Annotated in this window: 53 protein-coding genes and 1 pseudogene (2 of these 54 running past the window's edge); 31 read left to right on the forward strand and 23 right to left on the reverse strand. The window is 69.8% G+C overall.

Annotated features, from left to right (window positions below; genetic code table 11):
- Positions 1-369: the 3' portion of a response regulator transcription factor gene (locus tag QTI33_RS27915; RefSeq protein WP_286509668.1), read on the forward strand. It extends 258 nt beyond the left edge of the window; only the last 369 of its 627 coding nucleotides appear in the window; its start codon lies beyond the left edge, outside the window; it ends in the stop codon at positions 367-369.
- A gap of 6 nt (positions 370-375) precedes the next feature.
- On the opposite strand, the gene QTI33_RS27920 is transcribed toward QTI33_RS27915, so the two are convergent.
- Entirely contained in the window at positions 376-1,026 is a 651-nt protein-coding gene (locus QTI33_RS27920) for a YiaD family glycine zipper/OmpA-like lipoprotein (RefSeq protein ID WP_286509669.1), read from the reverse strand.
- A gap of 205 nt (positions 1,027-1,231) precedes the next feature.
- Positions 1,232-1,369, reverse strand: a complete 138-nt coding sequence (locus QTI33_RS27925) for a hypothetical protein (protein WP_286509670.1) — start codon at positions 1,367-1,369, stop codon at positions 1,232-1,234.
- On the opposite strand from QTI33_RS27925, the gene mltA reads away from it, so the two are divergent.
- Positions 1,368-2,504 (forward strand): murein transglycosylase A, encoded by a 1,137-nt coding sequence (gene mltA / locus QTI33_RS27930; protein ID WP_286509671.1) that lies wholly within the window; start codon positions 1,368-1,370, stop codon positions 2,502-2,504. The two genes, QTI33_RS27925 and mltA, sit on opposite strands and share 2 nt — an antisense overlap.
- Positions 2,505-2,516: 12 nt before the next feature.
- Here the strand turns inward: mltA and QTI33_RS27935 are convergent, their stop codons facing one another.
- Together QTI33_RS27935 and QTI33_RS27940 are read right to left on the reverse strand one after the other, a co-directional pair.
- Entirely contained in the window at positions 2,517-2,672 is a 156-nt protein-coding gene (locus QTI33_RS27935) for a hypothetical protein (RefSeq protein WP_286509672.1), read from the reverse strand.
- A gap of 47 nt (positions 2,673-2,719) precedes the next feature.
- On the reverse strand, positions 2,720-3,208 hold the full coding sequence (locus QTI33_RS27940) for an Lrp/AsnC family transcriptional regulator (protein ID WP_286509673.1): 489 nt from the start codon (positions 3,206-3,208) through the stop codon (positions 2,720-2,722).
- A 106-nt stretch (positions 3,209-3,314) separates the two neighbouring features.
- Here QTI33_RS27940 and mdeB point away from each other — a divergent pair, with 106 nt between their 5' ends.
- The 5 genes from mdeB to QTI33_RS27965 all read left to right on the forward strand — a co-directional run bounded on the left by mdeB (position 3,315) and on the right by QTI33_RS27965 (position 9,419).
- The gene (gene mdeB, locus QTI33_RS27945) at positions 3,315-5,972 is read left to right on the forward strand and encodes an alpha-ketoglutarate dehydrogenase (protein WP_286509674.1); all 2,658 of its coding nucleotides are present in this window, start codon (positions 3,315-3,317) and stop codon (positions 5,970-5,972) included.
- 64 nt (positions 5,973-6,036) lie between these two features.
- Entirely contained in the window at positions 6,037-6,924 is an 888-nt protein-coding gene (ltnD, locus tag QTI33_RS27950) for an L-threonate dehydrogenase (RefSeq protein ID WP_286509675.1), read from the forward strand.
- A gap of 19 nt (positions 6,925-6,943) precedes the next feature.
- Positions 6,944-7,768: a 2-oxo-tetronate isomerase gene (gene otnI / locus QTI33_RS27955; RefSeq protein ID WP_286509676.1), complete on the forward strand. Its 825-nt coding sequence runs from the start codon at positions 6,944-6,946 to the stop codon at positions 7,766-7,768.
- Positions 7,765-8,967, forward strand: coding sequence for an amidohydrolase family protein (locus QTI33_RS27960; RefSeq protein WP_286509677.1), 1,203 nt, complete (start codon positions 7,765-7,767; stop codon positions 8,965-8,967). Before otnI ends, QTI33_RS27960 begins: the two co-directional genes overlap by 4 nt.
- Entirely contained in the window at positions 8,964-9,419 is a 456-nt protein-coding gene (locus tag QTI33_RS27965; RefSeq protein WP_286509678.1) for a RidA family protein, read from the forward strand. Before QTI33_RS27960 ends, QTI33_RS27965 begins: the two co-directional genes overlap by 4 nt.
- On the opposite strand, the gene acs is transcribed toward QTI33_RS27965, so the two are convergent.
- Positions 9,413-11,398, reverse strand: a complete 1,986-nt coding sequence (gene acs, locus QTI33_RS27970; protein ID WP_286509679.1) for an acetate--CoA ligase — start codon at positions 11,396-11,398, stop codon at positions 9,413-9,415. The genes QTI33_RS27965 and acs overlap by 7 nt on opposite strands.
- 190 nt (positions 11,399-11,588) lie before the next feature.
- Between acs and QTI33_RS27975 the strand changes: the two genes are divergently transcribed.
- The 4 genes from QTI33_RS27975 (at position 11,589) to QTI33_RS27990 (ending at position 16,439) form a co-directional block, all read left to right on the forward strand.
- Positions 11,589-13,538 carry a hybrid sensor histidine kinase/response regulator gene (locus tag QTI33_RS27975; RefSeq protein ID WP_286509680.1) on the forward strand — a complete coding sequence of 650 codons (1,950 nt, stop codon included), beginning with the start codon at positions 11,589-11,591 and terminating at the stop codon, positions 13,536-13,538.
- Positions 13,535-14,296: a response regulator transcription factor gene (locus QTI33_RS27980; RefSeq protein ID WP_286509681.1), complete on the forward strand. Its 762-nt coding sequence runs from the start codon at positions 13,535-13,537 to the stop codon at positions 14,294-14,296. Before QTI33_RS27975 ends, QTI33_RS27980 begins: the two co-directional genes overlap by 4 nt.
- A 113-nt stretch (positions 14,297-14,409) precedes the next feature.
- A complete protein-coding gene (locus tag QTI33_RS27985; RefSeq protein ID WP_286509682.1) occupies positions 14,410-14,718 on the forward strand; it encodes a DUF485 domain-containing protein in 309 nt (102 codons plus the stop codon).
- Positions 14,715-16,439 (forward strand): cation acetate symporter, encoded by a 1,725-nt coding sequence (locus QTI33_RS27990; RefSeq protein ID WP_286509683.1) that lies wholly within the window; start codon positions 14,715-14,717, stop codon positions 16,437-16,439. The genes QTI33_RS27985 and QTI33_RS27990 overlap by 4 nt, the downstream gene beginning before the upstream one ends.
- Here the strand turns inward: QTI33_RS27990 and QTI33_RS27995 are convergent.
- The 9 genes from QTI33_RS27995 to QTI33_RS28035 are packed head-to-tail and all read right to left on the reverse strand — an operon-like array spanning position 16,433 to position 25,556.
- A complete protein-coding gene (locus tag QTI33_RS27995; protein WP_286509684.1) occupies positions 16,433-17,062 on the reverse strand; it encodes a 3'-5' exonuclease in 630 nt (209 codons plus the stop codon). The genes QTI33_RS27990 and QTI33_RS27995 overlap by 7 nt on opposite strands.
- Positions 17,059-18,900, reverse strand: coding sequence for a putative nucleotidyltransferase substrate binding domain-containing protein (locus QTI33_RS28000; protein ID WP_286509685.1), 1,842 nt, complete (start codon positions 18,898-18,900; stop codon positions 17,059-17,061). Before QTI33_RS28000 ends, QTI33_RS27995 begins: the two co-directional genes overlap by 4 nt.
- A gap of 55 nt (positions 18,901-18,955) precedes the next feature.
- Positions 18,956-19,621, reverse strand: coding sequence for a TetR family transcriptional regulator C-terminal domain-containing protein (locus QTI33_RS28005; protein WP_286509687.1), 666 nt, complete (start codon positions 19,619-19,621; stop codon positions 18,956-18,958).
- 28 nt (positions 19,622-19,649) lie between these two features.
- Complete coding sequence (locus tag QTI33_RS28010; protein ID WP_286509688.1) at positions 19,650-20,618, reverse strand: PDR/VanB family oxidoreductase; 969 nt, start codon at positions 20,616-20,618, stop codon at positions 19,650-19,652.
- Positions 20,619-20,628: 10 nt separating this feature from the next.
- Complete coding sequence (locus QTI33_RS28015; RefSeq protein ID WP_286509689.1) at positions 20,629-21,648, reverse strand: ABC transporter substrate-binding protein; 1,020 nt, start codon at positions 21,646-21,648, stop codon at positions 20,629-20,631.
- Positions 21,649-21,684: 36 nt separating this feature from the next.
- Positions 21,685-23,076, reverse strand: a complete 1,392-nt coding sequence (locus QTI33_RS28020) for an FAD-binding oxidoreductase (protein WP_286509691.1) — start codon at positions 23,074-23,076, stop codon at positions 21,685-21,687.
- Positions 23,073-23,954 carry an ABC transporter permease gene (locus QTI33_RS28025; RefSeq protein ID WP_286509692.1) on the reverse strand — a complete coding sequence of 294 codons (882 nt, stop codon included), beginning with the start codon at positions 23,952-23,954 and terminating at the stop codon, positions 23,073-23,075. Before QTI33_RS28025 ends, QTI33_RS28020 begins: the two co-directional genes overlap by 4 nt.
- Positions 23,932-24,732 (reverse strand): ABC transporter ATP-binding protein, encoded by an 801-nt coding sequence (locus QTI33_RS28030; protein WP_286509693.1) that lies wholly within the window; start codon positions 24,730-24,732, stop codon positions 23,932-23,934. Before QTI33_RS28030 ends, QTI33_RS28025 begins: the two co-directional genes overlap by 23 nt.
- A 2-nt stretch (positions 24,733-24,734) precedes the next feature.
- On the reverse strand, positions 24,735-25,556 hold the full coding sequence (locus tag QTI33_RS28035; protein ID WP_286509694.1) for a creatininase family protein: 822 nt from the start codon (positions 25,554-25,556) through the stop codon (positions 24,735-24,737).
- 185 nt (positions 25,557-25,741) lie between these two features.
- On the opposite strand from QTI33_RS28035, the gene QTI33_RS28040 reads away from it, so the two are divergent.
- The 7 genes from QTI33_RS28040 to QTI33_RS28070 all read left to right on the forward strand — a co-directional run bounded on the left by QTI33_RS28040 (position 25,742) and on the right by QTI33_RS28070 (position 31,470).
- Positions 25,742-26,221: an NAD(P)/FAD-dependent oxidoreductase gene (locus tag QTI33_RS28040; protein ID WP_286509695.1), complete on the forward strand. Its 480-nt coding sequence runs from the start codon at positions 25,742-25,744 to the stop codon at positions 26,219-26,221.
- 70 nt (positions 26,222-26,291) lie between these two features.
- Entirely contained in the window at positions 26,292-26,807 is a 516-nt protein-coding gene (locus QTI33_RS28045; RefSeq protein ID WP_286509696.1) for a DUF1269 domain-containing protein, read from the forward strand.
- Between the two features lie 48 nt (positions 26,808-26,855).
- Positions 26,856-28,004: a cytochrome c oxidase subunit II gene (locus tag QTI33_RS28050; protein WP_286509697.1), complete on the forward strand. Its 1,149-nt coding sequence runs from the start codon at positions 26,856-26,858 to the stop codon at positions 28,002-28,004.
- Positions 28,001-29,752: a cytochrome c oxidase subunit I gene (ctaD, locus tag QTI33_RS28055; RefSeq protein ID WP_286509698.1), complete on the forward strand. Its 1,752-nt coding sequence runs from the start codon at positions 28,001-28,003 to the stop codon at positions 29,750-29,752. The genes QTI33_RS28050 and ctaD overlap by 4 nt, the downstream gene beginning before the upstream one ends.
- Positions 29,753-29,808: 56 nt before the next feature.
- Positions 29,809-30,435: a cytochrome c oxidase subunit 3 family protein gene (locus QTI33_RS28060; RefSeq protein ID WP_286509699.1), complete on the forward strand. Its 627-nt coding sequence runs from the start codon at positions 29,809-29,811 to the stop codon at positions 30,433-30,435.
- A 10-nt stretch (positions 30,436-30,445) separates the two neighbouring features.
- On the forward strand, positions 30,446-31,144 hold the full coding sequence (locus QTI33_RS28065; RefSeq protein ID WP_286509700.1) for a heme-copper oxidase subunit III family protein: 699 nt from the start codon (positions 30,446-30,448) through the stop codon (positions 31,142-31,144).
- 8 nt (positions 31,145-31,152) lie between these two features.
- The gene (locus QTI33_RS28070) at positions 31,153-31,470 is read left to right on the forward strand and encodes a cytochrome C oxidase subunit IV family protein (protein ID WP_286509701.1); all 318 of its coding nucleotides are present in this window, start codon (positions 31,153-31,155) and stop codon (positions 31,468-31,470) included.
- A gap of 16 nt (positions 31,471-31,486) precedes the next feature.
- Here the strand turns inward: QTI33_RS28070 and QTI33_RS28075 are convergent, their stop codons facing one another.
- Positions 31,487-33,112 carry an MFS transporter gene (locus tag QTI33_RS28075; RefSeq protein ID WP_286509702.1) on the reverse strand — a complete coding sequence of 542 codons (1,626 nt, stop codon included), beginning with the start codon at positions 33,110-33,112 and terminating at the stop codon, positions 31,487-31,489.
- A 6-nt stretch (positions 33,113-33,118) separates the two neighbouring features.
- Positions 33,119-33,637 carry an Lrp/AsnC family transcriptional regulator gene (locus tag QTI33_RS28080; protein WP_286509703.1) on the reverse strand — a complete coding sequence of 173 codons (519 nt, stop codon included), beginning with the start codon at positions 33,635-33,637 and terminating at the stop codon, positions 33,119-33,121.
- 171 nt (positions 33,638-33,808) lie between these two features.
- On the opposite strand from QTI33_RS28080, the gene QTI33_RS28085 reads away from it, so the two are divergent.
- The 5 genes from QTI33_RS28085 to QTI33_RS28105 all read left to right on the forward strand — a co-directional run bounded on the left by QTI33_RS28085 (position 33,809) and on the right by QTI33_RS28105 (position 43,340).
- Complete coding sequence (locus tag QTI33_RS28085; RefSeq protein WP_286509704.1) at positions 33,809-37,414, forward strand: indolepyruvate ferredoxin oxidoreductase family protein; 3,606 nt, start codon at positions 33,809-33,811, stop codon at positions 37,412-37,414.
- Positions 37,415-37,614: 200 nt separating this feature from the next.
- Complete coding sequence (yajC, locus tag QTI33_RS28090) at positions 37,615-37,944, forward strand: preprotein translocase subunit YajC (protein WP_286509705.1); 330 nt, start codon at positions 37,615-37,617, stop codon at positions 37,942-37,944.
- A 52-nt stretch (positions 37,945-37,996) separates the two neighbouring features.
- Positions 37,997-39,874, forward strand: coding sequence for a protein translocase subunit SecD (gene secD / locus QTI33_RS28095; RefSeq protein ID WP_286509706.1), 1,878 nt, complete (start codon positions 37,997-37,999; stop codon positions 39,872-39,874).
- 12 nt (positions 39,875-39,886) lie between these two features.
- Positions 39,887-40,840 carry a protein translocase subunit SecF gene (gene secF / locus QTI33_RS28100; protein WP_286509707.1) on the forward strand — a complete coding sequence of 318 codons (954 nt, stop codon included), beginning with the start codon at positions 39,887-39,889 and terminating at the stop codon, positions 40,838-40,840.
- 100 nt (positions 40,841-40,940) lie between these two features.
- The gene (locus QTI33_RS28105; RefSeq protein WP_286509708.1) at positions 40,941-43,340 is read left to right on the forward strand and encodes a DUF1631 family protein; all 2,400 of its coding nucleotides are present in this window, start codon (positions 40,941-40,943) and stop codon (positions 43,338-43,340) included.
- A 46-nt stretch (positions 43,341-43,386) separates the two neighbouring features.
- Here the strand turns inward: QTI33_RS28105 and QTI33_RS28110 are convergent, their stop codons facing one another.
- From QTI33_RS28110 to QTI33_RS28120, 3 genes and pseudogenes are all read right to left on the reverse strand, one after another.
- Complete coding sequence (locus QTI33_RS28110; RefSeq protein WP_286509709.1) at positions 43,387-43,902, reverse strand: Smg family protein; 516 nt, start codon at positions 43,900-43,902, stop codon at positions 43,387-43,389.
- Between the two features lie 67 nt (positions 43,903-43,969).
- Positions 43,970-45,095: pseudogene (gene dprA, locus QTI33_RS28115) on the reverse strand (DNA-processing protein DprA).
- A 19-nt stretch (positions 45,096-45,114) separates the two neighbouring features.
- Entirely contained in the window at positions 45,115-46,335 is a 1,221-nt protein-coding gene (locus QTI33_RS28120; RefSeq protein ID WP_286509711.1) for a LysM peptidoglycan-binding domain-containing protein, read from the reverse strand.
- A gap of 160 nt (positions 46,336-46,495) precedes the next feature.
- Here QTI33_RS28120 and def point away from each other — a divergent pair, with 160 nt between their 5' ends.
- From def to QTI33_RS28145, 5 genes are read left to right on the forward strand one after another with little or no spacing between them, the layout of a single operon-like run.
- Complete coding sequence (def, locus tag QTI33_RS28125) at positions 46,496-47,029, forward strand: peptide deformylase (RefSeq protein ID WP_286509712.1); 534 nt, start codon at positions 46,496-46,498, stop codon at positions 47,027-47,029.
- Positions 47,030-47,031: 2 nt separating this feature from the next.
- The gene (locus tag QTI33_RS28130) at positions 47,032-47,520 is read left to right on the forward strand and encodes a hypothetical protein (protein WP_286509713.1); all 489 of its coding nucleotides are present in this window, start codon (positions 47,032-47,034) and stop codon (positions 47,518-47,520) included.
- Positions 47,517-48,476, forward strand: a complete 960-nt coding sequence (gene fmt, locus QTI33_RS28135) for a methionyl-tRNA formyltransferase (protein WP_286509714.1) — start codon at positions 47,517-47,519, stop codon at positions 48,474-48,476. The genes QTI33_RS28130 and fmt overlap by 4 nt, the downstream gene beginning before the upstream one ends.
- Positions 48,476-49,216: an AzlC family ABC transporter permease gene (locus QTI33_RS28140; protein WP_286509715.1), complete on the forward strand. Its 741-nt coding sequence runs from the start codon at positions 48,476-48,478 to the stop codon at positions 49,214-49,216. The genes fmt and QTI33_RS28140 overlap by 1 nt, the downstream gene beginning before the upstream one ends.
- Positions 49,213-49,560 carry an AzlD domain-containing protein gene (locus QTI33_RS28145; protein WP_444814899.1) on the forward strand — a complete coding sequence of 116 codons (348 nt, stop codon included), beginning with the start codon at positions 49,213-49,215 and terminating at the stop codon, positions 49,558-49,560. Before QTI33_RS28140 ends, QTI33_RS28145 begins: the two co-directional genes overlap by 4 nt.
- Positions 49,561-49,569: 9 nt before the next feature.
- Here the strand turns inward: QTI33_RS28145 and QTI33_RS28150 are convergent, their stop codons facing one another.
- From QTI33_RS28150 to QTI33_RS28165, 4 genes are read right to left on the reverse strand one after another with little or no spacing between them, the layout of a single operon-like run.
- Positions 49,570-49,785, reverse strand: coding sequence for a DUF2783 domain-containing protein (locus QTI33_RS28150; RefSeq protein WP_286509716.1), 216 nt, complete (start codon positions 49,783-49,785; stop codon positions 49,570-49,572).
- Positions 49,786-49,796: 11 nt separating this feature from the next.
- Positions 49,797-51,437, reverse strand: a complete 1,641-nt coding sequence (locus QTI33_RS28155) for an FAD-dependent oxidoreductase (protein ID WP_286509717.1) — start codon at positions 51,435-51,437, stop codon at positions 49,797-49,799.
- An 8-nt stretch (positions 51,438-51,445) separates the two neighbouring features.
- Positions 51,446-52,567 (reverse strand): alpha/beta hydrolase family protein, encoded by a 1,122-nt coding sequence (locus QTI33_RS28160; protein ID WP_286509718.1) that lies wholly within the window; start codon positions 52,565-52,567, stop codon positions 51,446-51,448.
- Positions 52,560-53,105 (reverse strand): VOC family protein, encoded by a 546-nt coding sequence (locus tag QTI33_RS28165; RefSeq protein WP_286509720.1) that lies wholly within the window; start codon positions 53,103-53,105, stop codon positions 52,560-52,562. The genes QTI33_RS28160 and QTI33_RS28165 overlap by 8 nt, the downstream gene beginning before the upstream one ends.
- A gap of 149 nt (positions 53,106-53,254) precedes the next feature.
- On the opposite strand from QTI33_RS28165, the gene QTI33_RS28170 reads away from it, so the two are divergent.
- The 3 genes from QTI33_RS28170 to pyk form a co-directional block, all read left to right on the forward strand.
- Entirely contained in the window at positions 53,255-54,166 is a 912-nt protein-coding gene (locus tag QTI33_RS28170; protein ID WP_286509721.1) for a LysR family transcriptional regulator, read from the forward strand.
- A 58-nt stretch (positions 54,167-54,224) separates the two neighbouring features.
- Positions 54,225-55,421, forward strand: a complete 1,197-nt coding sequence (locus QTI33_RS28175; protein WP_286509722.1) for a phosphoglycerate kinase — start codon at positions 54,225-54,227, stop codon at positions 55,419-55,421.
- Positions 55,422-55,483: 62 nt separating this feature from the next.
- A protein-coding gene (pyk, locus tag QTI33_RS28180; protein ID WP_286509724.1) for a pyruvate kinase crosses the window boundary here: on the forward strand, positions 55,484-56,075 show its 5' portion. Its footprint extends 857 nt past the window's final position; 592 of the gene's 1,449 nt are visible here — the first part of the coding sequence; the start codon lies at positions 55,484-55,486; the stop codon falls past the right edge of the window.

Genomic DNA, 56,075 nt, shown 5'->3' on the forward strand with positions numbered 1-56,075 from the left:
GTGATCTTCCTGACCGGCCATGCCGACGTGCCGACCGCGGTCGATGCGGTCAAGCGCGGCGCCTTCGACTTCTGCGAGAAGCCGTTCTCGGACAACGCGCTGGTCGACCGCATCGAGCACGCGCTCGGGGCGTCGCTGCGCGCGGTCGAGGCCAGGCGCACGCGCCAACTGCTCAAGCGCCGCATCGACGAGCTGACCGAGCGCGAGCGCGACGTGATGCGCTGCGTGGTCGAGGGGTTGCCGAACAAGCTGATCGCCGATCAGCTGGCGATCAGCGTGCGCACGGTGGAGGTCCACCGCGCGCGCGTGTTCGAGAAGATGGAGGTCAAGTCGGCGGTCGAGCTGGCCAACCTCCTGCGCGGGGTCTGAAGCCGATCAGCCCTGCGGCCGTTCGCCCACGTAGATCTCGACCCGGCGGTTCTGCGCCCGGCCGGCATCGCTGTTGTTGTCGGCGATCGGCTCGCGCGAGCCGCGGCCTTCGGTGCGGATCGAGCCGGCCGGCACGCCGCGCGCCACCAGGTAGTCGCGGGTGCTGGCGGCGCGCTCGATCGACAGCGGGTTGTTGATCGCGTCGGTGCCGGTGCTGTCGGTGTGGCCGATGATGCGCACCTCGGCGTTCGGGTTGTTGCGCAGGCCGGTGGCGAACTGGTCGAGCACCGGCGAGAAATTGGGCTTGATGGCCGAGCGGCCGACATCGAAGGAGATGTCGCTCGGGATCGCCAGCTTGAGCTCGTTGTTGGCGGTTTGCGTGACGGCCACGCCGGTGCCCTGGGTGGCGGCTTCCATCTGCTTCTTCTGGTTCTCCATGCGCTGCGACCACAGGTAGCCGCCGGCCGCGCCGGCCAGCGCACCCACCGCCGCGCCGGTACCCGCACGGCCGCCGGTCGCCGAGCCGATCGCCGCGCCTGCCAGGGCGCCGACGCCGGCGCCGATGCCGGTGTTGCGCTGGGTGTCGGTCATGCCGGTGCCGGCACAACCCGCGAGAACGAGGGCGGCGGCGGAGGTGGCGAGTACGAGTTTTTTCATGTCGGTCCTTCTCGGGATGCAATTCAAGGAAGAACCATTATCCCGAGCGATCCGGGCAAATTCGGTGATCCGGCCGTGTCGGTATGTAACGGACGTCGACGATAGGATTGCTTGAAACCATTGTCCAGTTTGGCTTCGACGCTATCAATTTAGTAGCGTGTGGTGCATCGGCCCACAGTCCGACGCGGCGCCGGACTACCGCGTTTCAGTCCTGCTTCGGAGGCTCCGGGGCCTCGTCGCGGTCGTCCAGCTCGCCGCCCTTGCGGCCCGAGAACATGGTCCACCAGACGATCAGCACCAGCACGGCGGCGGCGGCGAGGGCTTCAAGCAAAATCAGACCCATGAACAAAGGACTCCGGTGGCTGGCGGGACTTGCGATCGTAGCAACGCTCGCCGGCTGCAGCTTCAGCACACGACAGCCCGAGGCGCCGATGGCCACGCCGGGCGCGACCCCGCCACGCGAGCTCGGCCCCCTGACCGGCTCGCTCACCCATCCCAAGAGCCGCTGGACGCCGGTGCCGTGGTCCGAACTGCCCGGCTTCAACGAAGACGCCCTGCACGAAGGCTGGGTCGCGATGGTCAGCAACTGCGCGCGGCCCAACGCCGCCATCGCGCCGCTCTGCCGCGAGGTGCGCCAGCTCGCCCTGGCCGAGCCGGACCAGCAGCGCGAATGGATGATGCAGCGGCTGCAGCCGTTTCGCATCGAGCCGCTCGCGGGTCCGAGCGAAGGCAAGCTCACCAGCTACTACGAGCCGGTCTTCGATGCCTCGCGGCGCCCGAACGCCGCCTACCAGGTGCCGCTCTACCAGGTGCCGGCGGGCCTGGTCCCCAAGCGCCCCTGGTACACCCGCCAGGAAATCGACACCCTGCCGCAGGCCCAGGCCGCGCTGCGCGGCCGCGAGATCGCCTGGCTGGCCGATCCCATCGACGTGCTGATGCTGCACATCCAGGGCTCGGGGCGGCTGCGCATCACGGAGGCCGACGGCTCGCAGCGCATGGTGCGGGTGGCCTTCGCGGCCACCAACGAACAGCCCTACCGCAGCGTCCAGCAATGGCTGTCCAGCCAGGGCGCGACCAATGTCAGCCGCTGGCCGGACGACACCAAGCAGTGGGTGGCGCAGAACCCGCAGCGCCTGTCGCAGCTGCTGTGGAGCAATCCGCGCTACGTGTTCTTCCGCGAGGAGCCGCTCAATGAAGTCGACGCGGCCTCGGGGCCGGTGGGGGCGCAGGGCGTGCCGCTCACGGCCGGCCGCTCGATCGCGGTCGACCGCGACAGCATTCCCTACGGCACGCCGGTCTGGCTCGCCTCGCCGGGGCCGGCCGTGCCGCTGGCCAAGCTGGTGGTCGCGCAGGACACCGGCAGCGCGATCGTCGGCGCGGTGCGGGCCGACTACTTTGCAGGCACCGGCGCCGATGCGGGCCGGGTCGCCGCGCGGGTCAACCAGCCGCTGCGGCTCTGGGCGCTCTGGCCGAAATAGCGCGCCGGCGGCTCACTGGTTCGTCTTGACGACGAAGACCGTCAGCGCGGTGACGATCGTGATGTGCATCAGGAACTCGAGCCGCCGCTCGCGCGGCGCGATCAGCAGTGCCACGCCCGCAACGACCAGCGTCAGGGTCCCGAACATGAGATCGAAAGAGATGTCCACCAAACCGCCGTCCTTGCTGTCCCACGGGCCTGCACGAGCGTGGATTATCAGTGAGCGCGCACGGGCTCCTGCGGCCGGGGCAGCGGCAGCGCGGTCTTGTAGCGCACCTGCTTGAGCGCGAAGCTCGAGCGGATCTTCTCGATGCCGGCGATCGGCGTCAGCTGCTCGAGGATGAACTTCTCCAGCGCCGCGATGTCGGCCACGGCGACCCGGATCAGGTAGTCGCTGTCGCCGGTCATGAGGTAGCACTCCATCACCTCGTCGTGCTCCGCGATGCGCTGCTCGAAATCGGCCAGCGACTGCTTGCTCTGGGTCTTCAGGCTGATCGAGATGAAGACGTTGAGGCCCAGGCCCAGTGCGCCGGCGTTGACCAGGGCCACGTAGCGCTGGATCACGCCGCCGGCCTCGAGCGCCTTCACGCGCGCCAGGCAGGGCGAGGGCGAGAGGTGGATGCGGCGCGCCAGTTCGACGTTGGACAGGCCGCCGTCGCGCTGCAGCTCGTCGAGAATGCGCAAGTCGATCGTGTCCAGTTGCATGAAATGCTGCCAAGCGGCAAAAATGCAGAATTCTATGCGGCCGATCCGCCTGAATAGACATCGAATCAGCACCCCATTCCATCGCGACCGGCCTAGATTGCGGTGCATGAACGCCCCGATCCCCTTCGACCCCGTGCGCGCCCTGATCGACATGCCCTTGCACGATCCCGATCCCGTCGAAACCGCCGAGTGGCGGGCGGCCTTCGTCGCCCTGGCCGATGCCCACGGGCCCGAGCGGGCGCGCTGGATGCTGGACGAACTCGCGCGGCTGGCGCGAGCCCAGCGCATCGGCTGGGAGCCCGACCTGTCGACGCCGTACGTCAACACCATCGCGGTCGACGTCCAGCCGGCCTTTCCCGGCGACTTGGCGATGGAGGAAAAGCTGGCTGCGCTGATGCGCTGGAACGCGCTGGCAATGGTGGTGCGCGCGAACCAGGCGTATGGCGAGCTCGGCGGCCACATCGCCAGCTACGCCAGCGCGGCCGACCTGTTCGAGACCGGCTTCAACCACTTCTTCCATGCGCGCACCGACGCGCATCGCGGCGATCTCGTCTTCTTCCAGCCGCACAGCGCGCCCGGCGTGTATGCCCGCGCCTTCCTCGAAGGCCGGCTCGGCGAGGCCGACCTCACGCACTACCGCCAGGAACTCACCGCGCCCGCGTTCACCGAAGGCCAGGGCGCACGCGGCCTGAGCAGCTACCCGCACCCGTACCTGATGCCGGACTTCTGGCAGTTCCCGACCGGCTCGATGGGCATCGGGCCGATCAGCTCGATCTACCACGCGCGCTTCATGCGCTACCTCACGCACCGCAGCCTGCTGAATTGCGAGGGGCGGAAGGTGTGGGGCGTGTTCGGCGACGGCGAGATGGACGAGCCCGAATCGATGAGCGCGCTGACGCTGGCCGCGCGCGAGAAGCTCGACAACCTGGTCTGGGTGGTCAACTGCAACCTGCAGCGCCTGGACGGTCCGGTGCGCGGCAACGGCCGCATCATCGACGAGCTCGAGAAGCTGTTCGCCGGCGCCGGCTGGAACGTCATCAAGCTGGTCTGGGGCAGCGACTGGGACGGCCTGTTCGCGCGCGACCTCACGGGCGCGCTGGTGCGGGCCTTCTCGAACACGGTCGACGGCCAGATGCAGACCTTCGCGGCCAAGGACGGCCGCTACAACCGCGACACCTTCTTCGGCCAGGACGCCGAACTCGCGCGGCTCGCCGAAGGCATGACCGACGAGCAGATCGACCAGCTCAAGCGCGGTGGCCACGACCTGGTGAAGATCCATGCCGCCTATGCCGCGGCGGCCGCGCACCGCGGCCGGCCGACCGTGATCCTGGCCCACACCAAGAAGGGCTACGGCATGGGCAGCGCCGGCCAGGGCAAGATGACGACGCATTCGCAGAAGAAGTTCGACGACACCGACCTGATCGCCTTCCGCGACCGCTTCAAGCTGCCCCTGACGGACGAACAGGCCACCACGGCCGCCTTCTACAAGCCGGCCGACGACAGCGCCGAGATGCGCTACCTGCTGGCCCGGCGGGCCGCGCTCGGCGGCAGCATGCCGCGCCGCATCACCGACTGCGACACCGTCGCCAAGCCCGAGATCGCGGCCTATGCGCAGTTCGCGGTGGCGGCCGCCGGCAAGGAGATGAGCACCACCATGGCCTTCGTGCGCATGCTGGGCAACCTGCTCAAGGACAAGGCGCTCGGCCCGCGCGTGGTGCCGATCGTGGCCGACGAGGCGCGCACCTTCGGCATGGCCAACCTGTTCAAGCAGGTCGGCATCTATTCGAGCGTGGGCCAGCGCTATGCGCCGGAGGACATCGGCTCGGTGCTGTCGTACCGCGAGGCGACCGACGGCCAGATCCTCGAGGAAGGCATCAGCGAGGCCGGCGCCATCGCCAGCTGGACCGCCGCCGCCACCAGCTACAGCGTGCACGGCCTGGCAATGCTCCCCTTCTACATCTACTACTCGATGTTCGGCTTCCAGCGCGTGGGCGACCAGATCTGGGCCGCGGCAGACCAGCGGCCGCGCGGCTTCCTGCTCGGCGCCACCTCCGGGCGCACCACGCTGGGCGGCGAAGGCCTGCAGCACCAGGACGGGTCGAGCCACCTGATCGCCGCCACCATCCCGAACTGCAAGGCCTACGACCCGGCCTTCGCGGGCGAGATGGCGGTGATCGTCGATGCCGGTATCCGCGAGATGATGGTCGAGCAGAAGGACGTCTTCTACTACGTCACGCTGATGAACGAGAACTACGCCCAGCCCGACCTGCCGGCCGGCGCCGAAGCCGATGTGCTGCGGGGCTGCTACCGCTTCGACGGCTGGCCGGGCGCTCAGCCGGCCGGTGCCAGGGCGCAGGTCACGCTGCTGGGCTCGGGCGCGATCCTGACCGAGGTCGTCAAGGCGGCGCAGCAGCTGGCCGAGCAGGGCGTCAGCGCGGAGGTCTTCAGCGTCACCAGCTGGAGCGAGCTGGCCCGCGACGGCCGCGCCTGCGAGGCGCGGGCCCTGGCGGGCGAGGCCGCGCCGGGCACGCCGTTCATCGCGCGGCAGCTGGCCGGCGGCAGCGGGCCGATCATCGCCGCGACCGACTACGTGCGCACCGTGCCCGAGAGCGTGCGCGCCTTCCTGCCCAAGGGCCGGCGCTTCCTCACGCTCGGCACCGATGGCTTCGGCCGCAGCGACACCCGCGCCGCCTTGCGGCAGTTCTTCGGCGTCGATGCGCGCAGCATCGCGCGCGCGGCCCTGCACGCGCTCGGACCGCGTTGAAGCGACCGGGGAGGGCGCCTATGATGGCGCGCGCGCTGCGCGCACAACCCTTCCAGGACACCTCATGAACAGAGCAGGACTCATCGGCCTGGGCGCCATGGGCGCCGGCATCGCCGCCACCTTGCGCGAGCGCGGCTACGAGATGCACGTGTGCGATGCGCGCCCCGGCGCGGCGGTGCGCTTCGCCGAAGCCGGCGGCGTCGCCTGGGCCACGCCGGCGCAGGTCGCGCACCGCTGCGAGGTCGTGATTTCGGTCGTGGTGAACGCCGCGCAGACCGAGGACGTGCTGTTCGGCGAGGGCGGCGCGGCCGCCTCGATGAAGGCCGGCAGCGTGTTCGTGATGTGCTCGACCGTCGACCCCAACTGGTCGATCGCGCTCGAGGAGCGGCTGGGCGCGCTGGGCATCCTGTATATCGACGCCCCGATCTCGGGCGGCGCCGCCAAGGCGGCGAGCGGCCAGATGACCGTGATGAGCTCGGCCCGGCCCGAGGCCTATGCGCGCGCCGACGCGGTGCTCGACGCGATGGCCGGCAAGGTCTACCGGCTCGGCGACCGCGCGGGCGCCGGGAGCAAGGTCAAGATCATCAACCAGCTGCTGGCCGGGGTGCATATCGCGGCGGCGGCGGAGGCGATGGCCCTGGGCCTGCGCGAAGGCGTGGCCCCGGACGCGCTGTACGAGGTCATCACGCACAGCGCCGGCAACAGCTGGATGTTCGAGAACCGCATGGCCCACGTGCTGGCCGGCGACTACACGCCGCTGTCGGCGGTCGACATCTTCGTCAAGGACCTGGGGCTGGTGCTCGACACGGCGCGCGCCAGCAAGTTCCCGCTGCCGCTGGCCTCGACCGCGCACCAGATGTTCATGCAGGCCTCGACGGCCGGCTTCGCGAAGGAAGACGACAGCGCGGTGATCAAGATCTTCCCCGGCATCGAGCTGCCCCCGTCCGCCTGATCGTCCCTATCATCGAACCATGCCACGCTTCGCCGCCAACCTGTCCATGCTCTATCCGGAGCTCGATTTCCTCGACCGCTTCGAGGCCGCCGCCAAGGATGGCTTCGCCGCCGTCGAGTACCTGTTTCCCTATGCCTGCGAAGCGCGCGAGCTGGCCGCGCGGCTGGCCGCCAACGGCCTGAAGCAGGTGCTGTTCAACGCCCCGCCCGGCGACTGGGAGCGCGGCGAGCGCGGCCTGGCCTGCCTGCCCGGGCGCGAGGCCGAATTCCGCGACGGCATCCGCCAGGCGATCGACTATGCGGCGGCGCTCGACTGCCCGCGCATCCACGTCATGGCCGGGCTGGTGCCCGAGGGCGTCGAGCGCGAGACCGTGCAGCCGACCTACCTCGAGAACCTGCGCTGGGCCGCCGTCGAGGCGGCCAAGGCCGGCCGCGACGTGCTGATCGAGCCGATCAACACGCGCGACATCCCGCGCTTCTTCCTCAACCGGCAGGACCACGCGCACGAGGTCGTCGAGGCGGTGGGCGCGCTCAACGTGCAGGTGCAGATGGACCTCTACCACTGCCAGATCGTCGAGGGCGACGTGGCGATGAAGATCCGCAAGTACCTGCCGACCGGCCGCGTCGGCCATTTCCAGATCGCCGGCGTGCCCGATCGCAACGAGCCCGACATCGGCGAGCTGAACCATTCCTACCTGTTCGACGTCATCGACGAGGTGTCGGCCCAATGCGGCTGGCAGGGCTGGGTCGGCTGCGAGTACCGTCCGCGCCGCGGCGCCGTGGCCGATGGCACCTCGGCCGGGCTCGGCTGGCTGCGCGGCCTGCCGCGCGCAGCGCGCGCATGACGGCGCCCTTGAAGCTGGAGGCCGTCCGCATCCCGGCGCGCCTGCGGGGCTTTGCGGCGGGCGATGCCGAGGTGTTCGACGTCACGCTCGCGGGCGCCCAGGTCGAGGCCATCGCGGCGTCCCGCCAGCCGGCGCGCGGCACGCTGCTGAGCGCGCTGGTCGATGCCCATGCCCACATCGACAAGAACTACACCGTGCGCGAGGCCGGCGCGGCCGAGGGCAACCTGTTCGCGGCGATCCAGCGCATGGCGGCGCATCGCGCGGGCTGGACGGCGCAGTCGCTGCGCCCCCGCATGCTGCGGGCGCTGGACGAAGCCTGGCGCGCCGGCACGCGGGCCCTGCGCACCCACCTCGACTGGGGCGGCGCCGACGCGCCGGTGTCGCTCGCGGTGTTCGAGCAGCTGCGCGACGAATGGCGCGGCCGCATCGAGCTGCAGTTCGTGGCGCTGGCGCCGCTCGACCTGTTCGCCGAGGCCGAGGCGGGCGAACGCATCGCGCAGGCGGTGCGGCGCGCGGGCGGGGTGCTCGGCGCCTTCGTCTACCGCAACGACGGCATCGTGCACAAGCTCGGGCGGGTCTTCGACCTCGCGCAGCAGCATGGACTGGCGCTCGACTTCCACGTCGACGAAGGCCTGGATGCCGAAGCGACCGGGCTGCGCACCATCGCCCAGCTCGCGATCGCGCGCGGCCTGCAGGGGCGGGTCGCCTGCGGCCACGCCTGCTCGCTGTCGGTGCAGGACGACGCCGCCGCCAACGACACGCTGGCGCTGTGCGCCCAGGCCGGCATCCACCTGATCGCCTTGCCCAGCACCAACCTCTACCTGCAGGGCGCCTGGGACCGGACGCCGGTGCAGCGCGGCATCACGCGGCTGCGCGAAGCCGCGGCGCACGGCCTGCGGCCGAGCCTCGCCACCGACAACGTGCAGGACGCCTTCTATCCCTACGGCGGCTACGACCTGGTCGAGACCTTCGGCCTCGGGGTGCAGATGGCGCACCTGGCGCCGGCCGCCGACTGGCTCGACGCCATCACCGTGAGCCCGGCCCGGGCCCTGGGCCTCGCCTGGGACGGGCGCATCGCGCCGGGCTGCCCGGCCGACCTGGTGCTGCTGGCGGCCAGCGACGAATACGAACTGCTGGACCCGCAAGGCCGACGACGCACCGTCATCCGTGCGGGCCGTACCCTGGAGATCACCCCATGAGCATGGGCAAGCCAATGGCCAACTACGCCGCCGCCCGACGCGTCGGCGACTTCGTCTTCATGAGCGGCGTGGTCGCGGTCGATCCGTCGACCCGCCGCGCGGTGTCGAGCTACGAGGACATTCCCGACGAAGCGCGCACGGCCCTGCGCACGCTCGGCTACGCCACCGGCCAGATGTCGGTCGACGTGTTCGAAGCGCCGATCGTGGCCCAGAGCTGGTTCGTGCTCGAGCGCATCCGCCAGATTGCGGCCGAGCACGGCGGCACGATGGACGACGTCGTGAAGCTGGTCCAGTACTTCCGCCGCCTGCCCGACTACGCGCCCTACAACCGGGTGCGCGGCCTGTTCTACCCGGGCCAGCCGCCGGTCAGCACGGTGGTCGAGGTGTCGCGCTTCCTGCCCGGGGACGAGGTGCTGGTCGAGGTCGAGGCGACGATGTACTTGCCTCAGTAGGGCTGCCCCAGCTGTTCCAGGACAGCGGGGTTTTCCAGCGTGCTGACGTCCTGCGTCACCACCTCTCCCTTGGCCAGCGTGCGCAGCAGCCGGCGCATGATCTTGCCGCTGCGGGTCTTCGGCAGGTTGTCGCCGAAGCGGATGTCGCGCGGCTTGGCGATCGGGCCGATCTCCTTGCCGACCCAGGCGCGCAATTGTTCGGCGATGCGCTTGGCCTCGTCACCGGTGGGCAGGGGCCGCTTGAGCACCACGAAGGCGCAGACCGCCTCGCCCGTGGTGTCGTCGGGCCGTCCCACCACCGCGGCCTCGGCCACCAGGTCGGTCATCGCCACCAGGGCCGACTCGATCTCCATCGTGCCCATGCGGTGGCCGCTGACGTTGAGCACGTCGTCGATGCGCCCGGTGATGGTGAAGTAGCCGGTCGTCTTGTCGCGTATCGCGCCGTCGCCGGCCAGGTAGTAGCGGCCCTGGAACTCCTCGGGGTAGTAGCTGGCCTTGAAGCGCTCCGGGTCGTTCCAGATGGTGCGGATCATCGACGGCCAGGGCTTGCGCACGACCAGGATGCCGCCCTGGCCCCAGGGCAGCTCGTTGCCGGCCTCGTCCACCACGGCGGCGTCGATGCCCGGGAACGGCAGGGTGCAGGAGCCCGGCACCAGCGGCGTGACGCCCGGCAGCGGCGTGATCATGTGGCCACCGGTCTCGGTCTGCCAGAAGGTGTCGAGCACCGGGCAGCGGCCGCCGCCCACGTGCCGGTGGTACCACTCCCAGGCGGCCGGGTTGATCGGCTCGCCGACCGATCCGAGGATCCGCAGGCTCGTCAGGTCGCAGTGGCGCGGGTGCACCGCGTCGTTGCCTTCGGCCATCTTGATCAGCGAGCGGATCGCGGTCGGCGCGGTGTAGAACACGCTGACCCGGTGGTCCTGGATCATCTTCCAGAAACGGCCGGCATCCGGGTAGGTGGGCACGCCCTCGAACACCACCTGGGTCGCGCCGATCGCCAGCGGGCCGTAGGCGATGTAGGTGTGGCCGGTGACCCAGCCGATGTCGGCCGTGCACCAGAAGACGTCGTCGGGGCCGAGGTCGAAGGTCCACTGGCAGGTCAGGGCCGCATGAAGCAGGTAGCCGCCGGTGGCGTGCTGCACGCCCTTGGGCTTGCCGGTCGAGCCCGAGGTGTAGAGCAGGAACAGCGGGTGCTCGGCGTCGACCCATTCGGGCTCGCACACCGGCGGCTGCGCGGCCGCCAGCTCGGCCATCCACTGGTCGCGCGGCGCCTCGAAGGGCACGGCGCCGCCGGTGCGGCGCGTGACCAGCACGTGGCGGACGCTGTCGCAGCCGCCCAGGCCGAGCGCCTCGTCGACGATCGCCTTCAGCGGCAGCTGCTTGCCGCCGCGCACCTGCTGGTCGGCGGTGAGCACCAGCACCGCGCCGGTGTCGGCGATGCGGTCGCGCAGGGACTGGGCCGAGAAGCCGCCGAAGACCACCGAATGGATGGCGCCGATGCGGGCGCAGGCCTGCATCGCGACCACGCCGTCGATCGACATCGCCATGTAGATCACGACCCGGTCGCCGCGGCCGACGCCCAGCGACTTCAGCACGTTGGCGGTGCGGCAGACGCGCGCCAGCAGGTCCTGGTAGCTGATGCGGGTCACGCTGCCGTCGTCGGCCTCGAAGACGATCGCGGTCTTGTCGCCCAGGCCGCGCTCGACCTGGCGGTCCAGGCAGTTGTACGACGCGTTGAGCGTGCCGTCGGCGAACCATTCGAAGAACGGCGCCCGGCGCTGGTCGAGCACCCGGGTGAAGGGCCGCTTCCAGGCGATCAGCTCGCGCGCCAGGCGGCCCCAGTAGGCCTCGGGGTCGGCCTCGGCCTCGGCGACCAGCCGGTCGTAGGCGGCGCGCCCGGAGATCCGGGCGCGTTGCACGGTGGCTTCGGAGGGCGGGTACGGCGTGGCGGGGAGGGCGGGGGAAAGGGTCGGCTCCATGGCGGTCTCCTGGTGTGCGGATGATGGGGATGTCGCGGCCGCGATCACGCGATCGCGCTGGCCGTTTGACGGCTGTCAAGTGCGCCTCCGGCGAGGTCATCAACAATGAAGAGCCGTAGGATGTCCGACGAACATTGCAGGAGACACATCCAAAAATGACGAATGTTTGCAGCCCTGGCGGGAGGCCGGGGTGATCCGCACGCTGGAGCGCTACCTGACGCTGCAGGCCGGGCTCGACCTGCTGGACCAGGGCCTGTCGATCTTCGATGCCGACCTGCGCCTGGTGGCCTGGAACCGCGCCTACGTGCGCCTGCTGGGTTTCACCGACGACATGGCCTACCTGGGGGCGCCGTTCGAGAGCTTCATCGGCTTCAATGCCCGGCGCGGCGAGTACGGCCCGGGCGACCCGCAGCAGCTGGTGGCCGAACGCGTCGCGGCGGCGCGCCACTTCGCGCCGCACCAGATCGAGCGGGTGCGCCCCGACGGGCGGGTGCTGCTGATCCGCGGCGAGCCGGTGCCGGGCCACGGCTTCGTCACGCTCTATTCCGATGTCACCGAGCAGCGCCGCGCCGAGCAGATCATCCGCCGCCACAACGCCGAGCTCGAAGGCCGGGTGGCGGCGCGCACCGCCGAGCTGCAGCACAGCGAGGAGCGGGTGCGGCTGATCATGGATTCGATCCCCGCGCTGGTGGCCTACTTCGACCACCGGCGCGTCTACCGCTACCTCAACCGCGGCTACCACGACTGGTTCTGCGTCGACACCTCGCGCCCGGAGGCCGTCAGCGCCAAGGCGTTCCTGGGCGAGGCGGTCTATGCGATGGTCAAGCCGCAGGTGCTGCGGGCGCTCGCCGGCGAGGCGCAAAGCATGGAGTACGAGCTCCAGACCTGCGACGCCCGCCGCCTCTGGGTGCGGACCTCGCTGGTGCCGCAGCGCAGCGCCGAGGGGCTGGTGGTCGGCTGCTTCGAACTGACCTTCGACATCACGCAGGAGCGGCGCTCGCAGGCGCTGCTGGCGCGGGCCCAGAAGCTCGACTCCCTGGGCCGCCTGACCGGCGGCCTGGCGCACGACTTCAACAACATCCTGACGGTCGTGATCGGCAACCTGGCGGCCCTGGCCGATGCGAGGCCGGCCGATCCGGCGCTGCACGACTACGTGCATCCGGCGCTCGACGCCGCGCGCCGCGGGGCCGAGCTGGTGCGCGGCCTGCTGAGCTTCGCGCGGCGCCAGCCGCTGCAGGCGGCGGCGGTGCACGTGGGCGCGCTGGTCGACACCGTGGCCCGGCTGGTGCGGCGTTCGCTGCCCGAGACCCTGCGGCTGGACATCGACGTCGACGTCGGCGAGCTGCCGCTGTGGACCTGGATCGATGCCACGCTGCTCGAACAGGCGCTGATCAACCTGGTGCTGAACGCGCGCGACGCGACCGGTCCCGACGGACGCATCGTGCTGCGGGCCCGGCGCGTGCGCATCGACGCCGCGGAGGCGGCGCCGCTGCAGCTGTCCGCGGGCGACTGCGTGCGCATCGAGGTCGAGGACGACGGCAGCGGCATGGACGCCGACACCCTGGCCCATCTGTTCGATCCCTTCTTCACCACCAAGCAGCCGGGCAGCGGCACCGGGCTCGGCATGGCCGTGGTCTACGGTTTCGTGAAGCAGTCGGGCGGCGCCATCGACGTGCGCAGCGCACCGGGGCGCGGCACCACCGTGTCGGTGTGGCTGCCGGCGGCCGAACCGGCGCCGGGGGACGGCGCGGCCGGCACCGTTCGCGCGGGCGGCCGGCCGGCGGCCGCCTCGATGGGCCTGGCGCTGCTGGTGGACGACGATGCCCAGGTGCGGCGCGTGATCCGGCGCAGCCTGCTGGAGCTGGGCTACTCGGTGCTCGAAGCCGACGGCGGCGCCGACGCGCTGAGCCTGCTCGAACACACACCGGGCATCGCGCTGCTGCTGTCCGACGTCGTGATGGGCGGCCCTGTCGACGGCCTCGCGGTGGCGCGGGCGGCGCGCGCGGGCGGCCGGGTCCGCGCGGTGGTGCTGATGAGCGGCTATGCGCCGGGCGAGCTGGCGCGGCAGGTCGATTTTCCGATGCTGAGCAAGCCCTTCAGCACCGAGCAGCTCGTGCAGGCGATCGAGGAGGGCCGATGACGAACCCACACCGCAGCGCCGGACTGACCCACCGCACCGGTGCCGACGAGGCGAACCCGCCGTCGCTGGTCTACGTGATCGAGGACGATCCGGCCGTGGCGCGGCTGGTGCTCGCCACGCTGGCCGAGTTCGGCTTCAACGGCGAGGGCTTCAGCACCGGCGCCGGCGTGCTGCGGCGGCTGCAGGTCGAGAAGCCCGACCTCTGCATCGTCGACCTCGGCCTGCCCGACATGGACGGCATCGACCTCATGCGCCGCATCCAGGCGGCCTCGAACGCGGGCGTGCTGATCCTCACCGGCCGCGGCCATCCGGCCGACCGCGTGATGGGGCTCGAGCTCGGCGGCGACGACTACGTCACCAAGCCTTTCGAGGCGCGCGAGCTGGTGGCCCGGGTGCGCAGCATCCTGCGCCGGCGCGGCCTGGCGCCGGGCCAGGCGGCCGGCCAGCGCCGCTACGCCAGCTTCCTGGGCTGGCGCATCGACTGCGCGGCCAACGTGCTGCGCGCCCCCGACGGCGCCGAGCACCTGCTGGGCACGGCCGAGACCCAGGTGCTGCGCTGCTTCGTCGAGCGCCCGCACCAGATCCTCACGCGCGAGCAGCTCATGGGCGCACGCGACCTTCTGCCCACCGACCGCAGCATCGACGTGCGCATCTCGCGCCTGCGGCGGAAGATCGAGCGCAATCCGCACGAGCCGGCGATCATCAAGACGGTCTACGGCGCCGGCTACCTGTTCGCCGCCAACGTCAGCTGGGAATAGCGCAGCCCTTTGCTGCCTCGCATTGCACTGCAATGTGACGAATGATTGCATCGCGCCCCGCGCGGGCGGCCCGCATTCCAGAATCCGCCGGACCGAAGTCCAGGAGACGAACCATGAGCGACCCCGTGGCGGAGAAGATCCAGTCCAACCCCAAGTACCTCGAGCTTCGCCGCAAGCGCAACCGCTTCGGCTGGTGGCTCACGGCGCTGATGATGGTCGTGTACTACGGCTACATCGCGCTCATCGCGTTCGACAAGCCGTTCCTGGCGCAGCCGATCGGTGCCGGCGTGACCACCATCGGGATCCCGATCGGGCTCGGCGTGATCGTCTTCACGATCCTGATCACGGCCTTCTACATCCGCCGTGCCAATGGCGAGTTCGACCGGCTCACGGCCGAGATCATCCAGGAGGCCACGCGATGAAAGCGCGCCACGCCGCGCTGGCTGCGCTGCTGGCCGGCGCCTGCGGCTGGGCCGCGGCCGCCGGCGGCGACGTCGGGCAGGTCGCCAAGCAGCCGACCAACTGGATCGCGATCGCGATGTTCTCGGGCTTCGTGCTGCTGACGCTGTGGATCACCAAGTGGGCCGCCTCCAGGACCAAGTCGGCGGCCGACTTCTACACCGCCGGCGGCGGCATCACCGGCTTCCAGAACGGCCTGGCGATCGCCGGCGACTACATGTCGGCGGCCTCCTTCCTCGGCATCTCGGCGGCGGTGATGGCCACCGGCTACGACGGCCTGATCTATTCGATCGGCTTCCTGGTCGGCTGGCCGGTGATCACCTTCCTGATGGCCGAGCGGCTGCGCAACCTCGGCAAGTTCACCTTCGCCGACGTCGCCGGCTACCGCTTCCAGCCCGGCCCGATCCGCGCCTTCGCCGCCTCGGGCACGCTGGTGGTGGTGGCCTTCTACCTGATCGCGCAGATGGTCGGCGCCGGCCAGCTGATCAAGCTGCTGTTCGGGCTCGACTACTGGGTGGCGGTGGTGATCGTGGGCGCGCTGATGATGGTCTACGTGCTGTTCGGCGGCATGACGGCCACCACCTGGGTGCAGATCATCAAGGCGGTGCTGCTGCTGGCCGGCGTGAGCTTCATGGCGCTGATGGTGCTGGCGGCCTTCAACTTCAGCCCGGAGGCGCTGTTCGCCAAATCGGTCGAGGTGCGCACGCAGATCGCGGCCAACGGCGGCAAGAGCCCGCTCGAGGCCTCGGCCATCGGACGCAGCATCATGGGCCCGGGCGGCTTCGTGAAGGACCCGATCTCGGCGATCTCCTTCGGCATCGCGCTGATGTTCGGCACCGCCGGGCTGCCGCACATCCTGATGCGCTTCTTCACGGTGCCCGATGCCAAGCAGGCGCGCAAGTCGGTGTTCTGGGCCACCACCTGGATCGGCTACTTCTACCTGCTGATCTTCATCATCGGCTTCGGCGCCATCACGCTGGTGCTGACCAACCCCGAGTTCGCCGACGTCGCGACCGGCACCATCAAGGGCGGCGGCGGCGCGGCCAACATGGCGGCGGTGCTGGTGGCGAAGTCGGTCGGCGGCAACGTCTTCTACGGCTTCATCTCGGCGGTGGCCTTCGCGACCATCCTGGCGGTGGTGGCCGGGCTCACGCTGTCGGGTGCCTCGGCGGTGTCGCACGACCTCTACGCGACCCTGATCAAGAAAGGCAAGGCCGACAGCCGCGCCGAGCTCAGGGTGTCGCGCATCACCACCATCGCGCTCGGCGTGGTCGCGGTGCTGCTCGGCATCGCCTTCGAGAAGCAGAACATCGCCTTCATGGTGTCGCTGGCCTTCGCAGTGGCGGCCTCGGCCAACTTCCCGGTGCTGTTCATGTCGGTGCTGTGGAAGGATTGCACCACGCGCGGCGCGGTCGTCGGCGGCACGCTCGGGCTGGTCTCTTCGGTGGCGCTGACCATCGTCTCGCCGTCGGTGTGGGAGGCCACGCTGGGCCATCCGGTGGGCTCGGCCTGGTTCCCCTATGCCTCACCCGCACTGTTCTCGATGACGCTGGCGTTCGCGGGCATCTGGCTGTTCTCGATCACCGACCGAAGCCGCCGGGCGCAGCAGGAGCGGGCGGCGTTCCCGGCGCAGCAGGTGCGCTCGGAGACCGGGCTGGGCGCCTCCGGCGCATCCGGTCATTGAAGCGCGCGCAGCTTGACGAAGGCCAGCGCCGCCATCACCGCATCGTCCAGCGCATCGTGCGCGGGGCGCTGCGGCAGGTCCAGCGCCGTCATGATGGCGGCGAAGCGCAGGTCGATGTCGCCGTTGCGCAGGTGCGGCGAGCGGCGCCGGTTCACGTGGTCGTAGTACAGCGCCGAGACCTCGATCTTGGGCTGCGGCAGCCCCAGGCCCAGCATCGGGAACAGCACGCGGTCGATCATCGCGACATCGAATTCGAGGTAGTAGCCGACCAGCGGCCGGCTGCCGATGAAATGCAGCAACGACTGCACAGCGGCCTCGGCCGTCATGCCCTGCGCCAGGTCGCGCTCGCGCAACTGGTGCACGCGCACGCTGCCGGCCGCCACGCTGCGCCGCTCGGGCCGCACCAGCAGTTCGAGCCGCTCGCTGCACAGCACGCGGTTGCCGCGGACTCGCACCGCGGCGATCGCCACGATCTCGTCGCGGCGGCGGTCGAGCCCGGTGGTCTCGCAGTCGATCGCGACCCATTCGTCGACGGGCGCCGGGTCCCACATGAAGCGAAAGCGCGGATCGGCCAGGTGCTGCAGCTGCCACCCGCGCTGGAGGGCGGAGAGCCAGCCGGTCACAGGGCGTCCAGCCGAAAACTCATCCGCAGCATGCGGCGGAAGCGCTTGACCACCTCGAGCGTGTCCTTGAGCAGGTCGCGCTCGAGGCTGCTCATGCGGGCCGGGTCGACCTGGCCCGTCACCTCGTGGCCCGCTTCCTGTTCCGCCAGTCCGGCCTTGAGCCGCAGGCCCATGAAGAAGTAGAGGCTCTCGAGCACGTCGGTGGCCAGCCCGCGCTCGATCTGGCCGTCGGCGGCCAGGGCCTCCAGGCGGGCCGCGGTGGAGCTGGCGTCCAGGCCGGCGCGCAGGGCCAGGCTGCGCACGCCATGCACGATCGGGAACAGGCCCTGCTTCTTGATGTCGAAGCGCTGGCCGGGCTGCTCGCCGAGGGTCAGCAGGCGCTGCCACCAGCGCGGGTCGTCGGCGAAGGCGTCGATCGCCGCGGCGAAGCGCGCCAGCATGGCGTCGTTGTCGGTCGCCAGCGAGAACAGCCGGGCCCGCACGCCGGCCAGCAGCGCGGCATCGCCGCAGACCGCATGGGCGTCGAGGAAGATCGCCAGCGCCATCAGGCGCTCGCCGTCGGCCTGCAGCAGCCACTGGCAGGCGCGCTGGGCGAACTCGGCCTGGCTGCCGCGCCACTTCGGGTTCGAGACCATGATGCCGCCGGGGCATTCGGGCCAGCCGAAATCGATCAGCGTGCGCGTCAGGCGGGCGCAGATCGCGTCCAGGTCGGCCGGCGGCGCATAGCCGTCGCGCAGCAGCAGGCCGTTGTCCTGGTCGGTCTTCTGCAGCTGTTCGCCGCGGCCCTCGCTGCCCATCACGAACAGGCAGCTGTTGGCGACCAGCCCGGGCGGCGCGATCAACTCCCAGGCACGCTGGAACAGCTGGGCGTTGAGCGCCTGTACCAGTGTGGCGATCTGGCCGACACGGGTGCCGCCGCCGTGCAGCAGGCCGACCAGCTGCGTGACGTGGCGGCTGGCCTGGGCCAGGTCGGCGAGGTCCTGGGCCTCGGCGATCTCGCGGTTGATCAGGTAGGAATGGTTGGACAGGAAGCTGAACAGGTCGAGCGCTTCCAGCACGCCCAGGATGTCCCCGCCGCCGTCGCCGGCCATGACGACCACGCGATGCACCTTGTGCCGCACCATGACGGTCAGCGCGTCGCCCACCGGGTCGGTGGCAGCGACCGTGATCAGGCCGAAGCTGCTGACCTCGCGCACCGGCAGTCGGTCGAGCGGCGTGCCGTGCAGCACCGCGCGCTGCAGCGCCGTCACGGTGAAGATGCCCAGGCGCGGCGCTGCACCGGCGAGGTCGCGCACCAGCACGTTGGTGCTGCGCTCGGCTTGCAGCAGGCGCACCACCGAGAGCACGTCGCAGTCGGCGTCGACGAAGCGCGGCGCCCGGATCGGAATCGCCTCGACCCGCGCCAGCGCGAGCGACTGCAGCTCGTGCTGGCCGACGCGGCCGGCGATGGCGGCCAGCTTGTTCGACAGGTCGGAGAACAGCAGGGCGCCGAAGGTCGCATTGCGCGCGATCAGCTCGTTCACGGCCTGCCGTGCGAGCTGGTAGGCCAGCACCTCCTCGGCCGCCACGAAGCGCCCGCCGACCTGGCCCGACAGCAGGCTGCGGCCGTCGAAGGTGTCGTGCGGGCCGAAGCTCGCCACCGCTTCGCTGCCGCCCTGCTCGAACTGCTGCACGAAGCCCTTGATGACGACGAACAGGTGGGTCGGCGCCATGCCGGCCTCGAGGATCGCCTCGCCTTCGCGGAAGTAGGCGATGTCGACCTGGGCACGGACCCGCTCGCGCTCCTCGGCCGTGAGGCAGTCGAAAGGCGAATGGTCGAAATCGAAGGCGCTCGGCATGGCCGATGATCGGCCAAAGCCCGCCGCGGCGCCACCCTGCGGCGTCAAGCTTTCGCTAGCGGACCCCGGCGCCCTTCAGCAGGAATTCCGTCACCTGCTCGATCAGGTAGCGCCGGTCCCGCTCGTCGCTCTCGGCGACCTTCCTGAACAGCGCCACCTGCGTCGCGTGGTCGGCATAGAACTGGGTCACGGCCCAGAGATGGAACAGGAACAGCATCGGGTCCACCGGGTCCATCAGGCCTTGGTCGATCCAGTTCTGGATCACGGCCGCCGCCTGGTCGGTGCGCTGCTGGCTGTGGTCCATCATCGGCCGCAGCACCGGCGCGCCGCGCATCATCTCGGCCGTGAAGATCCGCGAGCGCAGCGGGTGCTCGAACGAGAACACCATCTTGCGCCGGATCAGGTCGCTGAGCACCTTGCGCGGGCCGAAGGCTTCGTCGCTGAAGCCGAAGACGCCGATCCAGTCGTCGATGATGCCCTGCAGCACCTGGCGGTACAGCGCTTCCTTGCTCTCGATGTAGTAGTGCAGCTGCGCCTTCGACAGGCCGGCCTTGTCGGCGATCGCCTGGGTCGACGCGCCGGCCAGGCCGTCGCTCGCGAACACCTCGACCGCGGCCCGGTGGATCACGGCCTGCAGCTGCGCGTACTTGCGCGCCCGGCCGCGCGTGGCGGGGGCGTCGAGCGGCTCGTCCAGGGCGTCGCCGGGGGGTGCGGTGGTCATTGGATGCGGATGGTGCCAGAGTGGCGGCTCAGAGGTCGACCACCAGTTCTTCGCCCTTCGCCCGCGAGCAGCACAGCGCCACCTTGTGCGCCCGCTCGCTGCGGGTGAGGCAGAAATCGCGATGCTCCGCGCCCTCGCCTTCGCCGCCGACCACGCAGGTGCCGCACAGGCCCTGCTCGCAGGACACCGGGATGTCGATGCCGACCGCGTGCAGCGCGTCGACCGCGCTCTGGTCGCCGGCCACCGGCACGCGGATGCCGCGTCGGGCCAGCTGCAGCACGAAGGGCTTGGCGGTGACGCCGGCGGCGTCCGTGGGCGCTGCGAAATACTCGGTGTGGATCGCATCCTCGGGCCAGTGCGCGGCGGCCTCGCGCACCGCCTGCATGAAGCCGGCGGGCCCGCACACGTAGAGCTGGGTGTCGGCCTCGCGCTGCGCCAGCAGCTGCCGCAGGTCGATCTTCTGCGTCGCCTGCGGCGCATCGAAGTGCAGGCGCACGTGCGGCGCGAGCAGCGGCTCGCGCAGCGCCTCGGCGAAGGCCAGGTGCTCGGCGCTGCGCACGAACAGGCAGAGCGTGAAGTCGGCACCGGCGCGCGCCAGCGCCTCGGCCATGGCGAGCAGCGGCGTCATGCCGACGCCGCCGGCCAGCAGCAGGTGGCGGCGGGCCTCGGCGCGCACCGGAAAGCTGTTGCGCGGCGCGCTGATCGGCAGCAGGTCGCCTTCGCGGACGCGGCCGTGCATCGAGGCCGAGCCGCCGCGGCCCGCGGCCTCGCGCTTGACGCCGATCAGGTAGCGCGCCGCCGCGCGGCCGTCGCCGCCGGCGTCGCAGGCGAGCGAGTACTGGCGCGAAAAGCCGCCCGGCATGTGGACGTCGATGTGGGCGCCGGCCTGGTAGCCCGGCAGCGCCCGGCCGGCCGGATGCACCAGCTCGAAGGACAGGATCTCCGGCGTCTGGCGCGCGATGCGCGCGACCCGCACGGTGAGGTTGCGCTCGGTCATCGCCGCGCCGTCATTTCGCGGCCGCCTTGCGGATCTCGACGCCGGCGCCCTTGTTGACGAACTGCGTGGTGTAGGCCTCGCGCCAGTCGAAGTCGGTGGGCTTGTAGAGGCCGGCCGCCACGGCCTTGTCGTAGAAGTCCTTCATGCGCTCGTCGCTCATCGCGCCGATGCCCTTGGTGGTGGCGTCGCCGACGTCGATGTGGGCGCGCAGGATCGGGATCGACTTCTCGATGTAGTCGTCGCCGATGTCCGGGTTGATCTTCTTGATCAGCTCGTCGGCTGCCTTGCGGTCGCCGTACAGGTAGTTGGCGTAGCCGATATTGGTCGCCTCGACGAAGCGGCGCACCAGGTCGGGCTTGGTCTTGACCAGGTCCTGGCGGGTCTCGATCACCATGCCGTAGGTCGACCAGCCGGCATCGGCCAGCGACAGCACCACCGGCTTGAAGCCGGCCTGCTTCTCGACCGCCAGCGGCTCCGAGGTCGCGTAGGCCTGCTGCACCGCCTGCTTGTCGGCCAGGAACTGCGACAGGCTGTAGTTGTAGGGGCGCACCTGCTCGTCGCGCATGCCGTAGGCCTTCTTCATCCATTGCCAGTAGCTGATCTGGCCGTCCTTGGCCAGCAGCACGGTCTTCGCCTTGGCGAGGTCGGCGAATTTCTCGAAGCCCTGGCCCGGGTGGGCGATGATGGCCTGCGGGTCCTTCTGGAAGTAGGCCGCCACCACCACCGTCGGCACCTTCTGCTTGATGTTGTCGAAGGCCATCAGCATGTTGCCGGTCATCAGGAAGTCGATCTTGCCCGCCGGCAGCATCGGCCGGTTGTTGACCTGCGGGCCGCCCTGCTGGATGTCGACGTCGAGCCCGTACTTCTTGTAGGTGCCGTCGGCCAGCGCCTGGTAGAAGCCGCCGTGGCCGGGCTGGGCGCGCCAGTTGGTGGCGATCGTGACCTTGTCTTGCGCGAGGGCCGCCAGGGCGGTGCCGGCGAGCAGCGCAGCGAGCAGGGTGCGGGCGAAGAAGCGTGAACGGTATTGCATCGGGGTCTCCTTGGGTGCTGTCTCGGTGGGAAGGGTTCAGGCGTCCTGCGCCATGTCGGGGTGCCAGCCGCGCGTTTTTCCGGGGTTCATCAGGCCCATCGGGTCGCTGCGCTTCTTGAAGTCGATCTGCTGCGTGTCGATGGTCTTCATGCCGCCGTCCTCGATGGTCACGACATGCGGGTTGAAGATCTGGCAGCCGCCTTGTGATTCGATCTCGCGCATCACCTCGTACTGGTGGGCCTCGCCCTTCCAGCGCACCAGCAGGATCGAGAAGGTGCCGTACTCGCCGCCGGCGCGGGCGAATTCGTGGTGCTGCAGCACGTCGTCGCCGAAGACCGCGATGTGGCGGTCGACCACCGCGGGATCGAAGGGCTGCGCATAGGCCACCTGCAGGTAGGTCCAGCTGCGGTCGACCTTGAGCGCCTGCAAGGTGGTGTGGTTGTAGGCGCATTCGTAGGCCGGCGGCAGGCCGGCGGCGTGCAGTTCGGCCTCGGTGCCCGCGAGCGAGACCGTGCCGCCGTGCGCCGCCACCAGCGCGCGGAAGGCCGGCATCGAGGCCGGCGCGACCATCGCGAACATCGCATGCCGATCGGGCGGGAAGTGGGCGCCGAGGTTCGCGTAGTAGGGCGAGAAGCGGGCGTCGACCGCCGACAGCAGGAACAGCTCCAGCGCGGGCGTGCTGGCGGCGACGCCGAAATCCAGCACCCGCCGGTAGCTGTCGAACAGCGCGATGCAGTGCACCCACTCGACCGCCGGGCTCAGCGCCACCTCGACCTCGGTCAGGATGCCGTTGGTGCCGTAGGCGTGGTGCACCTGCTGGATCTCGTCGCCATGCAGCTCGATGATCTTCGACTCGCGCTCGACCGTCATGATGCGCGCCCGCAGCAGGTTGCCCGGGTCGCGCAGGATGCCGTGGCGGATCGAGCCGATGCCGCCGAAGCCGCCGGCGATGAAGCCGCCGATCGAGGCCACCTGCCAGGTCGAGGGCCACATGCGCAGCGCCTGCCCGGTCTCGGCCACCGCGAGCTCGATGTCGTGCATGCGTGCGCCGGCCTGCACCCGCACGCGGCCGTCGCCGATCTCCAGCACCCGGCTCATCGGTGTCACGTCGAGCACCAGCCCGCCCTCGAGCGGCACGCACTGGCCGTAGTTGCCGGTGCCGCCGGCGCGCACCGTGAGCGGCAGCTTCCACTTCGCGGCCACGGCGGCGGCCTGGCGCACGTCGTCCTCGGTCGAGACCTTGACCACCAGGTCGGCCACGCAGCCGGCGAGCTGCTCGGTGAGGATCGGGCTGTACCAGTAGAAATCCTTCGACAGCTGCTTGCGCTGGTTCGGCGACGCGATCACGTTGAGGCCGTGCAGCTCGCGCTTCACGGCTTCCCAGTCGACGGCGGCCGCTGGGGCGCGGTCTTTCAGCACGGCGTTCATCGCTCCCTCCTCATCTCGCTCTCGTGCCAGTGGCCCAGCACCGCGCGCGACAGGGCGGCGAAGACGATGAAGATCACGATGCCCAGCAGGGACACCAGCAGCAGGGCCGCGAACATCATCGGGATCTCGGTGCGGAAGCTCGACTCCAGGATGCGCGAGGCCAGCCCGGTCTCGCGGCCCGCGGTGCCGGCCGTGAACTCGGCCACCACCGCACCCACCAGGCTCAAGCCGCCGGCGATCTTGAGGCCGGCCATGAAGTACGGCAGCGCGCTCGGCGCCAAAAGGTAGCGGAAGGTCTGCCAGGGCGAGGCCTTGTAAAGCTGGAACAGGTCGCGCAGGTTGCTGTCGGCGCTCTTCAGGCCGATCACGGTGTTCGACAGGATCGGGAAGAAGGCCACGATCCAGGCGCACAGCAGCAGCGCCGCCGTGGTGCTCGACACGTAGATCAGGATCAGCGGCGCGATCGCGATGATCGGCGTCACCTGCAGGATCACGGCGATCGGGAACAGGCCGATCTCGACCCACTTGAAGAGCGCGAAGGCGATCGCCAGCAGCACGCCGCCGATGATCGCCGCGGCCAGCGACAGCAGCGTGAGCTTGACCGTGAACCACAGCGCGCTCGAGAGCGTGTCCCAGTTGTCGACCAGCGTCGTGAGGATCAGCGAGGGCGCCGGGATGATGTAGTGCGGCACGTGGTTGACCCGCACCAGCACCTCCCACAGCGCGAGCAGGCCCACCACCACCGCGATCGGCACCGCGGTGCGCAGCAGCGATTCGCGCCGCCGCAGGCGGTCGTCGCGGCGCTGCAGGTCGGCCGCCGAGGGCGCGTCGCCGAGCGCGGCCAGCGACGGGTTGTCAGTGATCGATGTCGACGCCATGGAGGGCTCCGTGCAGGGATTGCGACACCGCGGTGCAGTGCGCGTTGTAGCGGGTGGAGGTGCGGAAGGCTTCGCCGCGCGGATAGGGCTCGTCGATGCGGATCTCGTCGACCACGCGGCCCGGCCGCGGCGCCATCACGACGATGCGGTTCGACAGGTAGACCGACTCGTAGACGCTGTGGGTGACGAAGATCACCGAGAAGCGGTGCTCGCGCCAGATCGCCAGCAGGTCGTTGTTGAGCTTGATGCGGGTCATCTCGTCGAGCGCGGCGAAGGGCTCGTCCATCAGCAGCAGACGGGGCCGCGTGACCAGCGCGCGGGCGATCGACACCCGCATCTTCATCCCGCCCGAGAGCTCGCGCGGATAGACCTCGGCGAAGCGCGAGAGGCCGACCATCTCCAGCACCTGGGCCACCACCGGCGCGGCCGCATCGCGCGACATGCCCGCCAGCTTGAGCGGCAGCCAGACGTTGTCGAAGACCTTGGCCCAGGGCATCAGCGTGGGCTCCTGGAACACGAAGCCGAGCTCGCGGTCGCTGGTCGACGTGCCGCTGCCGGCGCGCGACCAGGCCAGTTCGCCCGAGCTGCTGCGCGTGAGGCCGGCGATCAGCCGCAGCGCCGTGCTCTTGCCGCAGCCCGAGGGGCCGAGGAAGCTGATGAAGTCGTGCTCGCCGCAGTCGAGCGACATGCCCTGCAGCGCCAAGGTGCCGTTGGCGAAGCGCTTGCTGACCTGGCGCAGGCTGACCAGCGGCGGCTCGGCGGTCGTGGTGCGGTCCATGCTCAGCTCCAGGCCGGCGTGTTGGCCAGGCGTTCGATCGGGAAGCGATGGACTTCCTGCAGCAACTGGACGAAATTGCGCCCGACGTGGTCGAGCACCGCCTGGCCCTTGGCCGCGGTGGCCCGCGTGGCGTCGCCCGCCGCACCGGCCGGGTTGATGTCGTGCATCTGCCAGCCGAGCTTGCCGCTGGGCGTGATCGACAGGAAGCGGTTCTCCTGCGCCAGGTCCTCGGTCATCGAATGGAAGTTGCGGAAATTCTCGGGCCGCACGTGGTCGGGCGTCAGGTGCAGCATCACCGAGCTCTCGAGGTCGCCGGCATGGACGCCGTGCCGGCCTTCGTGGGCCGTGAAGAGCCCTTCGGGCAGGCCCAGCGTGTACCAGTTGGCCGCCACCACCATCATGTCGTGCGACTCGCGCAGGTCGCGCGCGACGATGTCCATGATCGACATCTGGCCGCCATGGCTGTTGTAGAGCACCAGTTTTCGCACGCCGGCCCGGGCCACGCAGGCGCCGATGTCGGTCCACTGCGCGATCAAGGTCGAGGCCGACACGGTGAGCGTGCCGGGGTAGCGCGAATGCTCGTTGCTCTTGCCGTAGGCCACGGTCGGCAGGAACAGCACCGGCAGGTCGTCGGGCAGGTGCGGGAGGCTCGCGCGCACCATGCCGTCGATGGTCGCGGTGTCGGTCGACATCGGCAGGTGCGGGCCATGCTGCTCGGTGGCGCCGACCGGCAGCACCGCGACCAGGTTGGCGCGGTCCAGGCGGGAGAACTCTTCGCTGGTCAGGTCGGACCAGTAGCGGCTGCGCGGGCGGGGGGATGGCATGGTGGTTCCTGCTTCGTGGAGGAGGCTAAATTATCCGTTCGGTAAAAAAAGAATGGCTATCGTTTACCCGAAATAGGTGGCTGGACATTGCAACAGGCTGCAATGAGCGGTCTGGATTAGACCGATCGGTCAAATGAAAACGCCACGCAGGCGTCGATTTAACATCGGTGTTCCCTGGAGTGCCCGTGACCCTCTCGGCTGCCTCGAACGCGTGCGAAGTGCTGGTGATCGGGGCCGGCCCCGCCGGCAGCGCCTGCGCCCAGGTGCTGCCGGCGGCCGGCCTCGACGTGCTGCTGGTCGACCAGCAAGCCTTTCCGCGCGACAAGACCTGCGGCGACGGCCTGATCCCGGATGCGCAGCGGGCGCTCGCGCGGCTCGGCCTGCTCGACGCGGTGCTCGCGCGCGCCCGCGTCGCGACCCACGTGGGCTGGGAGCCCCGAGCGGCGGCCGGGTCGAGCTGCCGGCGCGGCTGGCGCGCCTACGCGCAGGCCAATCGCATCAACGAGCACCCGTGGCTGGTCGATCTCGTGATCTGGCGAGCGCGCCGCAGCCGGCGCCTGGCGCACCAGCTCGCCGAAGTGCTGGAGGAAAGCCGCAGCCCGGGCCCGCTCGGCAGCGCCGGAGGCCTGCTGCAGCTGCTGCTGCCGCTCGGCGGCCCCTCTTGATATGGGAGGGCCTTGAGCCTATAAGTCGTTCATGGTTCCTGGCTCGTCGCAAGACGAAAAGGAGGCTGCCGTGAAGAGACGCATCTACTGGCTGATGCCGGACCTGGCCAGCGCCAGGCGTGCCATGCGCGACCTGCTGCAGGCGCGCGTCGACGTCGCCCACATCCATTTCGCCGGGCCCGAAGGCATGGACATGACCGGCCTGCACGCGGCCAACGTGTGGCAGACCTCGGACGTGGTCCATGCGGCCAAGACCGGCTGGACGCTCGGCACGGCCTGCGGCATCGCCGCCGGCCTGGTGGCGGCTCTGCTGTTCCCGCTGGTCGGCGAAGAGCCCGAATGGGGTTTCGCCGCGCTGGTCGCGGTCCTGGGCGGCGTGGTCGGCGCCTGGTCGGCCAGCATGGTCGGCATCTCGATCCCGAGCCCGCGGCTGCAGCGCTTCGAGGGCGCCATCGCCCAGGGCCAGATCCTGCTGATGGTCGACCTGCCGGCCTTGCGCGTGCGCGAGATCGAGGACCTGCTGCAGACCGCGCATCCCGAAGCCCGGTTCGAGGGCGAGGAAGGGCAGATCCCGGCCTTCCGCTGAGGCGCGCCCGCGCGCCGCAGCGTCGATGCCGACCCCGGGGGAACGCACATGACCATGGCCGTCGTCCTGCTGCTGATCGTGGTCGGGTCGGTGCTGTTCCACGTCGTCAATCCGTGGTGGACGACCCCGCTGGCCTCGAACTGGCAGCCGATGGACGACACGCTGACCATCACGCTGCTGATCACCGGGGCCTTCTTCGTCGCGATCAACCTGTTCGTGGTCTATGCGCTGGTGCGTTTTCGCCATCGCGAGGGCCGCCGGGCGACCGAGCAGCCCGAGAGCAAGCGGCTCGAGCGCTGGCTGATCGGCGGCACGACCGTCGGCATCATGGCGCTGCTGGCACCCGGGCTGGTGGTCTATGCGAACTACGTGCGAGCGCCGCACGATGCGCTGGTGCTCGAGGTCGTGAGCCAGCAATGGCAGTGGCGCTTCCGCTTCCCGGGCGCCGACGGCAAGCTGGGGGCGAGCGATGCACGCTTCGTGGGCGCCGCCAATCCCTTCGGCCTCGACCCGGCCGATCCCGCCGGGCAGGACGACCTGCTGGTCGCGGCCGACGCGGTGCACCTGCCGCTGGGTCGGCCGGTGCTGGTGCTGCTGCGCTCGCACGACGTGCTGCACGACTTCTTCGTGCCGTCCTTCCGAGCCCGCATGAACACGGTGCCGGGCCAGGTCAGCCGCTTCTGGTTCACGCCGACCGTCGCCGGGCGCTACGAAGCGCTTTGCGCCCAGCTCTGCGGCGTCGGCCATTCCAACATGCGCGGCTTCGTGGTGGTGCAGGAGGTGGCGGCCTTCAATGCCTGGCAGGCCGCGCTGCCGACCTTCGCCAGCACCCAGGCCAAGGCCGCCGCCCCGGCCGGCGCGGGGGCGGGCTCCGCCGTCGAGCAGGGCCGCGCCCTGGCGGACGCGAAGGGCTGCACGGCCTGCCACACGATCGACGGCAGCCCGCGCGTGGGGCCGACCTGGAAGGGCCTGTACGGCAAGACCGAGACCATGGCGGACGGCTCCAGGGCGCTGGTCGACGAAGCCTACCTGCGCGCCTTCATCCGCGATCCGCAGGCCCGCCAGGTGAAGGGCTTCGCGCCGGTCATGCCGAAGATCGACCTCAGCGACGAGGAGCTGGCGGCGCTGGTGGCCTACATCCAGAGCCTGGGCAATCCGCCGACCCAGGCCGCCACCGACAAGGGGGTGCCGCGATGAAACCCGCGACGAAGAAATTCCTGACGCACTATGTCTGGAGCCAGGACCACAAGGTCATCGCCATCCAGTACGCCTGCACCGCCATCGCGGTCGGGCTGGTGGGCGTGGTGCTGTCCAACCTGATGCGCCTGCAGCTCGGCTTTCCGGGCCAATTCGAGTTCATCAACCCCGAGCGCTATTACCAGTTCGTGACCATGCACGGGATGATCATGGTGATCTACCTGCTGACCGCGCTGTTCCTCGGCGGCTTCGGCAACTACCTGATTCCGTTGATGGTCGGCGCCCGCGACATGGTCTTTCCCTACCTCAACATGCTGAGCTTCTGGGTCTACCTGCTGTCGGTGGTGGTGCTGCTGGCGAGCTTCTTCGTCGAGGGCGGGCCCACGGGCGCGGGCTGGACGCTGTACCCGCCGCAGTCGATCCTGCCCGGCACGCCCGGCCATTCGGGCGGCATCGTGCTGATGCTGGTGTCGCTGGTGATCTTCATCGTGGCGACCACGATGGGCGGCCTCAACTACGTGACCACCGTGCTGCAGGCGCGCTGCGAAGGCATGACGCTGCTGCGCATGCCGCTGACCGTCTGGGGCATCTTCGTCGCCACCATCCTGGCGCTGCTCGGCTTCCCGGCGCTGTTCGTCAGCGGCGTCATGCTGCTGCTCGACCGCACGCTCGGCACCAGCTTCTTCATGCCGGCCCTGGTGTCGATGGGGCAGGCGACCGGCTACAAGGGCGGCAGCCCGCTGCTGTTCCAGCACTTGTTCTGGTTCTTCGGCCACCCGGAGGTGTACATCGTGGCGCTGCCGGCCTTCGGCATCGTGTCCGACCTGATCAGCGTGCACGCGCGCAAGAGCATCTTCGGCTACCGCATGATGGTCTGGGCGATCGTGGCGATCGGCGGCCTCAGCGTGGTGGTGTGGGCCCACCACATGTTCGTGAGCGGCATGAACCCGTACTTCGGCTTCTTCTTCGCGACCACCACGCTGATCATCGCGGTGCCCACGGCCATCAAGGTCTACAACTGGCTGCTGACGCTGTGGCACGGCGACATCCACCTGTCGGTGCCGATGCTGTTCGCGCTGGCCTTCGTCTGCACCTTCGCCATCGGCGGCCTGACCGGCCTGTTCCTGGGCAACGTCAGCGTCGACATTCCGCTCTCGGGCACCTACTTCGTGGTCGCGCACTTCCACATGGTGATGGGCGTGGCGCCGCTGCTGGTGGTGTTCGGCGGCATCTACCACTGGTTCCCGAAGATCACCGGCCGCATGCTGGACGACCGGCTCGGCCAGCTCCACTTCTGGATCACCTTCCTCGGGACCTACCTCATCTATTTCCCGATGCATTACCTGGGCGTGCTGGGCATGCCGCGGCGCTACTACGGCTTCGAGGGCTACCAGTTCATCCCGGCCTCGGCTTTCAGCCTCAACACCTTCATCACCGTGGTCGCCCTGGTGGTCGGCGCGGCCCAGCTGCTGTTCGTCTTCAACCTCGCCTGGAGCGCCTGGCGCGGCCGGCCGGCCACGGCCAACCCCTGGCGCGCCGCCTCGCTCGAATGGCAGACCCCGGCGACGCCGCCGGGCCATGGCAACTGGGGGCCGCAACTGCCGGTGGTCTACCGCTGGGCCTACGCCTACGGCGTGCCGGGCCAGGGAGAGGATTACATCGCCCAGAACGCGCCGCCCGAGGCCGGGGGGCTGGAGCCCGAGGCGCGCGACCGAAGCGAGGGCGAGGCCCGGGGAGCGCCGGCATGAGCCGCCGGGCCGCTCCCAAGGCGAATACCGTCGCGCTGCTGCGCGGAGGTATACCAATGAGCGCCAGCGCCACCCTGCGCGCCGGCGTCGCCCGCCGCGGCGGCCGCTCGCCCGACACCCGGGCCAGCGCGGCCGGCATCGGACTGTGGGTGTTCATGGGCGTGGCCACGGCCTTGTTCTCGCTGTTCGTCATGGCCTACCTGATGCGCATGAACGGCAGCGATGCGGTGGCCATCGCGCTGCCCTGGCAACTCTGGCTCAGCTCGGCGTTGCTGGCCATCGGCGGCGTCGCGCTGCAGCGGGCCGCTGCGGCGGCGCGCCACGCCGAAGCGGCGCGGGCCCGGCGCCTGCTGGGGGCCGGCGGCCTCTGCGCGCTGGCCTTCCTGGCGGTGCAGCTCTGGGCCTGGCAGGCGTTGATGAGCACGCAGGTGACGCCGGCCGGCAATCCGGGCGCTGCCTTCTTCTACCTGCTCACCGCCATGCACGGCCTGCACGTGATGGGCGGGCTGGCCGCCTGGGCCTGGACGGTGCATGCCGGCTGGCCCGACCCCGCCGCGGCCGCCTGGCGGATCGCGCTGTGCGCGCGCTACTGGCATTTCCTGCTGGCGGTGTGGGGGGTGCTGTTCGCCCTGCTGGGCTGGGTGACGCCGGAGGTGGCGCGCGCCATCTGCGGCACGCCGTGAGGAGGCCGCGATGAACGCCGTGTCGATCGCAGCGCAGAGGCCGGATGCCGCCGCGCCGGCCGCCGGATGGCGCGGGCTGGTGGCCGACTGGTCTTCCGACCGCCAGGCCTTCCACGTCTCGTGGGGCAAGGCGATGATGTGGATCTTCCTGCTGAGCGACACCTTCGTCTTCAGCTGCTTCCTGACCGGCTACATGACGGTGCGGGTCTCGACCACCGTGCCCTGGCCCAACCCGAGCGAGGTGTTCGCGCTCCATGTGGGCGGGGCCGACATCCCGCTGCTGCTGATCGCGATCATGACCTTCGTGCTCATCAGCAGCAGCGGCACGATGGCGATGGCCGTCAATTTCGCCTACCGCCGCGACCGCGTGAATGCCGCCACGCTGATGCTGGTGACCGCCACCTTCGGCGAGCTGTTCGTCGGCATGCAGGCTTTCGAGTGGTCCAAGCTGATCCTCGAAGAGGGCGTGCGGCCCTGGGGCAATCCGATGGGGGCGGCGCAGTTCGGCTCGACCTTCTTCATGATCACGGGCTTCCACGGGCTGCATGTGTCGGCCGGCGTGGTGTTCCTGTTCGTCGTCGCCTTCAAGCTGATCCGCGGCGACTACGAGAAGAGCGGCAACTACCAGGTCGTCGAGATCGCGGGCCTGTACTGGCACTTCGTCGACCTGGTGTGGGTGTTCATCTTCGCGCTGTTCTATCTCTGGTGAGGTCGACCATGAATCCAGCCACCGCCCAGCAGCAGCATCCGATCGGCCTCTACCTGAAGATCTGGGGGCTGCTGTTCGTGCTCAGCACGCTGTCGTACCTGGTCGACTACTTCCACTTCCAGGGCTATCTGCGCTGGGGCCTGATCATCCTCTTCATGCTGCTGAAGGCGGGCCTGATCGTCGCGGTCTTCATGCACATGGCCTGGGAGCGGCTGGCGCTGGTCTACGCTATCCTGCTGCCGCCGTTGTGCCTGCTGGTGCTGGTGGGGCTGATGTTCGCCGAGGCCGGCCACACCTTGCTGACCCGGCTGCTGTTCTTCCACTAGAAGGCGCCGGCCCGGCTCAGCGGTGGACGATATAGCGCGTCACCACCGGCAGCGTCTCGCCCACGTGGAACGCCAGCCGCCGCTCGCGCAGCGCCATGTCGGCCGCGGTCGCGCGATGGAAGCGGCGCAGGTGCTCGGTCCAGGTCTCGTCGACGATCTGCTCCAGGTAGCGCCCCGGCTCGCCGATGTCGTGCAGCAGCTCCCAGGCGATCGCGCCCTGGCTCAGCCGCGCGCGCCGGGTCTGGTGCATCACCAGGTGGAAGGCGGCGGCGCGGGCCGGGTCGATCAGGTACTCGACGGTGACGACCACCCGGCCGGCCTCGTCCGGCGCGCTGGCCGGCGGACCGGCAGCCCAGCCGTGCTGCGCCGGGCGGGTGTCGTCGTCCTCGCCCGCGCCGTCGGTCACGTAGCGCAGCGCCAGCCACATGCACAGCACCCCGGTGGTCGCGGCGACGCCCAGGCTGGCGTAGATCGAGCTGAGCTCGGCCACCTGGCCCCAGAGCGCTGCGCCCAGGGCGCTGGCGCCCATGATCGCCATCTGGTACATCGACATGCCGCGGGCCCGCACCCAGTCCGGCAGCGCCAGCTGGGCCGACACCGAGAGCGTGTTGGCGACCGTGATCCAGGCCATGCCGCCGAGGAACATCGCCGGCACCGCCACCCAGGCGTTGGGCGCGACCGCCATCACCGCGGTGGCGCCGGATTGCAGCAGGGTGCCGCGCATCACCAGCTGGTCGCGCACCAGCGCCTGGCGCAGCCGCGGCAGGAACAGCACGGCCACGATGGCGCCCGAGCCCATGGCGGCCAGCAGCAGCGTGAAGGTGCCGGCGCCGCCGCCCTGGAGGTTGCGCGCCAGCAGCGGCAGCAGGGCCAGCACGGCGGTCGAGTGCAGGAAGAAGATCGAGATCCGCGTCAGCACGGCGCGCATGCGCGGCGACTGCCTCACGAACTGCACGCCGACCCGCATGGCACTGATCAGCCGCTCGCGGCCCAGCGGGTTGGGCGTGTGCTCGCGCCGCCAGTGCAGCACCACGAAGCCCGAGGCCACGCACAGCACGGCGTTGAGGGCGAACACCCAGACCGTGCCGGCGCTCGCGATCAGCGTGCCGGCGACCAGCGGGCCGATGATGCGCGAGGCGTTCATCGAGATGCCGTTGAGCCCGAGCGCGGCCGGCAGGTGGCTGCGCGGCACCAGCTCGGGCACGATGGCCGAGAACACCGGCCAGCGCAGCGCCAGCCCGATGCCGTTGGCGAAGGTCAGGGCCAGCAGCAGCGGCGCGCTCATGAGGTCGAAGACCACCGCCGCGCACAGCACCACGGCCGAGCCGGCGAGCCAGAACTGGGTGGCGACCAGCCAGCGCCGGCGGTCGAGGATGTCGGCCAGCGCGCCGCTCGGCAGCCCGAGCAGGAACACCGGCAGGGTCGAGGCCGACTGCACCAGCGCGACCCAGATCGGCGAGCTGGTGAGCGAGGTCATCATCCAGGCCGCCGCGACGTCGTTCATCCACATGCTGACGTTGGCGATCAGCCAGGTGCTCCACAGCATGCGGAAGACGGGGATCCGCAGCGGCTCCAGCGGGCCGACCCGCGAAGCCTGGAGAGGCGGCGTGACGGGAGTTTCCTGGGGCGAGATCGGCGGCATCGCGGCCTATTGTCTTCGGCCCGGCCGCGCCGGCGAGTCGGTCGGGCGCCCGGGCGCCAGGTGTTCGAGCGGCAGGGCCCGGCTGGCCTTGACCTCGCCGAGCGAGAAGCTGGTGTGCAGGTCCTTCACGTTGGGCAGGCTCATCAGGTGCTGCAGGGCGAAGCGCGAGAAGCTGTCGAGGTCCTGCGACACCACCTGCAGCTCGAAGGTGCCGGTGCCGCTGATGTAGTGGCAGCTGGTCACTTCCGGCAGCCGGCGGATGGCGTCCTCGAGTTTGCGCGTGGCCTCGACCGTGACCCGCTCGGTGTCGACGCGCACGAAAGCGAGCACGCCGAGCCCGATCTTGTGGCGGTCGATCTCGGCGTGGTAGCCGCGGATGAAGCCGGCCTCCTCGAGGGCGCGCACGCGCCGCCAGCAGGGCGCGGCCGACAGGCCCACCCGCTGCGACAGCTCGGCATTCGTCAGCCGGCCGTCGGCCTGCAGTTCTTGCAGGATCGCGAGGTCAAACTTGTCGATGCTTTCCATTACGCGCCATTTTAAGCAAGAGTCTTTCAAGAAGGGGCCTCGAATGGGTACAGAACGCAAACACCTGTCGAGACAGCAGGCATACACTTTGCGTCATGATGGCCGAGGGGGAGCCGACCCGGCTGCCCTGCAAGCCACGCCCACAAGGCCCAGCCACTGGAGACAGACACGATGAACGCCCCGCTTCCCGAGCACATCCGCCGCGCCCTCGAAACGGTCACGCTCGACGACAAGTACAGCCTCGACTACGGCCGCGCCTTCATGAGCGGCGTCCAGGCGCTGGTCAAGCTGCCGATGCTGCAGCGCCTGCGCGACCAGCAGCAGGGCAAGAACACGGCCGGCTTCATCAGCGGCTACCGCGGCTCGCCGCTGGGCGGCTATGACCAGGCGCTGTGGAAGGCCAGCAAGTTCCTGAAAGAGCAGAACATCGTCTTCCAGCCGGGCGTCAACGAGGAACTGGCCGCCACCGCGCTATGGGGCACCCAGCAGCTGGGCTTCTCGCCGGCCGGCACCAACAAGTTCGACGGCGTCTTCGGCATCTGGTACGGCAAGGGCCCGGGCGTGGACCGTTGCTCGGACGTCTTCAAGCACGCCAACATGGCCGGCACGACCGAGTTCGGCGGCGTCATCGCGGTGGCCGGCGACGACCACATCTCCAAGAGCTCGACCGCCGCGCACCAGAGCGACCACATCTTCAAGGCCTGCGGCACGCCGGTGTTCTTCCCGGCCAACGTGCAGGACATCCTCGACCTCGGCATCCACGCCTTCGCGATGAGCCGCTTCGCCGGCATCTGGTCGGGCATGAAGACGATCCAGGAGATCGTCGAATCCAGCGCCACCGCGATGATCGATCCCGAGCGGGTCGAGATCGTGATCCCGACCGACTTCCAGATGCCGCCCGGCGGCCTGCACATCCGCTGGCCCGACCATGCGCTGGAGCAGGAAGCGCGGCTCATGCACTACAAGTGGTACGCCGCGCTGGCCTACATCCGCGCCAACCGGCTCAACCACAACGTGATCGAAGGCCCGAACGACCGCTTCGGCATCATGGCCAGCGGCAAGGCCTTCAACGACACGCGCCAGGCCCTGATCGACCTCGGCCTCGACGACGCCGCCTGCCGCCAGCTCGGCATCCGGCTGCACAAGGTGGGGGTGGTGTGGCCGCTCGAAGCGCAGCTCACGCGCGAATTCGCCACCGGCCTGCAGGAGATCCTGGTGGTCGAGGAGAAGCGCCAGGTCATCGAATACCAGCTCAAGGAAGAGCTCTACAACTGGCGCCCCGACGTCCGGCCGAACGTGGTCGGCAAGTTCGACGAGGGCGAGGTGCACGAGGCCGAGGGCTATTCGGGCGGCGAATGGTCGATGCCGAACCCGACCGCGCACACGCTGCTGCGGGCCAATGCCGATCTCAACCCCGCGATGATCGCCAAGGCGATCGCCCAGCGCCTCAAGAAGACCGGCCTGCTGGCCGCCGCCGGCGCCGACATGGCCGCGCGCATCGACGCCCAGCTGGCGATCCTCGAGGCCAAGGAGCGCGCGATGGCCGCGCCCAAGTCGCTCGGCGCCGCCGACGCCACGCGCCAGCCCTGGTTCTGCTCGGGCTGCCCGCACAACACCAGCACCGTAGTGCCCGAAGGCTCGCGCGCGATGGGCGGCATCGGCTGCCACTTCATGGCGACCTGGATGGACCGCTCGACCATCGGCTTCACGCAGATGGGCGGCGAGGGCGTGCCATGGGTCGGCCAGCAGCCCTTCACGACCGACCAGCACATCTTCGCCAACCTGGGCGACGGCACTTACTTCCACAGCGGCCTGCTGGCGATCCGCCAGAGCATCGCGGCCGGCGTCAACATCACCTACAAGATCCTCTACAACGACGCGGTCGCCATGACCGGCGGCCAGCAGGTCGGCGAGCGGCCCGAGGGCCATTCGGTGCTGCAGATCGCCGAGAGCCTGCACGCCGAAGGCGCGGTCAAGGTGGTGGTGGTCACCGACGAGCCCGAGAAGTACGAAGGCGTCAACGTGCCGGGCGAGAACGTCAAGGTGCGCCACCGCGACGAGCTCGACGAGATCCAGCGCGAGTTCCGCGAAATCAAGGGCACCACGGCCATCATCTACGACCAGACCTGCGCCACCGAGAAGCGGCGCCGCCGCAAGCGGGGCACGGCGGTCGATCCGGCCGTGCGGGTGGTTATCAACGAGCTGGTCTGCGAAGGCTGCGGCGACTGCAGCGTCAAGAGCAACTGCCTGTCGGTGGAGCCGCTGGAGACCGAGTTCGGCCGCAAGCGCACCATCAACCAGAGCACCTGCAACAAGGACATGAGCTGCCTGAAGGGCTTCTGCCCCAGCTTCGTGACGGTCGAGGGCGGGCAGCTCAAGAAGAAATCGAAGAGCAAGGGCGCTTCGCCGGCGGAGCTGGGTGCGCTGCCCGACCCCGAGCTGCCGGTGCTGGGCGAGGGCCAGGTCTGGGGCGTGGTGGTGGCCGGCGTCGGCGGCACCGGCGTCATCACCATCGGCCAGCTGCTCGGCATGGCGACCCACATCGAAGGCAAGGGCATCGTCACCCAGGACGCGGCCGGCCTGGCGCAGAAGGGCGGCGCCACCTGGAGCCACGTGCTGATCGGCCACACCCAGGACGCGATCCGCACCACCCGCGTCGGCACCGCCGCGGCCGACCTGGTGCTGGCGGCCGACCCGCTGGTGGCGGTCAATGCCGAAACCACGGCGCGCATGCGCGAGGGCCGCACGCGGGTCGCGCTCAACAGCCACAGCACGCCGACCGCCGCCTTCGTGCGCAACACCGACTGGGTCAACCCGCAGCAGGATTGCGCCAACGAGATCGCACGGGTGGTCGGTGCCGATGCGGTCGGCGCCTTCGACGCCGATGCGGCCGCCACCGCGCTGATGGGCGACAGCCTGTATGCCAACCCGATGCTGCTGGGCTTCGCCTGGCAGAAGGGCTGGATTCCGCTCGACCACGCGTCGCTGATGCGGGCGATCGAGCTCAACGCCGTGGCGGTCGACAACAACAAGATGGCCTTCGAGTGGGGCCGCCAGGCGGCCCAGCGCCCGGCGGAGCTGCAAAAGCGGGTGCAGCCGGGGCAGGTCATCGAGTTCAAGCGGCGCGAGACCGTCGAGGCCCTGGTGGCCCGCCGGGCCGAGTTCCTGACCGGCTACCAGAACGCCGCCTACGCCGACCAGTACAAGGCCTTCGTCGCCCGGGTGCAGCAGGCCGAATCGGCGCTCGGCAAGAGCAGCCTGACCGAGGCGGTGGCCCGCTACCTGTTCAAGCTGATGGCCTACAAGGACGAATACGAGGTGGCGCGGCTGCACACCGACCGCAGCTTCCTCGACCGGGTCGAGGGCATGTTCGAGGGCGATTTCAAGCTCAACTACCACCTGGCGCCGCCGATCATCGCGAAGAAGAACGCCAAGGGCGAGTTGCAGAAGCAGAAGTTCGGCCCGGCCATGCTGACCGGCTTCAGGCTGCTGGCGAAGCTCAAGGGCCTGCGCGGGACCGCGCTCGACATCTTCGGGCGCACCGAGGAGCGCAAGACCGAGCGCGCGCTGATCGGCGAATACCGCACCAGCATCGAGGAGGTGATCGCCGGCCTGAGCGCCGCGAACCACGCCACGGCGCTGGAAATCGCCGGACTGCCCGAGCAGATCCGCGGCTACGGCCACGTCAAGGAGCGCAACCTGGCCGCGGCCCGGGTGCGGTGGGCCGAGCTGATGGCCAGGTGGCGCCACCCCGAGGCCGCCCGCGCCGCCGCCTGAATCGCCGGCGCCCGGGGCCGCAAAGCCCCGAAAACCCCAAGCACGGCCCCGGAATAGGGTCGTCTGCCCTCTATACAATGCCCGGTGCTGTGCGCGGCCAGGTGCCGCGCTGCGTGGCCGCTGGGTGCGGCCGCGGATGCACCGGTCCCTTTCCATCCGGGGGCCGGCGCTCCTCTTCTTTCCCTCTGTTGGAGACTCCCTTGTTCATTTCTTCTGCTTTCGCCCAGGCCGCGCCCGCCGCCGGTGGTGGCGACATGATGTCCTCGCTCGGCAGCATGCTGCCGCTGGTGCTGATGTTCGTGGTCCTGTACTTCGTCATGATCCGCCCGCAAATGAAGCGCCAGAAAGAAGCGCGCGCCATGATCGAAGCCCTGGCCAAGGGCGACGAGGTCGCCACCTCGGGCGGCATGCTCGGCAAGATCACCCAGCTCGGCGAGCAATACCTGACGGTCGAGATCGCCAAGGGCGTCGAAGTGCAGATCCAGCGCAGCGCCGTGATCCAAGTGCTACCCAAGGGCGCGATCAAGTAAGTAGTGCCACAACACGGGTGCCGGACGCCGCGCGCCCCTGAAGGTTGAATCGATGAACCGATACCCGGTCTGGAAGTACGCGATCATCGTGGTCGTGCTGCTGGTGGGGCTTGTGTACGCCCTGCCCAATTTCTTCGGCGAGGCGCCTGCGGTGCAGGTGTCGTCGGCCAAGTCGACCGTCAAGGTCGACGCCGGCACCCAGGCCCGGGTGGCCGAGGCGCTGAAGGTCGCCGGGCTGGTGCCCGACCTGCTGACCCTCGACGCCACCTCGGTGCGGGCCCGCTTCGCTTCCACCGACGACCAGTTGAAGGCGCGCGACGCCCTGCAGCACGCCCTGGTGCCGGACCCGAGCGACCCGCCCTACACGGTGGCGCTGAACCTGGTGTCGCGTTCGCCGAGCTGGCTCACCGCCCTGCACGCCTTCCCGATGTACCTGGGGCTCGACCTGCGCGGCGGCGTCGACTTCCTGCTGCAGGTCGACATGAAGGGTGCCATCGACAAGCGCGCCGAGTCCTTCGCCAGCGACCTGCGCACCGGCCTGCGCGACAAGAGCGTGCGCGGCAGCGCGGTCAGCCGCAACGGCCAGACCATCGAGATGCGCTTCCGCGATGCCGCCGGCCTGGACGCCGCCAAGCGGCTGCTGCAAGACCAGTTCCCCGACCTCACGGCGGTCGAAAGCCAGGAAGGCACCGACTTCAAGCTGGTCGCCTCGATCAAGCCCGAGGCCGTGCGCCGGCTCCAGGACGCGGCCCTGAAGCAGAACATCACGACCCTGCACAACCGGATCAACGAACTCGGCGTGGCCGAGCCCGTGATCCAGCAGCAGGGCCTGGACCGGATCGTGGTCCAGCTGCCCGGCGTCCAGGACACGGCCAAGGCCAAGGACATCCTGGGCCGCACCGCCACCCTCGAGATGCGCTTGGTCGACGAGAGCGCCGAGGGCCGCGCCGCCGAGATGGGCACCGGCCCGGTGCCCTTCGGCTCGGAGAAGTTCCTCGACCGCCAGGGCCGCCCGGTGATCGTCAAGAAGCAGGTGCTGGTCACCGGCGAGAACCTCACCGACGCCCAGCCCGGCTTCGACTCCCAGACCCAGCAGCCCAAGGTCGACCTGACCATGGACGCCAAGGGCGGGCGCATCATGCGCGACGTCAGCCGCGAGAACTTCAGGAAGCGCATGGCGATGCTGATCTTCGAGAAGGGCAAGGGCGAAGTGCTGACCGCGCCGTCGATCAACGGCGAGCTCGGCAACCGCTTCCAGATCTCCGGCTCGATGAGCGTGGTCGAGGCCAACGACCTGGCGCTGCTGCTGCGCGCCGGCTCGCTGGCGGCGCCGATGGAGATCATCCAGGAACGCACCATCGGCCCGAGCCTCGGTGCCGACAACATCAAGAAGGGCTTCGACAGCGTGATGTACGGCTTCGCCGCGATCATGGTGTTCATGTGCCTGTACTACGCGCTGTTCGGCGTCTTCTCGTCGATCGCGCTGGCGGTCAACCTGCTGCTGCTGGTGGCGATCCTCTCGATGCTGCAGGCCACGCTCACCTTGCCCGGCATCGCCGCCATGGCGCTGGCCATCGGCGTGGCGATCGACTCCAACGTGCTGATCAACGAGCGCATCCGCGAGGAACTGCGCGGGGGCGCCTCGCCGCAGGCGGCCATCCACGCCGGCTACGAGCGCGCCTGGGGCACCATCCTCGACTCCAACGTCACCACGCTGATCGCGGGTGTGGCGCTGCTGGCCTTCGGCTCCGGCCCGATCCGCGGCTTCGCGGTGGTGCACTGCATCGGCATCGTGACCTCGATGTTCTCGGCCGTGTTCTTCTCGCGCGGGCTGGTGAACTTCTGGTACGGCAGCAAGAAGAAGCTCAAGACGGTGTCCATCGGCACCGTCTGGAAGCCCGACACCACCGCCGTGGCCGACGCGAAATAAGGGACACGACAAATGGAATTCTTCCGGATCCACAGGACCATCCCGTTCATGCGCCACGCGCTGGTGCTGAACGCGGTGTCGTTCGTCACCTTCGCCCTGGCGGTCTTCTTCCTGTTCCATCGCGGGCTCCACCTGTCGGTCGAGTTCACCGGCGGCACGGTGATGGAGGTGGCCTCCCAGCAGTCGGTCGACGTCGGCCGGGTGCGCGAGACCATCGCCAAGCTGGGCTACGCGGACGTGCAGGTGCAGAACTTCGGCACCTCGCGCGACGTCCAGATCCGCCTGCCGGTGCAGAAGGGCCAGACCTCGGCCCAGCAGAGCGAGCAGGTGATGGCGGCGCTGAAGGCGGTCGATCCGACCGCCACCCTGCGCGGCAACGAGTTCGTCGGCCCGCAGGTCGGCGAGGAGCTGACCACCAACGGCCTCAAGGCCCTCGGCATGGTGGTGGTCGGCATCATGATCTACCTGGCCTTCCGCTTCGAATGGAAGTTCGCCCTGGCCACCGTGCTGGCCAACCTGCACGACGTGGTCATCATCCTGGGCTTCTTCGCCTTCTTCCAGTGGGAGTTCTCGCTGGCGGTGCTGGCGGCGGTGCTGGCGGTGCTGGGCTACTCGGTCAATGAGTCGGTAGTGATCTTCGACCGCGTGCGCGAGAACTTCCGGCGCTTCCGCAAGCTGAGCACCCCCGAGGTGATCGACAGCGCCATCACCTCGACCATCAGCCGGACCATCATCACCCACGGCTCGACCCAGCTGGTGGTGCTGTCGATGTTCTTCTTCGGCGGCCCGACCCTGCACTACTTCGCGCTGGCCCTGACCATCGGCATCTGCTTCGGCATCTATTCGTCGGCCTTCGTGGCGGCATCGATCGCGATGTGGCTGGGCGTCAAGCGCGAGGACCTGGTCAAGGCGCCGGCCAAGCGGGAGGGCGATCCGGACGACCCGAACGCCGGGGCCACCGTCTGATCTTGGGGTTGCCGAGCATGGTGAGCCCTTGTGCGGTTACGCTTCCCGATGCAAGCTCGTGCTTGTCGTCGAATCGAATCCATTGCCGTCCTGACCATCCATGACCCAGCGGTCCCATGCAGCCTCCCTCCAACTCTCCCGAGAGACGCGCGAGCGATTCGTCGCCGCCACCGAGCCGCTGATCGCGCCGGTCGCCCGGGCCATCGGCGAACGACTGACGGCCCTGGCCTCCCAGACCGCCAATGCGCGCGAGATGCAGGAGAACCGCGACGGTTTCCTGGCGTTCCAGACCCACGGCGCGAACTGGGTGGCGCAGTCGCAGGCGGCCTGGCGCAAGGCGCTGGCCAGCAGCGCCATCGAGGGCTCTTCTTCCAATTCGCTGTCGCGGCTCGAGCTCATCGGCGACGAGGTGGTCGAGACCGGCATCCTGTCGTCGCGGCTCGCGCAGACGATCCAGGACAAGGCCAGCTTCGAGCTCAACGACTTGCGGCTGCGCATCCAGCATCTCGAGGGCACCCATGAACTGGACGCCCGGGACATCCTGAAGCCCGAGGCACTGGCCAAGGTCCTGGTCGACCAGTGGCTGGCCACCGGCCTGAGCCGCGGCCTGTGGACCAAGGTCCAGGAGCAGGTCCAGCAGCACATGGTCGATCCGGTGGTCAAGGCCTACAAGGACGCCAACGCCTTCCTGGTCGGCAAGGACGTGATGCCCGAGATCGATCTCAAGAGCTTCGTGCGCCGCACCGGTTCGGTCGGCTCCGGCAACGCGCCGCTGGGCGGCAGCTTTGCGGGCGGCGCGGCCGCCAGCGCCTCGATGGGCATCGGCCAGACGCGGATGGTGCCGGGTGGCTTCGGCGCGCCGGCCGGCAGCTTCGCGCCGGCGGCGATCGGCGTCGGCCGCGGTGCGGCCGGCATGGGCCAGCAGGCCGGCGGCGACACCCTGGTGGCCACCGGCGGCTCGCCGCTGCTGATGGCGCGCCAGCGGGCCCAGGGCGTGCTGCTCAATCTCAAGCGCTTCGTGACGGCGCGCATCGGCGGCGACATCACGCTGCCGCGCGGCCAGGGCGGCGGCGAGATGGCGGGCGGGGCCGGCGGCATGGTGGCCGGCGGCGCCGCCTCGCCCGCCTTCGTCGCCGCGATCGCGGACGCCGAGGCGGCCTACCAGGTGGCGGCCTCGCAGTACGTGGTCGGCGAAGAGGCCACGGCCATCCACAACGCCTCGGCCGAACTGCGCCGGCGCACCAGCGAACTCAAGAAGAAGGCGCCCACCACCGCCGACAAGGCCACGGTCGAGATCGTGGCGCTGATGTTCCAGGCCATCCTGGCCGAGGAGCGGATCCCGTTCTCGGCCCGGGTCTGGTTCGCGCGGCTGCAGATGCCGGTGCTGCGCGTGGCCATCGCCGAACCCGAGTTCTTCGGCACCTTGCAGCATCCGGCGCGCATGCTGATCGACCGCATGGGCTCCTGCGTGATGGGCTTCGATGCCGCCGCCATCTCGGGCAGCGCGCTCGAGGGCGAGATCCGTCGCGTGGTCCAGGTCATCGAGCAATACCCGGAAACCGGCCAGCGGGTGTTCAAGCTGGTGTTCGACGAATTCGTCGCCTTCCTTAACAAGTACCTGACGCAGAGCGACACCACCCAGCGGGTGATGAGCGTGGCGCAGCAGGTCGAGCAGAAGGAGACGATGGCGATCCAGTACACCATCGAGTTGCGCAAGATGCTCAACGACATGCCGGTGCGCGAGGAGATCCGCGAGTTCCTGTTCAAGGTCTGGGCCGAGGTGCTGGCCATTGCCGCCCTGCGCTACGGCGCCCAGGACGAGCAGACCGTGACGCTGAAGCGGGTTGCCTCCGACCTGGTCTGGGCCGCCAGCGCCAAGCCGAACCGCAACGACCGCACCCGCGTCATCCAGGACCTCCCCAAGCTGTTGCAGCGGCTGCGCCAGGGCATGACGCTGCTGGGCATCGTGGGCGAGCCCCAGGAAGCGCACATCAAGACCATCGGCGCGACGCTGTCCGATGCCTTCCTGTCGAAGACCGAGGCGATCCCGCCGGCCAAGATCGAAGCCATGGCCAAGCGCCTGGCCAACCTCGAGGATTTCGTTTCCGACGAGGGCACCACCGACCTGCCGCTGGACGCCGCGAGCATCGAGCTGCTGCTGGGCGTCGATGCCGCCTCGATCGAGGTCGTGCCCGACACCGGCACCAAGGTCAGCGAGGACATGCTGGCCTGGGCGCACGAGCTGCAGGTCGGCACCTGGTTCATGCTCGACCACAACGACCGCGTGAGCCAGGTCCAGTTCGTCTGGCGCAGCGACCGCAAGCAGCTGCACCTGTTCGCATCGAGCGACGGCCGCAGCTTCCTGATCCAGGTCGGCCGCCTGGCCTCCTACCTGCAGGCCGGCCTGCTGGTGCCGGCCGAAGAGGAAACCCTGACGGTGCGCGCCACGCGCGAAGCGCTGGCCAAACTGGACGCCAACCCCGAGCGGCTGCTGAATTAGCTCGCCTGGGTTGGGCTCTCTTCAGTCGGCCGACCTGGGGGCGAGCTCAATGCGCGATGCGGTCGCTCGAAGCGTCGCAGAGCTCGTCCAGCACGAGGGCGTCGGGCTCGACCCCGGTGCTCCAGTGCACCATCAGCACGATGATCTTGAGTTCGTCGAGCGCCAGCGGCTCGCCCGGCGTGGCCATGGCGCGCTCGACCACGATCTCGCGCATGCCGCCCGGCAGCACGCTGGCGGATTCGAGGAAGCTGATGAAGCCCAGGCATTCGGCGCCGATGTGCTCCTGTTCGGCACTCGAGTAGACGCGCATCGAATCGGCCGACTGGGGCAGCGCGGCGTCGGCCGCAATGCCCGGCAGCACGGTGGCACTGGTGCCGTCGGCGTGGCGCTCGAGCTGGACGCCCCGGGTCGCCAGGCTCAGGCCGTCGAGCCAGTGCAGCGCCTCGCGGATCTCGTCGGCATCGAAGCCCTGCGCGCTGAGCTTGCGCCCCAGCTGCTCGGGTTCGGGGCAGGCGTCGCCGCGCCAGTAGTTTTCGTAGACATACACGAGCACTTCGAACATGGGTTCAATATAGCCCACTCGCAGCGCCGGCCGTCGAAAGTTGCGCCGACACGACGGTGCCGGCGGCTCAGCCAAGCGCGACGCGCTGGAACAAGCCCCCCGGCAGGCGGGCCACGCTGCCCGCCAGTTCGAGTTCCAGCAGCTGCGCCTGCAGCATGGCGGGGCTGAATCCGGTGCGGGCGCACAGGGCGTCCAGGCTGACCGGATCGAATCCGAGTGCGCCCAGCAAGGCGGGCTCGGCGGCATCGTCGGCGGGGGCGGGCGACGGCGGCGCGGGCGGCGGCGCGAAGCGCAATTCCTCCAGCACGTCGGCCACCGACTCGACCAGCTTGGCGCCTTGCCGGATCAGGGCGTGGCAGCCGCGCGACTGCGGCGAATGGGATCGAGCCCGGGATCGCGAACACCTCCCGCCCCGCCTCGGCCGCCAGTCGCGCCGTGATCAGCGAGCCGGAGCGCAGGGCGGCCTCGACGACCAGCGTGCCGCGTGCGAGCCCGGCGATGATGCGGTTGCGCTTCGGGAAGTTCTGGTTCAGGGGCGGCGTGCCCAGCGGGTATTCGCTCACGATCAGGCCTTGCGCGGCGATCCGGTGCGCCAGTTCGCGATGGCGCGCCGGATAGACGCGGTCGAGGCCCGTGCCCACCACCGCCACCGTGGCCGGCTGCCCCGGCCGGGCGGCCGCCTCGAGCGCGCCTTCATGGGCCGCGCCATCGATGCCGAGCGCCAGGCCCGACACCACGGTCAGGCCCGCCTCGCCGAAGGCCCGCGCGAAGGCCCGCGCGTTCCCGGCGCCCTGCGCGGTGGGATTGCGGCTGCCGACCATCGCGATGCTGCGCGCCAGCTGCGCCAGTTCGAAGCCCTGCGCGCCGAGCAGATAGAGCATCAGCGGTGGATCGGCGGTCTCGAGCAGCGCCGCCGGATAGCCCGGGTCGCCGAGCGTCACGATGCGGCGCGTGGCACCTTGGGCTTCGGTGCCCTGGAGCCATTCGACGGTGCGATCGAGCAAGGCCGGAAGTTCGGCCGGCACGCGCTGGAGCGCCTCGGCCTGGGCCGGGCTGGCCACCTGCGACAGGGCCTGCCGCGTCTGCGAAAAGACGTCGCCCGGCAGGCCGAAGGCGGCGAGCAGCGCGCGCGCGGCGACGTTCCCGATGCCGGGCGTCAGCGCAAGGCGCAGGGAGAGTTCGTCGCGCGCCACACCGAGAAGCGCGCTCGCATCAGGGGTTGACCAGCAGGTCGCCGACCCGCGGGGTGTCGTTGATCTCGAGCACCAGCGCGTAGGACGCCTTTTCGAACGGACGGAACACCATCAGCAGGCCGATGCGCTCGTTCGGCAGCTTGAGCACGGCCTTGCCGGTGTCGTTGGGCGCGCCCGCGCGGTCGACGATGGTGTCGCCGTTCTTCAGGATGGCCAGCACATGGCCGGACTCGATGCCGTCGCGGGTTCCCTTGTTGATGACCACCACCTGGTTCTGGGCCGCGAACTGCACCGCGTTGCCGTAGACCGAGACGATGCGCCCGTCGATCGGCTGTTCGGGCGCGCGCGGCGCGTAGCTGAGCAGCTGGCGCGTCGGCTCGGGCAGCAGGCGGTCGCCGGCGCGCATCTCCTCGCGCGCGGCCACGATGTCGATGGTCGCGGGGACCACGTTGACGACCTCCTTGCCTTCGACCTGCTGGGTGGCGACGCTCTGGCTGCGCTTGAGCTGGGCCTTGCCGAGGTAGGCCGCCTCGAAGCCGAGCAGCTCGCCGGTGGCCGGGTCCTTCAGCGGCGTCGCGTTGCGGAAGATGCGATAGGTCTTGATCGGGCCGGCGGTCTCGATCAGCTGCTCGTCGGCCTGGCCCAGCGCGTAGGCACGGTCGCCACGGGCCAGCAGCACGCGGCTGTCGTTGCCGGCCACGATGTGGGGCGCGGCCTTGAGGGTGTCCTCGTCGACGATGATCGGCTCGCTCAGGAAAGGCTCGATCAGGCTCGGGTTGAGGGTCGGCAGCGCCATTCCGGACATCGACTCGTAGCGGGCGCGCGGCGACAGCTTGATCGTCCCATCGGAGGCGCCGCCGCGGCGGGTGCTGAGGCGGGCCCGGCCGCCGCTCTTGTCCAGGTAGAGCACCTGGCCCGGGTAGATCCGGTGCGGGTTGGCGATCTCCTTGATGTTCATGCCCCAGAGCTCGGGCCAGCGCCAGGGGCTGCGCAGGAACAGGCGGGAGATGGCCCACAGCGTGTCGCCGGGCTTGACCGTGTATTCGTCAGGCGCGTTGGGCGCCAGCTCGCTGATCGGGATGCCCGCCTGCGAGGCCTGCTGGGCCACCGCCCGCTGCTGTGGCGTGACCGGATAGTTCTGCGCGAAAGCGTTCGTGGCGCCAGCCACCCCCAGGGCGACGGCCGCCAGGGTGGCCAGGTGGCTGGGACGCAGGCTTTCGTTGATTCGGAGTTTGGTCATGGTTTATGGTGTGCACACACTACGCCACGCAGGATGTACGAATCCTCACAATTTGCTACGAATTTTGCGCTGAAGCCCTTGATAGGGCAACGTATTCGGTCCGTTCGCCGGCAGGGCGTCGCGGAAATGGCGAAAATAGCGACAACTTCTCCTCGCTTTCATGGCAAAAAGAACCATTTTGAGTTACCCGGACCCCCGCCTCCACACGGTGGCCAAGCCGGTGCAGGGCGTCGATGCGCGCATCAAGACGCTGGTCGCGGACATGCTCGAGACCATGCACGACGCCAACGGCATCGGCCTGGCGGCGACCCAGGTCGACGTCCACGAGCGGCTGGTGGTGATCGACATTTCGGAAGACCGCGACAAGCCGATCGTCCTGATCAATCCCGAGATCGTCTGGGCCAGCGACGAGAAGGTGCTGAATGAAGAAGGCTGCCTGTCGGTGCCGGGCATCTACGACGGCGTCGAGCGCTCGACCTCGGTGCGCGTGAGCGCGCTCGATGCCGACGGCGAACCGCAGACGATCGAGGCCGAGGGCCTGCTCGCGGTCTGCATCCAGCACGAGCTCGACCACCTGCTGGGCAAGGTGTTCGTCGAGTACCTGTCGCCGCTCAAGCGCAACCGGATCAAGAGCAAGCTGCTCAAGCAGCAGCGCGAAGACCAGAAGTCGGAACAGCGCGAAGGGCGGCGTTGACCATGCGGGCCCTGTGGCCGGTGGCAGCGGCGCTGCTGGTGGCGCTGTCCGGCTGCGCGCTCGATCCGACGCGGCTGCCGCTCGGCAGCACCCGTGACCAGACGCTGCAGAAGCTCGGCCAGCCGAGCGCCACCTACGCGATGCCGGGCGGCGGCGAGCGGCTGCAGTATTCGCGGGCGCCCTCGGGCTTCGCCGTCAACAACGTCGACCTCGACGCCGGCGGCCGGGTGGTCTCGATCCGCCAGGAGCTCGAGGACGGCATGTTCGACATCACGATCAAGCCGGGTGTCTGGCGGGTCGACGACGTGCTGCGCAGCTATGGCCGGCCCTTCGAGATTTCTCAGGTGCGGCCGTTCGACGGCGATGTCTGGGCCTGGCGCTACAAGTCGCAGAACAATCCGCGGCTGCTCTATATCTACATCGATCTGGACGGCGTGGTCGACCACTACCACACGGCGGACGATCTGCGCCAGCTGATGACCGACCAATGAGCTCACTGAAAGTCGCGTTCGCGGGCACGCCCGAGTTCGCCCGGGTCGCGCTGGAGGCGATCGCGGCGGCCGGCTTCGAGGTCGTGCTGGTGCTGACGCAGCCGGACCGCCCCGCCGGCCGCGGCATGAAGCTGCAGGCCTCGCCGGTGAAGCAGTTCGCAGTCGGCCGAGGCTGGCCGGTGGCGCAGCCGCGCAGCCTGAGGCTCGACGGCAAGTACCCGGACGACGCGGCCGCCGCGCGCGAGGCCATCGCGGCCGCGGGCGCCGACGCGATGGTGGTCGCCGCCTACGGCCTGATCCTGCCCCAATGGGTGCTGGATGCGCCGCGGCTCGGCTGCCTCAACATCCACGCCAGCCTGCTGCCGCGCTGGCGGGGCGCGGCGCCGATCCACCGGGCGATCGAGGCCGGCGATGCGCAGACCGGCGTCACCATCATGCAGATGGACGCCGGACTCGACACCGGCGACATGCTGCTGCGCGAGGCGCTCGACATCGGCGCCGACAGCACCGCGCGGCTGCACGACCGGCTCGCCGCGATGGGTGGCCGGCTGATCGTCGATGCCTTGGGACAGGCGGCGGCCGGCACGCTGAAGGCCGAGCCCCAGCCGGTCGAAGGCGTGACCTACGCCCACAAGGTCGAGAAGGCCGAAGCCCAGATCGACTGGTCGCTCGACGCCGCGACCATCGTGCGCCGGGTGCGCGCCTTCGACCCCTTCCCGGGCGCCAGCAGCGTGCTCGACGGCGAGACGATCAAGCTGTGGGCCGCCGAGGCCGAGCCGGGCGGGGCCGGAGAGGCGCCCGGCACGGTGCTGGCCGTGACAGCTTCGGGCATCGCCATCGCGGCGAAGGGCTCCGTGCTGCGGGTGACCGAACTGCAGCGCGCCGGCGGCAGGCGGCTGGCGGTCGCCGACTTCCTGCGTGGGTTCGACGTCCAGCCCGGCCATCGCTTCCACTGATGTTTCTCTCCTCCGCGATCCGGCGCCAGCCGGAATTCCGCCAGGGCGTGAGCGACATGGCCACGGTCGCCATGGGCATCGGCGCCTGGGGCCTGATGACCGGCGTGGCGATGCTCAAGTCGGGCATGAGCGTGTTCGAGTCGGTGGCGATGACGCTGCTGGTTTACGCGGGCAGTTCGCAGCTGGCCGCCATCCCGCTGCTGATCGCGGGCGCGCCGGCCTGGGTCATCCTGGCCACGGGCTTCTGCGTCAACCTGCGCTTCGTGGTCTTCAGCCTGCACTTGCGGCCCTACCTGATGCACATGCCGCGCTGGCGCCGCATCACCCACGGCTATCTCACGGCCGACATGAGCTATGCGCTGTTCACCCGCAAGTACGCGCAAGCGCCGCGCACCCGCGCCGAGGAGCAGGCCCAGGAGGCCTATCTCACCGGCAACTACTGCGTGACCTGGTGCGCGTGGATGGGCATGAGCCTGCTCGGCATCCTGCTGGCCAACATGATCCCGCAGGGCTGGGGCCTGGGCTTCGCCGGCGTGCTGAGCCTGGTGGCGATCGTCTGCTCGATGGCGACCACCCGGCTGCGCCTGCTGGCGGTGCTGATCGCCTCGGTCACCGCGGTGGCGGCCTATGCGCTGCCGCTCAAGCTCAACATCGTGGTCGCCATCGGTGTCGCGGTGCTGGCCTGCTTCTGGCTCGAAAAGCAGTTCGGGCTGGACGCCGAGGCGGAGGACGACAGGTGAGCACCCTGTTCGGCGGCACCGATCTCTGGACCCTCGGGGTGATCCTCGGCCTGGCCGCCGTCACCGTGCTCACGCGCTGCTTCTTCTTCATCCTCGACCGGCCCTGGGGCCTGCCGGAGTGGGCCCACCGGGCACTGCACTACGCGCCGGCGGCCGCGCTGGCGGCCGTGATCGCGCCCGAGATCGTCATGACGCAGGGCCACCTGATCTCGACCCTGCACGACGCCCGGCTCTACGGGGCCGTCGCCGGCACCGCCTATTTCTTCTGGCGGCGCGGCGTGCTCGGGACGATGCTGGCGGGGATGGCGGTGTACCTGCCGCTGCATCTGGGACTCGGCTGGTAGGGGCGCCGGTCAGGCGGCGTCCGGTGGGGCTTCGGGCGCGACGCCGCTGTCGCGCGCGGCTTCGATGCAGGCCAGCAGCACGGCCTGGTCGCCGCACTGGTTGGCCAGCAGCAGCACCAGGCGGGCATCGAAGTCGGCGCTCTGGGCCTCGGTCAGCCCTTCATGGGCGCTGACCCAGGCCGCGTAGAAGCCGTCGGGATCGGGGATGTGGGGTTCGGTGATCATGGGGGTGCCGTTCAACGGTGGGCCAGCGCGGCGTGGGCAGCCGCCGAGAGCGATGCCGGCGTCGGGTCATTCAGCAGCGCGGCGCGGTAGGCGTCCGGACGCACCAGGCACAGGCTGCCGGGCGTGGCGCTGCCGAGGTGGCGCGCCAGTGCCTCGTCGGGCTGCAGCGTGGCCAGGCCGCTGTCGCCGCCCACCGCGACCAGCCGCAGCGGCAGCGAGGCCGCGACATCGGCCATGGCCTCGGCCTGCGTGCGCGTCGGCGCGAACCACAAGCCCAGGCAGTGGGTGCCGTCGGCCAGCAGGTCCATCAGCGTGGTCGGCGTGCCGTCGCGCTGGCGCAGCGGCAGGTTCTGCACGCTTCGCCCGCCCTCCGGCAGATGAGGCGCCGCAGGGTAGTCGTTGGCGACCGACATGCGGCCGGTGTTCACCAGGGCGCGCGCGAAGGCATGGCGCGACGCCAGCGCGACCACGGCGCGGCGCAGCCGGTGCTCGGCCGGCGTCCGCGGTGCCAGGAAACGCGCCGAGCGGCTGGTGACGCGGAGGTTCTCGGCCGCGGCCGGGCGGCGTTCGGCGTCGTAGGTGTCGAGCAGCGCATCGCCGGCCTGGCCCTGCGTGACCAGCGCCAGCTTCCATCCGAGGTTGGCCGCGTCCTGGATGCCGCTGTTGCCGCCGCGGGCGCCGAACGGGCTCACGACATGGGCCGCATCGCCGATGAACAGGATGCGCCCGTGGCGGAAGCGGTCGAGCAGGTGGTCGCGGTAGCCGTACGGCCCGATCCAGACGAACTCGAACGCCACGCCGGGGCCGAGCTGCTCGCGCAGCCGCGCGCCGGCCACTTCGGGCCGGCTGATGTGGGCCGTGTCGCAGTCTTCGGGCATCTGGTAGTCGATGCGCCAGACGCCGTCGCCCATCAGGTGCTGCCACACCGCGCGTCCCTCGTTGAAGGGCGCATCGACCCAGGTCCAGCGCTCGGTCGGCAGCGGCTTCTCGAAGCGGACGTCGCTGATGCACCAGCGGTCGGTGCTGCGCGAGGGGTGGGCGTCGACGCCGAGCTGGGTGCGGATCGGGCTGTGGGCGCCGGTGGCGTCGATCAGGTGGTCGGCCTCGATCGCGTAGCTGCCGGCGGGCGTTTCGACTTCCACGCGCACGCCATCGGCGAACGGCACCACCTGGGTTACCCGGTTCTTCCAGCGCAGGTCGGTCAGGCCCAGTTCGAGGATGCGCTCGACCAGGAACCACTCGATGTAGAACTGCTGCAGGTTGATGAAGGGCGGCTGCACCGAGACGCTGTCGGCCTTCAGGTTGAAGTTGTAGACCTCCTGCCGGTCCGAGAAGGTGCGCCCGAACGACCAGGTGATGCCCTTCTGCGCGACCCGCTCGTAGATGCCGAGCCGGGCGAAGATCTCCAGGCTCTTCTGCGCATGGCAGATGCCGCGCGACGAGGCGCCGCGCACGCCGACCGTGTCGTCCTCGTCGAGCAGCACGGCGCGCACGCCGCGGCGCGCGAGGTCGCAGGCCAAGGTGAGTCCCGCCGGGCCGGCGCCGACGATCACGATCGGGTGGCGCAGCACGCGGTCGGCGCCGAGTTCGGGCGGCGGCACGAAGGGCCAGCTCGGCAGTTCGTATTCGGGGGCGAACTTGTAGCTTTCCATGGCGATGCTCACAGCGCGTGCGCCCATTCGGCCACCGCATCGGCCGCCTGCTGCACCAGCTGCGGCTGGCCGGCCAGGTAGTGGTTGCCGGCGACGATGTCGACGTTGCGGATGCGCGCGCCGCCGGCGGCCAGCCAGGCCTCGCGGGTGCTCGGAAAGGTCGACTGGTCGCCGGTGTAGGTCAGCAGCAGCTTGGGGCAGGTGGTGCGCGCCAGGTTCGACGGGCCGTCGGCCTGCGAGCGCGACGACCACTGCGACAGGAAGGCGGTCAGCGAGGTGGTGCGGCCCATCGCATTGGCCGCGTAGTTGACCTGCCGCGCATCGCCCCAGACGCTCCCGGGCGCGCGGTCGTTGGCGTCGATCGACAGGTCGACGCAACGCGGATCGGCATGCGTGCGGTAGATGATGAAGGCCTGGTCGCGCGGCGCGCCCGGGGTGCTGCGCAGCTGGCGCAGGCGCTCCAGCGCCCAGTGCTCGATGCGCGCGAGCCGCGCCTGCTGGGCGGCGCCGAAGCGGGCCAGGAACCCGGTGTCGTACGGCAGCGCGTGGCGGGGGTCGTACATGTCGAGTTCGGGCGCTACCGACAGCGGGTCGTGCTCGTCGGTGACCGAGGGGTCGATCCAGTCGCGCATCAGCTTCGAGCGGCCCTGGTGCGCCGCGCACAGCGCGATGCCGTCCACCGGCGGCAAGTCGTCCCGGTGCAGGTGGGTCGGGTCGCCGTCGGCGAAGTGGTGGGCCGTGAGCCGCTCGGCCTGCGCCTGGTAGAAGCTGGCCAGCGCGGCACCGCCGGAGTTGCCGATCAACACCACCTTCTCGTAGCCGGCCGCGCGCAGGAATTGCACGCCGGCGCCCAGATCCTGGATCGCGCGCTCCATCAGCAGCACCGTGTCGTTGCCCACGTAGCGCGAGTTGAGGCCCATGCAGCAGAGGCCGCGCGCGGCCAGCGGGCCGATCAGGTAGTGGCCCATGAAGTTGCTGGTCGGGTGCATCACGATGGCCGCCAGCTTCTTAGGGCCGGCGGGCGCCTGGTAGGCGCCATAGATGCGCGGGCGCAGCATCTGCAGGCCCGACTGGCTTTCGAGCGAGGCGCCCGGCTTGACGTCGATGACGGCGAGTTGCAGTTCAGGCATGGGCCGCACGCTCCGCCTTCAGGCTGGCCTTGCGCGCGGTCCAGGCATCCAGGTCGGCGCGCGCTTGCAGCGCATGGGCGTCCATCTCGGCCTGCGGCACGGTCGGCGTCGTCAGCTCGACGCGGATGCCGTTCGGATCGAAGAAATAGATCGATTCGATGATGTGGTGGTCGGTCGGGCCCAGCACCTCGATGCCGGCCGCTTCGAGCCGGGCCTGGGCCACGCGCAGCTCGGCCTGCGAATCGACGCGCAGCGCGATGTGGTTGACCCAGGCCGGGGTGTTCGGCGACGGCAGCGCGGCGATGTCGTCGCCGAGGTCGAAGAAGGCGATGTACGAGCCGTCGCGCATCCGGAAGAAGATGTGGACGTAGGGGCAGTACTCGCCGGTGCTCGGCACGTGGTCGCTCTGGATCACGTGCACCAGCGGCAGGCCCAGCAGGTCCTCGTAGAAGCGGCGCGTCTCCTCGCTGTCGCGGCAGCGCCAGGCGAAGTGGTGCAGGCCGCGCACGGGCACGGGCGGGGGTGTGGGGTGGGCCATGGTCCGTCTCTCTCCAGTCAGTTGAGGACAGAGCAAAAAACCGCTGCGCAGTTTTTGGGTCTGTCCCGCCAGGTCTCAGGCTGCCCATTGGACCGCTGCTTTTCTTATGATTCAATCGATATAAATTCATCGATTGATGAACTGAGGCCATGAATCTGACCTTGCGCCAATTGCGCGCCTTCGCCGCCGTCGCCGAGACCGGCAGCTTCACCGCGGCCGCCGCCACCCTGCACCTGACCCAGTCGGCGCTCAGCGTGCTGGTGCGCGAGCTCGAACGCGAAATGGGGGTGCAGCTGTTCGACCGCCATACGCGGCGGGTGCTGCTGTCCGAAGCCGGGCGCGAATTCCAGCCCTCGGTCCAGCGCCTGCTGGCCGACCTGGCGGGCGCGGTGGCCGGCGTCACCGACCTGCGCGACAAGAAGAAGGGCGTGCTGCGGCTGGCGGCGCCGCAGCTGATGGCCTGCACGCTGATGCCGCGCGTGATCGCGGCCTACCGCGAGCGGCACCCCGACGTCGACGTCCGGCTGGCCGACACCCTGCCCGAGCACCTGCTCGACGGCCTGCTGTCGGGCGAGGTCGAGCTGGCGGTCGGCCAGGACGTGGCGGTGGACGCCGCGCAGGTCGAGCGCCGCACGCTGTTTCGCGACCGGCACTGGTTGATCTGCCCGCCCGGCCATGCCTTCGCGCGCCGCCGCCAGGTCCGCTGGAGCGAACTCGGCCCCTACACCTTCATCGCGCCGACGCGCGATTTCCGCCAGCGGGTGCTGCCCGAGCTCGCCGCCGACGCGCGCGAGCTCGTGCTGCGCGCCACGACCCAGGAGGTGTCGTACATGACGACGGCGCTCGGCATGGTCGCGGCGGGGCTCGGGCTCACGGTGTGCCCGACCTACTCGGCCTCGCTGGTGCGGGCCCACGGGCTGCAGATGGTGCGGCTCGACCAGCCCGACTTCCACCGCGAGGTCTGCGTCTACGGGGCGGCGAAGCGCTCGCTGTCGCCGGCGGCGGCCAGCTTCGTCGAATTGCTCCAGCAGGTCGCGCGCGAGCCGGGGCTGGCGGGCTGAAACCTACAATGGGCGCTGCCCGTCGTGGCCCCTTCCATCCGCTTTCAGATTGCCATCCATGAACGTCCTTCGATTCACCGATCTCTGTGCGCAAGGCAAAGTCGCCGGCCAGCGCGTCTTCATCCGAGCCGATCTCAACGTGCCGCAGGACGACACGGGCCGCATCACCGAGGACACCCGGATCCGCGCCTCGGTGCCCTGCATCCGCGCCGCGCTCGACGCCGGCGCCGCCGTGATGGTCACCTCGCACCTGGGCCGGCCGACCGAAGGCCAGTTCAAGCCGGAGGATTCGCTGGCGCCCGTCGCCGCCCGCCTGGGCGAGCTGCTCGGGCGCGAAGTGCCGCTGGTGGCGGACTGGGTCGACGGCGTGCAGGTCGCGCCGGGCCAGATCGTGCTGCTCGAGAACTGCCGCCTCAACAAGGGCGAGAAGAAGAACGACGAGGCGCTGGCGCGCAAGCTGGCCGCGCTGACCGACATCTACGTCAACGACGCCTTCGGCACCGCGCACCGCGCCGAGGCCACCACCTACGGCATCGCCCAGTTCGCCAAGGTCGCTTCGGCCGGCCCGCTGCTGGCGGCCGAGATCGATGCCATCACCAAGGCCCTGGCGCAGCCGCAGCGGCCGCTGGTGGCGATCGTCGCCGGCTCCAAGGTGAGCACCAAGCTGACCATCCTGAAGAGCCTGGCCGAGAAGGTCGACCAGCTGATCGTCGGCGGCGGCATCGCCAACACCTTCATGCTGGCCGCCGGCTTGAAGATCGGCAAGTCGCTGGCCGAGCCCGACCTGATCGACCAGGCCCAGGCCGTGATCGAGGCCATGCGCGCGCGCGGCGCGGCGGTGCCGATCCCGGTCGACGTGGTGACGGCCAAGACCTTCGCGGCCGATGCGGCGGCGACCGTCAAGGACGCCAGCGACGTCGCCGACGACGACCTGATCCTGGACATCGGGCCGAAGACCGCCGAACTGCTGGCCGCCCAGCTGCGCGAAGCCGGCACCATCGTCTGGAACGGCCCGGTGGGCGTGTTCGAGTTCGACGCCTTCGCCAACGGCACCAAGACCATCGCCCGCGCCATCGCCGACAGCAGGGCCTTCTCGATCGCCGGCGGCGGCGACACGCTGGCGGCCATCGCCAAGTACGGCATCGAGGACCAGGTCGGCTACATCTCGACCGGCGGCGGGGCCTTCCTGGAAATCCTCGAAGGCAAGACGCTGCCGGCCTTCGAAATCCTGGCGAAGCGCGCAGCGGGCGGATGAACAAAGCGCTTTCGGCGAGCTCGTAAAGTGTATACAGTACGGAATACAAACAGGAGACAACGATGAGCACGCCCCGCCTGCCCCGCCACGCCACCAAGATCGTCGCCACCCTCGGCCCCGCCTCGAACACGCTCGAGCTGCTCGAGCAGATGATCCACTACAAGGTCAGCGTGGTGCGGCTCAACTTCAGCCACGGCACGGCGCAGGACCACATCAACCGGGCCGCGATGGTGCGGGAGGCGGCCCGGCGCAGCGGCCGCGAGGTGGCGATCATGGCCGACCTGCAGGGCCCGAAGATCCGGGTCGGCAAGTTCGCCGAAGGCAAGGTCTGGCTCGAGCCGGGCGCCAAGTTCATTCTCGACGCCTCGCGCACCGAGCCGGGCGACGTCGACGCCGTCGGCCTCGACTACAAGGACCTGCCGCGCGACGTCAAGCCGGGCGACAGCCTGCTGCTGAACGACGGCCTGATCGTGCTGACGGTCGACGCGGTCAAGGGCGACGCGGTCCACACCACGGTGCGCCTGGGCGGCGAGCTGTCCAACAACAAGGGCATCAACAAGCAGGGCGGCGGGCTCACCGCGCCGGCGCTGACTGCCAAGGACATGGAGGACATCAAGACCGCGATGAGCTTCCAGGCCGACTACGTGGCGGTGA

It is taken from the genome of Variovorax davisae, from assembly GCF_030316845.1.
In the GTDB taxonomy this organism is placed as follows: Bacteria; Pseudomonadota; Gammaproteobacteria; order Burkholderiales; family Burkholderiaceae_C; genus Variovorax; species Variovorax davisae.

Coding starts and splice junctions, on each gene's coding strand:
- QTI33_RS27920 (WP_286509669.1), bottom strand. CDS start 1,026: ATGAAAAAACTCGTACTCGCCACCTCCGCCGCCGCCCTCGTTCTCGCG.
- mltA (WP_286509671.1), top strand. CDS start 1,368: ATGAACAAAGGACTCCGGTGGCTGGCGGGACTTGCGATCGTAGCAACG.
- QTI33_RS27925 (WP_286509670.1), bottom strand. CDS start 1,369: ATGGGTCTGATTTTGCTTGAAGCCCTCGCCGCCGCCGCCGTGCTGGTG.
- QTI33_RS27940 (WP_286509673.1), bottom strand. CDS start 3,208: ATGCAACTGGACACGATCGACTTGCGCATTCTCGACGAGCTGCAGCGC.
- mdeB (WP_286509674.1), top strand. CDS start 3,315: ATGAACGCCCCGATCCCCTTCGACCCCGTGCGCGCCCTGATCGACATG.
- ltnD (WP_286509675.1), top strand. CDS start 6,037: ATGAACAGAGCAGGACTCATCGGCCTGGGCGCCATGGGCGCCGGCATC.
- otnI (WP_286509676.1), top strand. CDS start 6,944: ATGCCACGCTTCGCCGCCAACCTGTCCATGCTCTATCCGGAGCTCGAT.
- QTI33_RS27960 (WP_286509677.1), top strand. CDS start 7,765: ATGACGGCGCCCTTGAAGCTGGAGGCCGTCCGCATCCCGGCGCGCCTG.
- QTI33_RS27965 (WP_286509678.1), top strand. CDS start 8,964: ATGAGCATGGGCAAGCCAATGGCCAACTACGCCGCCGCCCGACGCGTC.
- acs (WP_286509679.1), bottom strand. CDS start 11,398: ATGGAGCCGACCCTTTCCCCCGCCCTCCCCGCCACGCCGTACCCGCCC.
- QTI33_RS27980 (WP_286509681.1), top strand. CDS start 13,535: ATGACGAACCCACACCGCAGCGCCGGACTGACCCACCGCACCGGTGCC.
- QTI33_RS27985 (WP_286509682.1), top strand. CDS start 14,410: ATGAGCGACCCCGTGGCGGAGAAGATCCAGTCCAACCCCAAGTACCTC.
- QTI33_RS27990 (WP_286509683.1), top strand. CDS start 14,715: ATGAAAGCGCGCCACGCCGCGCTGGCTGCGCTGCTGGCCGGCGCCTGC.
- QTI33_RS28000 (WP_286509685.1), bottom strand. CDS start 18,900: ATGCCGAGCGCCTTCGATTTCGACCATTCGCCTTTCGACTGCCTCACG.
- QTI33_RS28005 (WP_286509687.1), bottom strand. CDS start 19,621: ATGACCACCGCACCCCCCGGCGACGCCCTGGACGAGCCGCTCGACGCC.
- QTI33_RS28010 (WP_286509688.1), bottom strand. CDS start 20,618: ATGACCGAGCGCAACCTCACCGTGCGGGTCGCGCGCATCGCGCGCCAG.
- QTI33_RS28015 (WP_286509689.1), bottom strand. CDS start 21,648: ATGCAATACCGTTCACGCTTCTTCGCCCGCACCCTGCTCGCTGCGCTG.
- QTI33_RS28020 (WP_286509691.1), bottom strand. CDS start 23,076: ATGAACGCCGTGCTGAAAGACCGCGCCCCAGCGGCCGCCGTCGACTGG.
- QTI33_RS28025 (WP_286509692.1), bottom strand. CDS start 23,954: ATGGCGTCGACATCGATCACTGACAACCCGTCGCTGGCCGCGCTCGGC.
- QTI33_RS28030 (WP_286509693.1), bottom strand. CDS start 24,732: ATGGACCGCACCACGACCGCCGAGCCGCCGCTGGTCAGCCTGCGCCAG.
- QTI33_RS28035 (WP_286509694.1), bottom strand. CDS start 25,556: ATGCCATCCCCCCGCCCGCGCAGCCGCTACTGGTCCGACCTGACCAGC.
- QTI33_RS28050 (WP_286509697.1), top strand. CDS start 26,856: ATGACCATGGCCGTCGTCCTGCTGCTGATCGTGGTCGGGTCGGTGCTG.
- ctaD (WP_286509698.1), top strand. CDS start 28,001: ATGAAACCCGCGACGAAGAAATTCCTGACGCACTATGTCTGGAGCCAG.
- QTI33_RS28060 (WP_286509699.1), top strand. CDS start 29,809: ATGAGCGCCAGCGCCACCCTGCGCGCCGGCGTCGCCCGCCGCGGCGGC.
- QTI33_RS28065 (WP_286509700.1), top strand. CDS start 30,446: ATGAACGCCGTGTCGATCGCAGCGCAGAGGCCGGATGCCGCCGCGCCG.
- QTI33_RS28070 (WP_286509701.1), top strand. CDS start 31,153: ATGAATCCAGCCACCGCCCAGCAGCAGCATCCGATCGGCCTCTACCTG.
- QTI33_RS28075 (WP_286509702.1), bottom strand. CDS start 33,112: ATGCCGCCGATCTCGCCCCAGGAAACTCCCGTCACGCCGCCTCTCCAG.
- QTI33_RS28080 (WP_286509703.1), bottom strand. CDS start 33,637: ATGGAAAGCATCGACAAGTTTGACCTCGCGATCCTGCAAGAACTGCAG.
- QTI33_RS28085 (WP_286509704.1), top strand. CDS start 33,809: ATGAACGCCCCGCTTCCCGAGCACATCCGCCGCGCCCTCGAAACGGTC.
- secD (WP_286509706.1), top strand. CDS start 37,997: ATGAACCGATACCCGGTCTGGAAGTACGCGATCATCGTGGTCGTGCTG.
- secF (WP_286509707.1), top strand. CDS start 39,887: ATGGAATTCTTCCGGATCCACAGGACCATCCCGTTCATGCGCCACGCG.
- QTI33_RS28105 (WP_286509708.1), top strand. CDS start 40,941: ATGACCCAGCGGTCCCATGCAGCCTCCCTCCAACTCTCCCGAGAGACG.
- QTI33_RS28110 (WP_286509709.1), bottom strand. CDS start 43,902: ATGTTCGAAGTGCTCGTGTATGTCTACGAAAACTACTGGCGCGGCGAC.
- QTI33_RS28120 (WP_286509711.1), bottom strand. CDS start 46,335: ATGACCAAACTCCGAATCAACGAAAGCCTGCGTCCCAGCCACCTGGCC.
- def (WP_286509712.1), top strand. CDS start 46,496: ATGGCAAAAAGAACCATTTTGAGTTACCCGGACCCCCGCCTCCACACG.
- QTI33_RS28130 (WP_286509713.1), top strand. CDS start 47,032: ATGCGGGCCCTGTGGCCGGTGGCAGCGGCGCTGCTGGTGGCGCTGTCC.
- fmt (WP_286509714.1), top strand. CDS start 47,517: ATGAGCTCACTGAAAGTCGCGTTCGCGGGCACGCCCGAGTTCGCCCGG.
- QTI33_RS28140 (WP_286509715.1), top strand. CDS start 48,476: ATGTTTCTCTCCTCCGCGATCCGGCGCCAGCCGGAATTCCGCCAGGGC.
- QTI33_RS28150 (WP_286509716.1), bottom strand. CDS start 49,785: ATGATCACCGAACCCCACATCCCCGATCCCGACGGCTTCTACGCGGCC.
- QTI33_RS28155 (WP_286509717.1), bottom strand. CDS start 51,437: ATGGAAAGCTACAAGTTCGCCCCCGAATACGAACTGCCGAGCTGGCCC.
- QTI33_RS28160 (WP_286509718.1), bottom strand. CDS start 52,567: ATGCCTGAACTGCAACTCGCCGTCATCGACGTCAAGCCGGGCGCCTCG.
- QTI33_RS28165 (WP_286509720.1), bottom strand. CDS start 53,105: ATGGCCCACCCCACACCCCCGCCCGTGCCCGTGCGCGGCCTGCACCAC.
- QTI33_RS28170 (WP_286509721.1), top strand. CDS start 53,255: ATGAATCTGACCTTGCGCCAATTGCGCGCCTTCGCCGCCGTCGCCGAG.
- QTI33_RS28175 (WP_286509722.1), top strand. CDS start 54,225: ATGAACGTCCTTCGATTCACCGATCTCTGTGCGCAAGGCAAAGTCGCC.